Origin of the sequence: Sphingomonas sp. Leaf37, from assembly GCF_920939475.1 — a bacterium.
Classification (GTDB): domain Bacteria; phylum Pseudomonadota; class Alphaproteobacteria; order Sphingomonadales; family Sphingomonadaceae; genus Sphingomonas.
This window is the reverse complement of the sequence record NZ_CAKLAX010000001.1, coordinates 1,017,262-1,073,195: the sequence shown is the minus strand read 5'-3', so window position 1 is coordinate 1,073,195 and position 55,934 is coordinate 1,017,262. Positions and strand designations below refer to the sequence as shown.

Below are 55,934 nucleotides of genomic sequence, written 5' to 3'. Positions count from 1 at the left end.
GTGCGTGGTCGTTCCATTCGTGAACGATGACGAAGTCGGCCCCGTCGACCATCTCGGCGACATCGGGGCGCTCGGGATAGCTGACCGAGCCGAGTTCGGGATAGGCCTCGCGATAGGCGTCGAGTCCCTCGGGGCCATGATCGGCGACGAGGTTCGTCAGGCTCCAGGCGTTTTCGGGCGCATAAACGCGGACGTCGTGGTCGCGTGCGATCAGTTCGCTCAGCACGCCGCGCAGGAAGTGGGCGTTGCCGTGATTCCAGCATGAGGCGAGGCTGTGGGTGAAGTAGACTATTTTCATGCGGCGGCTTTCCGGGCGGGCGGATGCGAGGCGATTACGTCGCGATAGAGCGCGAGCATGCGAGCGGCGGTCGCATCGGGAGTGTAGCGGGCTGCACGGCTGCGGGCGGCCTCGCCCAGTGCGGCGCGGCGCGGCGTGTCGTGGACCAGCGCCTCGATCGCCTCGCACCATCCGCCATCGAGGGGGACGAAGCTGGCCGCGCCGTCCCACAATTCGCGAAACGTCGGGATATCGGCGAGGACGAGCGCGCAACCGGCCTGCGCGGCTTCGAGGACGGCGAGGCCGAAGGGTTCGAAGCTGGCGGCGGAGACGAAGATCGGCCGCTTGGCGAGATGTGCGGCGATCTGCTCGCCCGACAGATGGCCGAGTTCGCGCAGGTGATCGAGGCGGATCGTCTCGCCGTGCGGCCCCTTAGACGCGCCGGCGGCGAGGAACGGGATCGGCAGGCGCGCGGCGGCCTTGTCGAGCAACGCGGCGTTCTTGACGCCATCCCATAGGCGACCGACGGTCAGCGCCACGTCGGCCATCGGCGCGGCGGGATCGTAGGCGCCGGTGAGCGTCCGGCCATTGTGGATCGCCAGCACCGGCGTTTCGAGGCGGTAGTGACGCTCGACGATCGCAGCATAGGCGGCGCTGGGCGCGACGACGCGATCGACCGCGCGCAGGCCATCGGCGGTGAGTGCGCGGTGCCAGCGATAATCCTGACCGAGCGGCGTGCCCTTGGCGGCTTCCCACCAGGTCGAGACGCAGCCGTGGGCAACCGCGATCGACGGCACCGGCGGCGTACCCACGGCTGCGAGCGTCGGCATGTTATAATGGATGAGATCCACCGCATGGTCCTTGGCCAGCGCGGCGATCGCCTTCCCCGCCGCGAGTACCGGCGCGGCGTCGGCGCAGGTCCAGTCGAGCGGGAGGCCGGTTTCGATGAGGGTGATGGGAGCTGCGGATAGGGCTGCCCCACCTCCCCCGTCACCCCGGAAGTGTTCCGGGGTCCGCTCCGAGGCGAGACGAACAGCTTGAGGCGAAAGGCCTTCCGATGTGGATGAGTGGACCCCGGAACGAGTCCGGGGTGACAGAGTGCTTTTGGCCGGCGTTGGCGCCATCGCCCCACGCTGATCCTCGTCAGGCGCCGGCCCGAGCACCGCCACCACGCATTCCACCCCGCGCGTGCTCAGCGCCTGCGCGAGTTCGGTGGTATATTGCCAGACGCCGCCGACCGCGTCGGTGGTGAGCAAAATCCTCATTCGGCGGGGACCGTCAGCCACTCGCCGATCGGATGATTGAGCCCGCGCTCCGTCGCCAGCCACCGCGCGAGATGGGCGACACCGTCTCGCCAAGCCACCTTCGGCGACAGGCCGAGCGCCGCTTCCGCCGCACGCGTGTCTGCGACGAAATAACGCTGATCGCCGGCGCGCCAGTCGGAGAAGGACACGTCGACCTCCCGGCCGATCAGGTCGCCGATGTGGGCGAGCAACACCCGCAACGACACCGCGTTGGCGGGACCGCCGCCGAGGTTGAACGCCCTGCCCTTCACCTGATCGATGCGCTGCCACGCGTGCAGATACGCCTCGACCGCATTCGACACGTCGAGGATGTCGCGGACCTGATAGCCGTCGCCGTAGAGCGTGATCGGCTTGCCTTCGAGCGCGCGGATCAGGAAGTGCGCGACCCAACCCTGATCCTCGGTCCCCATCTGGCGCTGACCGTAGATGCACGACATGCGCAGCACCGCGGTGGGGACGCCATAGCTGCGCGCGTAATCGAGGACATATTGGTCGGCCGCCCCCTTCGAAACGCCATAAGGCGTGTGGAAGTCGAGCGGCCGATCCTCTCCTATGCCATGGGCGCGGACAGTGTCGTCGACGGGGACGTAGGTGTCGCCATCGCGCGCGAAATCGAGGTCGGCGAGGTCGCCGTAGACCTTGTTGGTGGAGGCGAAGACGACCGGCGTGCCGGGTTTCTGCCGAAGCGCCTCGAGCAGGTTGAAGGTGCCGAGGATATTGATCTCGAGGTCGTCGCGGGGGTCTTCCATGCTGGTAGTGACGGCGACCTGCGCCGCCATGTGGAACACCGCCTGCGCCTCGTTCACCGCGCGGGTCAGGTCCGCGGCGTTGCGGACGTCGGCCTGGATGGGGGTGATCTTCGTGGCGTGGCGTTGTTGCAGCCACGACAGGTTGCGCTCGACGCCGGGGCGGGTGAGCGCATCGTAGATCAGGACGTGATGGCCTTCGCTTGCGAGGCGGTCGGCGATGTTCGAGCCGATGAAGCCCGCGCCGCCGGTAACGAGGATGGGGGCGTCAGTGGGCATGGGCCGCCTCGTTGATCTCGCGCGCAATACCCCACAGCCATTCGTCATCCCCGCGCAGGCGGGGATCCATAGGCGCAGGCTTTCGATGGGATCGCGAGGTCAGCCGATATGGATCCCCGCCTGCGCGGGGATGACGGCGTTGCGTTGAGGGGGCACCCTCCCCCCGGCCGTCATCCCGGCGAACGCCGGGACCCATGGACCCGATCGGCCTGCGATGGTGGCACTCAGCAGTGGCACCCCCTCCATGGGTCCCGGCGTTCGCCGGGATGACGAAGGGGGTGTGGGTGGACGGGTGCGGCGTCACGCGACCAGCCCCCGCTTCTCCAGCTCTGCTCTCGCCTGCCCGACATTGTCCTCGGCGGTCTGTTCGCCGACCCATTCGGCCAGTTCCGCCAGCCCTTCGATGAAGTCCTGCGTCGCCCGGAACCCGATCCGCTCCTCGGCGAGGCTGGTGTCGCAGAAGCAATGGCGGATATCGCCGATGCGCGCCTTGCCGACGATCTCGGGGCGGATGTCGTTCTTGCCCATCGCCTTGGCCAGCGCCTCGGCGACCTCGGTCACCGAGCGGTCGTGGCCCGAACCGATGTTGAACGTCTGGTCGACCGCCTCCGGCAACACCAGCGCATCGGCAAAGGCGCGCGCTACGTCGGACACATGGACGAAGTCGCGGCGTTGCTCACCATCCTCGAAGATCATCGGTTGCTGCCCGTTGAGCAACCGCGACGCGAAGATCGCCAGCACGCCGGTATAGGGGTTGGAGAGCGCCTGCCCCGGTCCGTAGACGTTGAACAGGCGCAGGCAGACGCCCTCGATCCCGTACGGCTTCGCCATGATGTGCGTCGTGCGCTCCTGCACGTATTTGTTGAGCGCGTAGATCGAGGCGAGGCTGGGTCGCTTCCATTCCGGCGTCGCCACCGGGGTCAGCGTGCGACCCTGCGCATCGACCGGGTCCCAGTTCGCCATGCCGTCGCGCACCGCGCCACGCTCCGCATTCTCGACCAGCGCACCGTCGGCGTCGCGGTACAGCCCCTCGCCGTAGATCGACATCGACGAGGCGGTGACGACGCGGCGCACCGGGTTGTCGATCAGCCGTTCGAACAGCACCGCGGTGCCGACGTCGTTGGTCGAGGTGTAGCGCTCGACCTCGTACATCGACTGGCCCACGCCGACCTCCGCGGCGAGGTGGATGACGCTGTCGATGCCCTGCAAGGCACGCGCGACCGCGTCGCCGTCGCGAACGTCCGCCTTGATCAGCTCGACCTCGCCGTTGAGCAGCGGCGGCCGGTCGACATGGCCGTGAACCTGCGGGATCAGGCTGTCGAGTACGCGGACCCGGTTGCCGCGGCGGAGCAGTTCGTCGCCGACGAAGCGACCGATGAAACCGGCGCCGCCGGTGATCAGGACCGTCTCGCTCATGCCGACTGACCCATGTTGATGATCGAGGTCAAGGACAGGTTGCGGCTGTTGGTGTCTGTTCGAAGCATCCGGTGCCCAGCCCTCTCGTATGGACAATCGCTACGAGGGTGGAACGAAGGTTCTTCTTCTTTGTTCCTAGGAGCTTGAGGTACAAACCTCTTAACCGATGTTAAGCTGGCAAGTTGGTGTTTCGCCATCGACTCGCCGGCGTTTCTGGACAAGGGCGCAGAGTTGACGGCGACGTTCCTCCTCATCCGGCATGCCGCGCATGTGCACCTCGATCGCCGTCTGTCCGGGCGGATGCACGGTGTGGCGCTGAGCGGCGAAGGCCATGCGCAGGCCGCTGCTCTCGGACGGGGCCTGCGCGGCGAACGGATCGACCGGATCGCCTGTTCACCGCTGGAGCGCACCCGCGACACTGCGGCGGCGATCGCGGAGGCCTGCGGGCTGGCGGCTCCGATCCCGGTCGAGGCGCTGATCGAGATAGACATGGGCGACTGGACCGGTGCCGCCTTCGGCACGCTGGCAGGGCCGGCATGGGACGACTGGAACGGATCGCGTGGCACCGCGCGGATTCCCGATGGGGAAACAATGGCCGAGGCTCAGGCGCGGATCGTCGGCTATATGCACGCGGTCGCCGCGGCTGAGGATGGCGCGGTGATTGCGCTGGTGACACATTCCGACATGATCCGCGCTGCGGTCGCCGACGCGATCGGATTGCCATTGGATAATCTGCTGCGCTTCGATGTCGCGCCGGCCTCGGTCAGCCGCGTGGTGTTGGGCGATTGGGGCGCGCGGCTGTTGAGCTTGAACGAAAGGGTGGCTGCATGACGCCGGATGTCTTGCGTGCCGAGGTGGAGCGCCTCGGCCCGTGGTTTCACAACATCGATCTGGGGCACGGCATCGAGACCGCGCCGGAGCATTTTCTGGGCGATTATCCGCGATTCAAGTTCGCGCGCTTCGCCGACGCGCTGCCCGCCGATCTGACCGGCAAATCGGTGCTCGATATCGGCTGCAACGCCGGCTTCTATTCGGTCGAGATGAAGCGGCGCGGGGCGGATCGCGTGCTCGGCATCGACAGCGACGACCGCTATCTGGCGCAGGCGCGGCTGGCGAGCGCTGCGCTGGGCTTCGACGGCGTCGAGTTCCGCAACCTGTCGGTCTACGATGTGGGTGCGCTGGGCGAGCGGTTCGACCTCGTGATCTTCATGGGCGTGCTCTATCACCTGCGCCATCCGTTGCTGGCGCTCGACTTGATCCGCGAGCACGTCGCGGGCGACCTGATGCTGTTCCAGACGATGCAACAGGGATCGCGCGAGGTGTATCCGGTGCCGGCTGACCACCCGTTCCACATGCCGGGGACACATGAACCGCCGCCGTATTTCGACGAGCCGGGCTATCCCAGAATGCACTTCATCGAGCGCGAGTTCGCGCACGACTGGACCAACTGGTGGGCACCCAATGCAGCGTGCAGCGCGGCGATGCTGCGCGCATCGGGCTTCACCATCGAGGCGCAGCCGGAGAGCGAGGTCTATCTCTGCCGGGTCGCGCCGGTGCCTTACGCAGAATTCGGACCCGCAGCGGTCTACCCCAGCACGGGGCCAAACAGGGGGAGCGACGCATGATCGAAGCGGCGATGATCTGGAACGAGCCGAACAACAAATCGCATTGGGACCCGGAGGTCGATCCCGACTGGTCGCTGTTCGCCGACACGGTGATCCGCGCTGGCAACGCGATCCGGGCGATCAACCCGGCGGTGACGCGGGTCCTCGGGGGAATGAGCCCGATCGATCCCGAATGGGTCAACCGGATGCGCGGCCATGGCGCGCTCGATGCGGTCGACGTCGTCGCGGTGCACGGCTTCCCGCTCGACTGGAACCTGTGGCCGATCCATGCCTGGCCCGACAAGATCGCCGAGATCGAGGCGGTGTGTCCTGACAAGCCTATCTGGGCCACTGAAGTGGGCGTCGGCAGCTTCGGGGCGGAGGAGGTGCAGGAATTCGGGGTCCGCCGTACCGCCGAACTGCTGCTCGACCGCGTCGACCGCGTGTTCTGGTATTCGCTGTTCGACCTGCCGCACGCATGGGGCGCGACCACCCGTCATCGCGAGGCGGAGGGGTCGAGCTATTACCGCCATTTCTACATGGGCCTGATCCGCGAGGACGGCACGCCCAAGGCGTCGCTGGACGTCTATGCCGAGGTCGCGGATCGCATGGGGCTGATGCAATGGTTCCACTATCAGGACCCGCGGCTGGATGGGGCGGTGGCGTGGATGAAGCGGCTCGGCACGAAGCGGCTGCGCACCGGGCTGAGCTGGGCGGACAGCTTCCGCCCCGATGCGATCGACTGGTTCGACCGGCAGATGGAGGCGTTGCAGGACTTCGACGTCACCGTCACCTTCTGCTTCACGCCCGAACATCTCGGCATCCAGCCGCACCATACCAGCGCGGCGAAGGACCCGCAGCAATTCGCCGATTTTTGCGCGTGGATGATCGATCGCTATGCACCTGCGGGCGTCTCATCCGTGCCGCAGATCGCGGCGGCGTGACGTCAGGCTTTTTGAGCTTCGAGCGCGTCGAGCACGCGTTCGGGCTCCACGTCGGTCTCGATCTCGCGGTCCTCGACCGGCACGTCGAGCCGTTGGGCAATTCGGCCGACCAGCGCGGCGAGGCGGGTCAGTTCGTGTTCGGCGAGCAGGTTGATGTGCAGGTCGAGATCGGCGCGGCGATCGGCTTGTTCGGCCATGCGGTTCTGGCTGATGAGGACGAAGGTGGAGAGGAAGATCGCTTCCACCGACGCTTCGGACGCCAGAATGACGAACGTCGGATCGAAACGGGGAATGCCCGGTATCCAGCCGAGGTTGGCGACGATCCACAGGCCGTAAATGGTCAGATGGATCGCGACGAAGGTCATCGATCCGGTGAAGCGCGTGATCCGATCGGCGATACGCGCCGGCAGCGGTGCGGCACGGCGTTCGGCACGTGCGCGATCCGCGAGCGCGGCGATATTATCGCGCAAGGTCGTCTGCATCCCGGGATCGCTCATGGAATCAATAAGACATGGAAGATCAGATGGTTGCAGGAATGATGCGCGCTGCGGTGCTGGATGCGCCGGGCGCGATGCGGGTGGACGGGGTCGCAGTGCCTGAGCCGGGCGCGGGCGAGATACGGTTGAGGCTGGAGGGTTGCGGCGTGTGCGCGTCGAACCTCGAGCCATGGGCCGGGCTGCCCTGGGTTACCTACCCCGGCGAGGCCGGCGGACTGGGACATGAAGGCTGGGGGCGGATCGATGCGCTGGGCGCCGGGGTCGAGGGGCTGAGCGTCGGCGATCGCGTCGCCGCCCTCTCCTACCGTTCGTTCGCGGAATACGATCTGGCGAAGGCGGACATGGTCGCCAGACTACCCGCCGCACTCGATGGCCAGCCGTTTCCGGGGGAGCCGCTGGGCTGCGCCTTCAACATCTTTCGACGCAGCGACATTCGTGCCGGCCAGACGGTGGCGATCGTCGGTATCGGATTTTTGGGCGCGGTGCTGACCCGGCTCGCCAGCGATGCCGGCGCACGGGTGATCGCGATCTCGCGCCGGCAGGAAAGCCTCGACCTCGCGACGCATTACGGCGCGGCCGAGACGATCCCGGTGCACGATCACTGGCAGATCATCGAACAGGTGAAGGCGCTGACCGGCGCAGCGATGTGCGAGCGGGTGATCGAGGCTGTCGGCAAGCAATGGCCACTGGACCTCGCCACCGCGCTGATCGGATTCGGGGGCAAGCTGGTGATCGCGGGCTATCATCAGGACGGCCCGCGCCAGGTCAACATGCAGGACTGGAACTGGAAGGGCATCGACGTCGTCAACGCGCACGAACGCGATCCGGCGGTGCAGATGCGCGGGCTGCACGAGGCGATCGATGCGGTCGCGAGCGGGCGGTTCGATCCGGCACCGTTGTACACGCACCATTATCCGCTGGAACGGCTGGGCGACGCGCTGGACGCGACACGGGACAAGCCCGGCGGGTTCGTGAAGGCGCTGGTGGACATGACATCCTCCCCGGCGGGCACGGCATCGTAAAAGGAACATCCGCTTGAACATCCCACGCTTGGGCTTTCTCGGCACCGGCTGGATCGGCCGTCACCGGATGGAGGCGATGGTCGCCACCGGTGCGATCCGGGTCGGCGCGATCTGCGACCCGTCCCCGGACTGCATCGCGGATGCGGTCGCGCTGGCCCCGGATGCACGAATCGTTTCGTCGCTGGACGACATGCTCGCGCTCGGCCTCGACGGCGTAGTCATCGCGACGCCGTCCGCACTGCACGCCGAACAGTCGATCGCCGCGTTGCAAGCCGGCGCCGCCGTATTCTGCCAGAAACCACTCGGTCGCTCGGCAGCCGAGGCGCAGGCTGTGATCGACGCCGCACGCACCGCCGATCGCCTGTTGGGCGTCGACCTGTCCTATCGCCACACGGCTGCGATGACGGCGATAGCGGATCGCGTCCGTAGCGGAGCGCTGGGCGATATCTTCGCGATCGACCTCACCTTCCACAACGCATACGGACCGGGCAAGCCGTGGTTCTTCGACCCCGCGCAATCGGGCGGCGGTTGCATCATCGATCTCGGCGTCCATCTGGTCGATCTGGCACTCTGGACGCTGGACTTCCCGACCGTCGGGAACGTCGAGGCGACGCTGCTCGCGCAAGGCAGGCCATTGCAGTCCGGATCGGTCGAGGATTACGCCACCGCACAGTTCAGGGCCGGCGACACGGCGGTCCGCCTCGCCTGCTCGTGGAATCTGCACGCCGGCCGCGATGCGGTGATCGAGGCGGCCTTCTACGGCACCCGCGGTGGTGCGGCATTACGCAACGTTTCCGGTTCCTTCTATGACTTCACGGCGCAGCATTTCACCGGTACGCAGGCGATCACGCTGGCCGAGCCTCCCGATCCATGGGGCGCCCGGTCCGCTGCCATATGGGCGGAACAGCTTGCTGCTTCCTCCCGTTTCGACCCCGCCGCGGAGCAGTTCGCGCGCAGTGCCGAGGTGCTCGACCGCATCTATGGCCGACAGGAAGGACTGAACGCCCAAGATGCTCGACCCCGGCCGTAACGTCTGGCGTATCGAACGTGCCGATCGCCTGTCGGTGATCGTCGATGCGGACCGCTATTTCGGAGTCGCGCGCGAGGCGTTCCTGCAGGCGAAGAAGCGGATCATGCTGGTCGGCTGGGATTTCGACGCGCGCATCCGGCTGGTCGGCAGCACCGGCACGACCGAGGGGCCCGAAACGGTCGGCGACTTCCTGTACTGGCTGATCGAACGCAATCCGGAGCTGGAGCTGTACCTGCTGCGCTGGGACGTCGGCGCGATGAAGGCGGCGTTCCGTGGCAGCACGGTGTTCACGGTGCTGAAGTGGATGCGGCACCCGCGCATCCACGTGAAGCTGGACGGGCATCACCCGACCGCATCGTCGCACCATCAGAAGATCGTCTCGATCGACGATTGCCTCGCCTTTTGCGGCGGCATCGACATGACCGCGGAGCGATGGGACACACGGGCGCATCGCGACGACGACCCCGGCCGCAAGCTACCCGGCGGCAAGCCGTACAAGCCCTGGCACGATGCGACGACCGCGATTACCGGCCCGGCCGCCGCGGCGCTGGGCGAACTCTGCCGTGATCGCTGGCATCTGGCCGCGGGTCATACGTTGCACCCGGTCGAGGGCGGCGGCACCTGCTGGCCGGCGTCGCTGGAGACGACGTTCGAGGACGTCGAGCTGGGGATCGCGCGCAGCCAGCCCGAAATGCCGGGCGAAGCGGCGGTCACCGAGGTCGAGGCGCTGTTCATCGACCAGATCAGGGCAGCCGAGCGCCACATCTATTGCGAGAGCCAGTATTTCGCATCGCGCCGGATCGCCGAGGCGATCGCTGCACGACTGGACGAGCCTGACGGGCCGGAAATCGTCATCGTCAATCCGCTGACCGCGCAGGGCTGGCTGGAGCCGCTGGCGATGGACACCGCCCGCGCGCGTCTGGTCGAGACGCTGCACCGGCGCGACAAGCATGACCGGTTCCGGCTGTACCATCCGTTCACTCGCGGCGGCACCGCGATCTATTGCCATGCCAAGATCACCATCATCGACGATACGCAGCTGCGCATCGGATCGGCCAATATCAACAACCGCTCGCTGCGGCTCGACACCGAATGCGACGTCGTGCTGGATACCGAACGCCACCCCGGCGCCGGGCTGGAAGCGAAGATCGCGGCGACCCGCCACGACCTGATGGCCGAACACCTCGACGTTGCGCCGGAGCGCGTCGCGCAGTTGATGGAGCAGACGGGATCGCTGATCGAGACGATCGAGCGGCTGCGTGGACCCGGCCGATCGCTGCGGCCATACGAGGTCCCGGATTTGGACGGCATCGAGAAATGGCTGGCGGACAACGAGGTACTGGACCCCGAAGGTCCGGGCGAGATGTTCGAGGCGACGACCCACCGCGGCCTGTTCCGGGGGCGGCTGCGCAAGCGCCGCTGATCGGTACGGCAAGTTTGGGTCAGGCCGCCGCCGTCGTGGAGCGGTGGCATCGCCATCGCCGGCCCGATCGCTCCGGGTCGGCGGTGCCGGCCCACGATATCGTTCATCGATGATGGAATGGTGCCCCTGGCCGGACTTGAACCAGCATGCCTTACGGCGTTCGATTTTGAGTCGAATGCGTCTACCAATTTCGCCACAGGGGCAGCGAAGGCTTGCCGGGTAGCCGTTCGCCGACGGCATCGCAAGCATGCAAAGCCGCAAAATATACGAAACGGTCCGGCTTGATCCATGTCGTTGCGCCGATGAGCCGGTCCGTGTTTAGCGTGGAAAGCTCGATACGGGTTTCCGGAACAATGACGGCAGATAAGATGGGCGAACGTGAATCACTGCAGGAGCAGTTGGTGCGTGCGCTGGAACATGCCGATGCGAGCGGCGATTTTCTGATCGCAGCCTTGCTGAGCCAGTGCCTGGCGCTGATCAAGGAGCGAGAGGCCGCCACGCACTAGGCGCCCCGCCTCAGTTCGTCGGGCTTTTGCGACGATAGCTGAGTGCCTCCGCGATATGAATGCGGCCGATGGTCCCGGCCCCGCCCAGATCGGCGATGGTGCGCGCGACCCGCAGCACCCGGGTATATCCCCTTGCCGACATCCGCATCGCCTCTGCCGCCTGCGCCAGCAGTCGGCGGCCCGGCTCGTCCGGCGTCGCGACCCGGTCGAGCAGCGCACCGTCCGCGTCCGCATTGGTCCGCGCCGTTTCTCCGGCATAGCGGATCGTCTGGATCGCGCGCGCGGCGGCGACACGGGCCGATACCTCGGCCGAACCCTCGGCGGGCGGCGGCAGGACGAGGTCGGCGGCGCTGACGGCGCCGACCTCGACATGCAGATCGATGCGGTCGAGCAAGGGGCCGGATACTTTCGCCTGATAGTCCGCCGCGCAGCGTGGCGCGCGGGCACAGGCAAGGCTGGCGTCGCCCAGATGGCCGCAACGACATGGATTCATGGCGGCGATCAACTGCACGCGCGCGGGAAAGGTGACGTGCGCATTGGCCCGCGCGACACTGATCACGCCGGCTTCCAGCGGCTGACGCAACGAGTCGAGGACGCCGCGCTGGAATTCGGGCAGCTCGTCGAGGAACAGCACGCCGAGGTGCGCGAGGCTGACTTCGCCCGGCTTCACCTTCAACCCGCCACCCGTCAGCGCCGCCATCGACGCGCTGTGATGCGGGCTGCGGAATGGACGGCTGCGTGTCATGCGGCCGTTCGCCAGCGTGCCTGCGACCGACTGGACCATCGAGACCTCCAGCGCCTCGGCCGGATCGAGCGGCGGCAGGATGCCCGGCAGGCACGACGCCATCAGCGATTTACCCGCGCCGGGCGGGCCGATCATCAGCAGGTTGTGACCGCCCGCCGCCGCAATCTCGAGGGCACGCTTGGCGACCTCCTGTCCTTTCACCTGACGCAGGTCCGGGCCCTGCACGACATTCTCGACCTTGCCCGCGATCGGCGCGGAGAGCAGGCCATGCCCCTTGAAATGGTTGATGAGCGCGAGGAGGTCCGGCGCGGCAAGCACTTCTACCGACCCCGCCCAGGCCGCTTCCGACCCTTGCGCCGCAGGACAGATCAACCCCCTGCCCCCCGCGCCTGCGTGCAAGGCGGCAAGCAACACGCCGGGTGACGATGCGATCCGGCCATCGAGCCCCAGTTCACCGACAACGACATAGTCCGCCAGCGCCTCGACATCGATCACGCCCATCGCGCCCAGCAAGGCCAGCGCGATCGGCAGGTCGAAATGCGATCCCTCCTTGGGCAGGTCGGCGGGCGACAGATTGACGACGATTCGCTTGGGTGGCAGCGCCAGTCCCATCGCGGACACGGCGCTGCGAACGCGTTCGCGACTTTCCGCAACCGCCTTGTCGCCGAGGCCGACGACGTGAAACGCCGGCAGACCGGGGATGAGCTGCACCTGCACCTCGACACCCCGCGCCTCCAGTCCCAGATACGCCACCGTCTGGACGATCGCCGCCATGTCTTTCCTCCGCTGGCACGACCCATAGCGGCTTTACGTAGGTCTGGAATGGACCAAAACATCTTTCTGCGACCGCCTTGCAGAGGTAATACACCCGTCCCACTTTCACGGGATGATGCAAGCAGCCATCATGATGGACAGCACGTCGGGACATGGCCGATCTGGTCCCCCTGCAGAACGGATCGGCTCGCGTTGACTTGCGTGCCGCCTCCCGGTATGCGCGCCCCATCAAGGCCGTCCTGCGTGGCGGCCATTTGCTATTTCGACGATCAGGGAATGAATCATGAAGCGGACCTTTCAGCCGAGCAACCTGGTGCGTGCACGTCGCCACGGCTTCCGCTCGCGGATGGCGACGGTCGGCGGCCGTGCGGTGATCCGCGCTCGTCGCGCCCGCGGCCGCAAGAAGCTGTCGGCGTAACCGTCTCGACGCTCTCGCTTCGTCGCGATTTCCTCGCGGCGAATGCGGGCAAGCGGGCGCCGATGCCGGGATTCGTCCTGCTGGTGCGCGACCGCGACGATGGTGACCCCGCGATGCGCGTCGGTTTCACCGTCACCAAGAAAGTGGGCAACGCCGTCGTCCGGAACCGCATGAAACGGCGGTTGCGGGCGTTGGCGCGTGAGCTGTTGCCGGTCGGCGGCATTCGCGGTGCGGATCACGTGCTGATCGGCCGCGACGGTGGCATCGAGCGCGATCATGCGGCGCTGAAGGCCGAACTCGGCAAGGCCTTGGCCAAGATCACCCGCGGCGAAAGCGCTCCCGCCCGTCCGCGTCCACCGCGAAAGCCGAAACGGTGATCGCGAAGCTGCTGATCCTGATCGCGCGCGGCTGGCAATTGGGGCCATCGGCGGTGATGCCGCCCACCTGCCGCTATCAGCCATCCTGTTCCGCCTATGCAATCACCGCCCTTCGCCGCTATGGCGCGGCAAAGGGCGGATGGTTGGCGGCGAAGCGGATTGCGCGCTGTCATCCCTGGGGCGGGTACGGACCCGATCCCGTCCCTTGAGCTACGACGGGGCAAGACCTTGAACAAAGAACGCCAGAATTTCGTCCTGTTCGCGGTCATCGCCGCGCTGATCCTGTTCGCGTGGCCGCTGATCCAGGGCAAGTTCTTCCCCGTCGCGAACCCGCCGGTGACGAAGATCGTCAACGGCAAGTCGCAGCCGATTCCGGCGCGGACCTCTGCCGATCCGACTGCCGACGCGCCGGGTGCGGTGCGCAACCGTCAGGTCGTGCTCGGTGAATCGCCACGTGTCCGCATCAGCACGCCGACGCTGCAAGGCTCGATCAACCTCAAGGGCGCGCGCATCGACGACCTCGTGCTGGTCAAGTACAAGGAAACGATCGCCAAGGATTCGCCGCCGATACGCCTGCTGTCGCCGGCCGGCGCGCCCGAGGCGTATTTCGCGGGCTTCGGCTGGCGCGACGATGGCCTGAAGCCGCCTGCCGCCGATGCCGTATGGACGGCTTCGGCGCAGCTGCTCGCGCCCGGTCGCCCGGTGACGCTGACCGCCGCCAACGCGACCGGCCAGCGCTTCGCGATCGAACTCACCGTCGACGACCAGTATATGTTTACCGTCAAGCAGACGGTGCAGAACGCCGGCGCCGCGCCGGTGCCGGTCGCGCCTTATGGCTACGTCAACCGCGTCGGCGTGTCGAAGGACCCCGGCACGTGGCAAATCCACACCGGCCCGATGTCGGTCCATGGCGGCGGTGCCGATTACGGCGTCAAGTTCGACGAGCTGGACGAGGCGCCCGTCAAGTTCACGACGACGGCGGGCTGGCTCGGCTTCACCGACAAATACTGGCTGACCGCACTCGTCCCCGACCAGTCGGCGCAGTTCGACGGCCAGTTCCGCAGCGGCGCCAACAAGGCGTATCAGGCCGATTATGCCTTCGCTCCAAAGCTGCTGCCGGCCGGTCGGGCATTGACCCAGACCAGTCGCTTCTTCGCGGGCGCGAAGGAAGTGAAGGCGCTTCAGCATTATGAGAACGACGCCGCCGTCGCCAAGCTCGACAAGGCGATCGACTGGGGCTGGTTCGAAATCGTCGAAAAGCCGATCTTCACCTATCTCGACTGGCTGTTCCGCATGGTCGGCAACTTCGGCGTCGCGATCATCCTGCTGACGGTGACGATCCGCGGCCTGATGTTCCCGATCGCACAGCGCCAGTTCGCCAGCATGGCCAAGATGCGGGCGATCCAGCCGAAGATGAAGGCGATCCAGGAGCGCTTCAAGGACGACAAGCCGCGCATGCAGCAGGAGGTGATGGGCCTCTACAAGACCGAAAAGGTCAATCCCGTCGCCGGCTGTCTGCCCACCCTGCTTCAGATCCCGATCTTCTATGCGCTGTACAAGGTGCTGATGCTGACGATCGAAATGCGGCACCAGCCGTTCGTCGCGTGGATCAAGGATCTGTCCGCGCCCGATCCGCTGACGCCGCTCAACCTGTTCGGCTATCTGCACTTCACCCCGCCGCACATGATCGCGATCGGCGTCGTGCCGATCATCCTCGGCATCTCGATGTACTTCCAGTTCAAGATGAACCCGGCGCCGATGGACGACACCCAGAAGCAGGTGTTCGCGATCATCCCGTGGGTGCTGATGTTCGTCATGGCGAGCTACCCGGTCGGCCTGCAGGTCTACTGGATCGCGTCGAACTTCCTCGCGATCCTGCAACAGCGGGTGCTGTACGCCCGCCACCCCGACCTCAAGACGGCGCCCGCGAAGTGAGCGAGGACATCGTCACCCCGGATGACGAAGGCTTCACGCCGGAGTTGATCGAACACGCGCGCAAGACGTTCGCCGGGCCGATCAGCTTCCTGAAGTCGGCACCGGCGCTGGAGCATCTGCCCGCGCCGATCGTGCCGGAGGTTGCGTTCGCCGGGCGTTCCAACGTCGGCAAATCGTCGCTGCTCAACGCGCTGACCGGGCGCAACGGGCTGGCGCGCACGTCGAACACGCCAGGCCGGACGCAGGAGCTGAACTTCTTCGACGTCGGCCTGCCGCTGTCGTTCCGGCTGGTCGACATGCCCGGCTACGGCTTCGCCAAGGCCCCCAAGGACGTCGTCAAGAAGTGGCGCTTTCTGGTCAACGACTTCCTGCGCGGCCGCGACACGCTGAAGCGCGCGTTGGTGCTGATCGATTCGCGGCACGGCATCAAGGAGGTCGATTGCGACATCCTCGAAATGCTCGACAAGGCGGCGGTCAGCTATCGCCTCGTCCTGACCAAGGCGGACAAGGTGAAGGCGACCGAACTCGCCGACGTCATGGAAAGCGTCGCTGCCGAGGCGCGCAAGCGCCCCGCCGCCCACCCCGACATCCTCGCGACGTCGAGCGAAGGCGGCATGGGCATTCCGGAACTCCGCGCAGCGGTGCTCGAAGCGATCGGCTAACCCGCGCAACCTTCCGGTTCAGTCATCGTACATCCGCTGCGTGGATGATCATCTCGCCGCGTACGGGCGGCGGATACCGGGAGAACGTCGATGAATACGGCATTGCTCTGTCTCGCCTCTGTCGCGGCATTGGCCGCCGGCATACCTGTAGCCCTTGCGCAGACGGCACCGACCGCGCCGCCATCCGCCGTTCCTGCGACCCCGAACATCTTCCCCGGCACGGTACCGATGCGTTCGCCGATCGTGCCGCGCACGTTCCTGCCGCTGAACGGTTTTCCCGGCTCGGGTACGTTCGCGCAAAGCAAATATTACCAGCAGACCTACGAACTCGCGCAGCAATATGGCCGATGCGCGACGAACGTCAGTCCGACGCGGGTCCGTTCGCTGTTGCAGACTTCGCCCAACACCCGAACCGAGCTGACCGAATTGCGCCAGCTCGTCGGTGTTTCGAAGGGATGCCTGCCCTACGCCTATCGTCCGCCGGTCGTGTTCCTGCGGGGTAGCCTGGCGGAGGCGATGTACAAGCGACAGCCGGTCGGCCGGGCGTTGCACAGCGCCGGCACCACCCAGTCGGACCTGGACGCGTTTCAGGCATCGGAATGGGCGCGAAGCAAGGCACGCCTGCCCGACGACCGTGCCTATACCGCGATCGCGAACTGCCTCGTCGTACGGGCCCCCGGCGCCGCCCGCTCGGTCCTGCTCAGCGATCACGGATCGACGGCCGAGCGGCAGGCGGTGAAGACGCTTGTCGCCTCCGCACCCGGCTGTTCGACATCCGGAGCGTTTCCGCCGACCGCAGGCACCAGCTTCGTACGGGCCTACCTCGCGGAATCGGCGCTGCGCTGGGCGGAATTCGGGCAGCGGCAAGGCTGATCGTTACGAAGATGACTTACGTGCCGCGGGACGATCCACTAGACCCGCGGCATGAAGCTGATCATCGGTAACAAGGCCTATTCCTCCTGGTCGCTGCGTGGCTGGCTGGCCTGCAAGCAATCCGGCCTGCCGTTCGACGAGGTCGTCGTTCCGCTCTACGATGCCGAATGGGATCGCCGCCGCGAGGGCGCGGAATTCGCACCCTCGTCGGGCAAGGTGCCGATCCTCTGGGACGGCGAGGCAGTGGTGTGGGACAGTCTCGCGATCGTGGACTACCTTGCCGACAAGGTCGGGCGCGACCGCTTCTGGCCGAAAGACGAACCCGCACGTGCGATGGCGCGATCGATGGCAGCGGAAATGCACTCCAGCTTCACGGCGCTCCGTCGAAAGCACGCCATGAACATCCGGCAGGTGTTTCCGGCCAGCCGCCCCGACGACGATGTGCTCGCCGACCTCGGCCGGATCATGGAGCTCTGGGCACAGGCGCGCGCGCGCTGGGGTGGAGACGGAGCATTCCTGTTCGGCCAGTTCGGCGCAGCGGACATCATGTTCGCGCCGGTGTGCACCCGCATCATCTCCTATCAATTGCCGATCGCCCGCTTCGCTGCGGCCTATATCGACGCCGTCATCCAGCACCCGTGGATGCAGGACTGGGTCGCCGGCGCGCAGGAGGAGGATTGGGTGATCCAGCAATACGAGCCGCCGTCGGCATGAGGTCGCCCCGTTGATCGACGTTCTCGCGCTGACGCAGGCCCTGCTACGGGCGGACAGTGTGACGCCGGCCCGCGGGCGCGTATTCGACGTGCTCGAATCCGCACTGGTGCCGATCGGCTTTACGGTGGATCGCTTCGTCGTCGGCGAACCGCCCGATGGCCCTGTCGAGAACATGATCGCGCTGCGCCCGGGCGGGGACCGGCATCTGGCGTTTGCCGGTCATGTCGACGTCGTGCCCCCCGGCGATGGCTGGACCGGTTCGCCCTGGTCCGGCGACGTGCACGGCGGCCTGCTACACGGGCGCGGCGCGGTGGATATGAAAGGCGCCGTCGCCGCTTTTGCCGCAGCCGCCTCGCGTGCGACGGGCCCGACGCTCAGTATGCTCATCACCGGCGACGAAGAGGGTCCGGCGACCTATGGCACGCCGGTATTGATCGAACGGATGGCGGCGCGCGGCATCGCGCCCGACCTGTGCCTCGTCGGCGAACCCACGTCGGTGGCACGTCTCGGCGACATGGCGAAGATCGGCCGGCGCGGATCGGTGAACATCTGGATCGACGTACCCGGCCGGCAAGGTCATGTCGCCTACCCGCACCTCGCCGACAATCCGGCAGGCAAGCTGGCGCAGGCGCTGGCGGCATTGCAGGCTATGGGTCTCGATCACGGCAATGCGTGGTTCCAGCCTTCGAACCTGGAGATTACCGACATCACCGTCGGCAATCCCGCGCACAACGTTATTCCGGCACGTGCCAGCGCCCGCCTCAACATCCGCTTCAACGACGAACAGCGCGGCGCGGACCTGATCGACCGGGTCCGTGCGATCGTCCACGAACACGCCCCCGGCGCAGTCGTCGAGGGTAAGGTTTCGGGTGAGGCGTTCCTGACCGAACCCGGCGCATTCACCGCGCTGATGAGCGCAGCGATCGAGGTGCAGACCGGGCTGGTGCCCGAACTGTCCACCTCGGGCGGCACCTCCGATGCGCGGTTCCTGTCGAAGCTCTGCCCAACGGTGGAATTCGGCCTGATCAACGCGACGATGCATCAGGTGGACGAGGCGGTCGCCGTCGCCGATCTGGAAACGCTGACGGCGATCTACGCCGATGTCATCGTACGACTGACGACCTGAACGGTCCTCCCCCACCGGGAGGAGGAGGCACGTCGAACGCGCGACGGACGGGGAGGTTGGCTTCGAACCTCGTTATCAGGGCATTCCTCCCCTCCACCATTCGGCCGCACCGAGTGGTCTTCCTCCTCTGGCGGGGGGATCGGGGAGGGTCACCGCCCGCGCCGCAGCACGATGTACAAGGCTCCCTGCCCGCCATGCCGCGGATGCGCACCGCGCACCGCGGCGATCGCATCGGCATGCCGTGACGCTGCCAGCCAGTCGGCGATTGCAGCGCGGATCGCACCACGCGCGTGCGGCCGTTCGCTCTCCGGCCGCGGCGGCTTGCCCGTCACCAGCAGCAACACGCGATCCCCTCGCGCGATCGCCCGTGACAATCCCTCGTCCAGCAAGGCATGCGCCGATGACAGGTTATGCCCGTGCAGATCGATCGAGCTATCCGGGCTGACGATCCCGCGTGTCAGCTTCTTGTCCCAACTGCCATCGAGCGTATTCTGTCGCGCTGAGGGCACGGCCGCGACCGGCTTCGATGGGACCGGTCGCGCCGCCGCGATTGCGCGAGTAAGCGCCTTCGATGGTTTGGTCGCTTTTACCGGCACGGTCGGAGCGGCAACGGGCTTGGGCCGCACGACCGGCACCGGTCGCAACGGCTTCACCGTCGCCATCACCCGCGCCCACAGGTCGGCCTCGTCAGCGTTGAGCTGGCGCACCGGCCCCCGCTCCATATTGCCCCGCGCCATATTGAACGCCCTGCGTGCGGGCGAGCGTTCCCGTCGGCAGCAGCAGGAATGCCGTGCCCCGCGCCGCCATGCCGCCTGCCGTGGCCTCCGCGGTGGCGCCGGCGCCCCAGAAGGTATCGAACCGGTTGCTGCCCTTGATCGCACCGCCGGTATCCTGCGCCACCCACAATCCGCTGGCGTCCTGCCGGTCCATCGACAGGAACACCGGCGCACCGAGCGGCACGTATTTCACGTCCGCGGCCGCGCTCACCCCGCCGTTGACGACATAGCCCATCGCACCCACCGGGGGCGTGTTCAGCTCGCGGAAGAACACGAAGCTCTTGTTCTCCTGCATGATCGCCCGCCCCTCGGCCGGATGCGCATGCAGCCAGGCGACGATCCCCTGCATCGACGTCTGGCCGGGCTGCAACAGTCCGCGCGCCTTCATCAGCGCACCGATCCCGGTATAATCGCGGCCGTTCTGCGTGTCGTAACCGACGCGCATGATCTCGCCGTTCGGCAGCCGCAGGCGCCCCGATCCCTGGATCTGGAGGAAGAACACCGCCGCCTCGTCCGCGCCCCAGGCAAGCACAGGTGCCTTGCCATCCAGCACACCGGTGTCGATCGCCGCGCGATCGTAATAAGGGACGAGGTTGGTGCCCGATACGCGTCCGCGGATCTTCTTGCCTTTCAGCGCGTCGCTGAACTGGCCGAGATCGACGTCGACCAGATCGTTGGGTCGTGCGTAGATCGGCACCTCGTATCCTGCACGACGCTCCCGCGAGGCGGCGATTTCGGGTTCGTAATAGCCGGTGGCGAAGGCCTTGCCATCGCCGACCTGCACCGCCTCGAAATAGCGGATGAAGAAGTCGCGCGCACTGCCGCGCGGCACGCTCGCCGCCGCGGCGCAGGCTTGCTGCCAGTCGGCACCGCGCGTCAGGCCGGAGGCATCGGTGCGTCGCATCAGGCCGGGGCAGCTCGACAGGAACGCCAGTCGTGCCGATTCCGCCTGCGCATCGGTGATCGGCAGCGCATCGACCGACGGGCCGGGAACGATGCCGGCACTCGCTGCGGTGGTCGCACCTGCATGTGCGATCACGGGCGCCGCCAGCATCGGCACCGCAGCTTGGATCCGCCCATCGAACCCGCGCCCGCTGGCAATCTGCTGACCGGGGGCGCTGGGGCGAGGGGCCGGACGGCCCGGCGGAGTGGCAGCATCGCGAGACGGCTGCCCGATGGATGCGTTGCCAGTGGCGAGTGGCACGACGCGCCCGCCGCAAGCGCTGAGGACAAGGGCCAGCGCGATGCTGGCGAATATGCGATTACCGGTCATCGAAGTCCCCGTGTGTCCACCGAACGGCGGATGGCCTCGTACAAGGCTCTGCCCAAGCATGCCCGTGGGGACAAGGACTTGTTTGCCACTCGTCTCCCCTCGCGGGCAGAGCGGCACCGCAATGCGGCAACCGGGAAAAGGTAAGCTTTAAAATTGGTCGCCTGGGAAGACGCCGTCTGAACCGCCCCTTCGGCAAGGTGCCCCTCCTGCGCTAACGCGAAGGAGGAACGACCTCAGCCTACTCCTCGTCGGTGTCTGCCAGCTTCCAGTTCGGATCGCGACTCTTCAGCGTCCGGGCGAACGTCCATACGTCGTGCGTCTCGACCGCATCGGTCAGCGACCCGGCGATCACGTTCCCCTCGGCGTCCCGCGTCACCGCAGCGATGTCGGCGTCGAACCGCATCGTGATCCGGGCCTCGCGTCCGTCGAGCGAAGCATCCGATATCACCGCGCGCTCGATCGACACCAGCCGGTTCTCGAGCGTCTCGCCCGCCTCGCGGCGCGCCGCGATGGCTTCGCCGAACGCCTGCACGACATCCGGTTCGGCAAGATCGGCCAGCGCCGCCTCGTCGCCTGCCCAGAAGGCCTCGAGAGTCATGCGATATGCAGCCTGTGCGCCGCCGATGAACTGGCTGACGTCGAAGCCCTGCTCGCCCGCGATGATCGCGCGCAGGCCGGCTTCGGCGCGCGGTTCGATGTTGCGGCTGACCGGATCGCGTGCCTCGGGCGCCGCATCGATCGGACGCGGGGCGACCGGAACGGCCGAGGGGCGATCCTCCGCCGCGCGCGGCAACGGCTGTTGTTCGTGGCCGGTACGCTTGCCGAGCACGCTGTAAAGACGCAGCGCCAGAAAGGCCGCCACCATCGCAAGAAGAACTACGTAGAACACCGTGCCTCCGATCCTGACCGATACATAGGCCGAATGCCCCTTTTATTCAAACCACACCTGTTTCACCCGCCGTTGAAACTCCGGGCAGGCGCTGCTAGGCGCGGGCGCCATCGGCATCGAACGCCCGACGGGCTGCTTCGGTCCCCATCTTTCCGTTTCATTCCCCCACCTTTCCGCTTCATCTCAAGGATCATACCATGGCCGACCAGGACAACGGCACCACGATCGACACGCAGCCGATGACCAACGGCGAAGACACCGCGCCGGCGGCCGGCCTGATCTCCCAATACGTCAAGGACCTGTCATTCGAGAACCCGAACGCACCGGCGATCTTCCAGAACCCGAACCCGCCCGCGATCGACGTGCAGTTCAACATCGGCACTGCGCAGGTCGGCGAGGAGGTGCACGAGGTCCTGCTGAAGATCGATGTCAAGGCAGAGGCCGATGGCCAGACCGCCTTCATCGTTGACCTGACCTATGCGGGTCTGTTCGGCCTGCGCAACGTGCCCGCCGACGCGATCCAGCCGTTCCTGCTCGGCGAAGCGCCGCGCCTGCTGTTCCCCTTCGCACGCCGTGTCCTCGCCGATTGCGTTCGCGACGGCGGCTTCCCGCCGCTGCTGCTCGAGCCGATCGACTTCGCGCAGCTCTACCTGCAGCAGGCCGACCAGAACGGCGGCGGTGGCGCGTTTCAGGTCGGCGACATCGGTCACGCCTGATCCATAAGGCGGGGGGCGAACACGCGTGAACCTGACGAAGGCGCTCGGCTCGGTCGGCGGGCTGACGCTCGCCAGCCGGATACTGGGCTTATTGCGCGATTCGCTGTTCTTCCGCTTCGTCGGGGCAGGCTTCGCCTCGGACGCATTCATGATCGCGTTCCGCCTGCCCAACCTGTTCCGCGCCCTGTTCGCGGAGGGCGCCTTCTCCGCCGCCTTTATCCCGATGTTCAACCGCAAGGTGGCGGAGGGTGACAAGGCGGCGGAAGGCACCGGCATCGCGAACGGCATCGCCTTTGCCGAAGACGCGCTGTCGATCCTGCTGCCGATCCTGATCGTGATGATCGCGGTGATGGAGGTCGCCGCGTGGCCCGTCACTTACGCGCTGTCGGGCGGGTTCAACGGCGTCGATCCGAAGCAGTTCGACTTCGCGGTCCAGCTTGCGCGGCTGACCTTTCCCTATCTGCTGTTCATCAGCCTCGTGTCGCTGCTCGGCGGCATCCTCAATTCGCTGCACAAATTCTGGGTCAACGCCGCTGCGCCGATCCTGCTGAACGCGACGCTGATTGCGGCTTTGCTGTTCTTCCACGACGACGTGCCGCTGCTCACCGCGCGCAACCAGGCGATCGCCGTCACCGTCTCGGGCGCGCTCCAGTTGCTGTGGCTCTGGTACGCCTGCCGCCGCGCCGGGGTAACGCTGCGGCTCAAGCTGCCGCGGCTCGGTCCCGACGTGAAGCGGCTGATGGCGCTGATCGGTCCTGCGGCGGCAGGCGCGGGTGCCGTGCAGATCAACCTCGTCGTATCGACCGCGCTGGCCGCGAGCCTGCTGCCGTCGGGTTCGGTGTCGTACATCTATGCCGCCGACCGGCTCAACCAGCTGCCGCTCGGGCTGATCGGCATCGGCCTCGGCACCGTCCTGCTGCCGACCATCTCGCGCCTGCTCGGCCGCGGCGAAGAAGCCGCCGCGATGGCGACGCAGAACCGTGGCATGGAGCTGGCACTGCTGCTCACCCTGCCCGCCACGGTCGCGCTGGTGATCTGCGGCACCCCGATCGCCGCGGCGCTCTTCCAGCACGGCAAGTTCGACGCCACCGACACGGCGTTCACCGCCCAAGCGCTCGCCGCCTTCTCGATCGGCCTGCCGTCCTACATCCTCGTAAAGGTGCTGACGCCGGGCTATTATGCCCGCTCGGACACGAAGACGCCGGTCCGCTACGCCACCATATCGATGGGCGTGAACCTCGCCCTGAACCTCGCGCTGATCGTGCCGCTGAAGCACATGGGCCCTCCACTCGCCACCGCGATTGCCAGCACGGTCAACGTCGCCTTGCTCTACCGCACGTTGGCGAAGCGCGGCCAGTTCGTCCCCGACGCCCAACTGAAGCGCCGCGCGCCGCGCCTGTTGGTCGCCGCACTGCTGATGGGCGGCGTCATGTTCTTCCTCAACGACCTGTTCCAGCCCTACACCACCGGCGCGAACCTCGCCCGCTGGGGCGCGATGGTCGTGCTGGTCGGCACCGGCATGCTCGTCTATGCCGCTGCGGTGTTCGTGACCGGGGCATTACGCCCGGCGGACATCCGCCAGCTTCTCCGTTCCAAGTCCTGAAGGCCCGTCCATGCCCGCTAAACGCGTCGTCTCCGGTATCAAGCCGACCGGTAACCTCCACCTCGGCAATTATCTCGGCGCGGTGAAGCAATGGGTCGCGATGCAGGACGCGATCCAGGCGGAAGGCGGCGAGACGCTGTACTTCATTGCCGACCTCCACGGCCTGACCGAATTCATCCCCCCCGCCGACCTGCGCAGCCAGACGATCGAAATGACCGCGACGCTGGTCGCGGCCGGCATCGACCCCGATCGCTCGATCCTGTTCAACCAGGCGCGCGTGCCGGCGCACAGCGAGCTATCATGGCTGCTCAACAACGTCGCCCGCGTCGGCTGGCTCAACCGCATGACGCAGTTCAAGGACAAGGCAGGCAAGAACCGCGAAGGCGCCAGCGTCGGCCTGTACGACTACCCCGTCCTGATGGCGGCCGACGTCCTGCTCTACAACGCCACGCACGTGCCGGTCGGTGACGATCAGAAGCAGCATCTGGAGCTGGCGCGCGACATCGCGACCAAGTTTAACGGCGATTACGCGACAGAACTGTTCACCCTGCCCGAACCGCTGGTCAGCGCCGCCGCCCCGCGGATCATGAGCCTGCGGGATGCCTCGGCCAAGATGTCCAAGTCGAACCCGTCGGAGCAATCCGTCGTCAAGCTGATCGATTCGGACGAGACGATTGCGGAGAAGTTCAAGAAGGCGAAGACCGATCCCGGCATGCTGCCCGACTCGATCGACGAGCTGGCCGACCGCCCCGAAGCGAAGAACCTGCTGACGATCTTCGCCGCACTGGCGGATCGCACGCCGACGGACGTGCTGGCGGACTATGCCGGCAAGGGCTTCGGCGCGTTCAAACCCGATCTCGCCGACCTCGCCGTGACGAAGCTCGGCCCGATCCGCAACGAAATGACTCGCCTGCTCGACGATCGCGCCGCGATCGACGCCATCCTGAACAAGGGCGCGGAAAAGGCCCGCGACTTGGCGGCTCCGGTCTTGCGTCAGGCACAGCAAGCGATGGGCTTGGTTCTCTAACTGCTCCCCTCCCTGAAAGGGAGGGGCCGGGGGTGGGTAGCCCCACGGGAAACCGCCGCGTAGCGTGACGCGATGCAACGCACGCCCCCGGAACTGACGTCAGCGGCAAGACGCCTCCGCAATGAAGCAACCCCAGCCGAACGCCGCCTGTGGAGCGTCCTCCGCGACCACAGGCCCCGCTTCACGAGGCAACTGGTCGTCAGCCATTACATTCTGGATATCGCCTGCCGCTCGCTCAATATCGGCATAGAACTCGACGGCGGCCATCACGGCGACATGATGGAAAAGGATGCCGACCGCACCGCATATCTAGCAGGGCAAGGCTGGACGATCCTGCGCTTCTGGAACAGCGACGTGATGGCGAATCTCGATGGCGTCTATCGGGAGATCATTGACGCCGTCTCGCATGCGGCGACCCACCCCCAACCCCTCCCTTTCAGGGAGGGGAGCTAGAAGGTCAGGCCTCCAGCTCCCGCATCAACGTCCGCACCGCTGCGTCGATATCGCGATCCTGATCGCGCAATTCCTCGATCTTGCGCACCGCGTGAATTACGGTCGAATGATCCCGCCCGCCGAACTTGCGCCCGATCTCGGGCAGCGACCGCGTCGTCAGGCGCTTGGCCAGATACATCGCGATCTGGCGCGGCCGTGCCACCGCACGGCTCCGTCGCGCAGACACCAGATCGAGCGGCTTCAGCTCGAAGTGCTGGCTGACCAGCTTCTGGATCTCGTCGATCGTCACCCGCCGCTGAGCGCCGCGCAGGACGTCGCCCAGTGTCGCCACCGCGAAATCCATATCGATGCTGTCCCCGGTCAACTGCGCATAGGCGACCACCCGGTTCAGCGCGCCTTCCAGTTCGCGGATGTTGGCGTGGATACGCGCCGCCAGCAGGTCCAGCACCTCCACCGGGACCTTCGCCTCCGGCAGGTCTGCGAGCTTCCTGTCCAGTATCGTGCGCCGCAACGTGAGGTCGGGCGCCTTGATGTCCGCCACCAGCCCTACCGACATGCGGCTGACGATCCGTGCCTCGACACCGTCCAGCGCCTGCGGGCAGCGATCGGCGGAGATCACCAGCCGCTTGCCCGCGCTCATGATCTCGTTGACGGTGTGGAAGAACTCTTCCTGCGTCGCGTCCTTGCCGGCGATGAATTGCAGGTCATCGATCAGCAACAGGTCGGCACCCCGCAGCCGCTGCTTGAAGCTGTGCGTGTCGCGTGCCCGCATCGCCGCGACGAAATCGAACATGAAGCGCTCCGCCGACATGCAGATGACGGTGGCGTCGGGGTGCTGCGCCAGAAAGGCATGGCCGATCGCGTGCATCAGATGCGTCTTGCCCTGCCCCGTTCCCGAATGGAGAAACAGCGGGCTGAACCGCGGCACACCGGGTTCGGCGAGCGCCCGGGCGGCATTGAACGCAACGCGGTTGGCGGCATCGACGACGAACCGGTCGAAGATGAAGCGCGCATCGAGGGTGGGCCGTTCGGCGGCGGGCTTGGCGGCAACGCTGACGGAGAGCGGCAGTGCCGCCTGGAACGATGGCGGCGGCGCAGGCGCCACGGGAGCAGACGTCTCAGCCACCAGCTTGACCGCGACCGGTGCCGCGACCCGCGTCTCGATCGACACGCCGCGCACGTTCGGCAGCAGCGCCCGGAATTCCAGCATCAGCCGGTCGGCGTAGTGATTGCGGACCCAGTTGGTCATGAACGCGGACGGCAGGCCGAGGCGGATCGTGTCGGCATCGCCGTCCTCGATCAGTTCCATCGGCTTCAGCCATTGCTCGAACAGTCGCGCGCCGGCCGATTCACGCAGGTTGCTGCGGACGCGGGCCCAGGCGCGCTGCGCCTCGCTCTCCGTCACCGCCATGGCCTGCTGATGGTTCAACGCACACGTCTCCGATGTCGGAACGACGGAATGTCGAACCGACCTGCATTCTCAAGACAGACAAGTCCCCCTTCGGCCAAAGGCCGTTCGGCATCCCCACGCTGTTCAGGTCCCCGGCAGCGTTGAAAGCCGCTGCGGTGAGGGCGAGTTATGAAGCGTTGCCCGAGTCGATCAAGCCCCCGCCCGGTCACATTCTTGAAATAAACGGGATTGACAGCCCACGGCCCGCGGAAATGCGTTCAACAAAGTGACAAGTTGTTGAAAACACTCGGTTTTACCGCGCTTCGACCAGAAAGACCTGCCCCGAATCGTGGTGACTCCTGCCTTTCCCTTTTCGTTCTTTTTGCACCCGAAACGGACATCAAAAAACCCGCCGGGACGGGTCCCGGCGGGCTGAACGTTTTCGACGCGTGACGCGTGTCAGGCGAGCGAGGTCACGGCCTTGGTCAGGCGTGCGAACTTGCGGCTCGCGGTGTTCTTGTGCAGCACGCCCTTCGACACACCACGCGCCAGCTCCGGCTGCGCAGCGGCGAGAGCGGTCGTCGCCGCAGCCTTGTCACCCGACGCCAGCGCCGATTCGACCTTCTTGATGAAGGTGCGGATACGGCCGACGCGGTTACCGTTGATCTCAGCGCGGCGCTCGTTACGACGGATGCGCTTCTTGGCTTGCGGCGTATTCGCCATTCGGGACGTCCTTGCGAGTGATGTTGTCGATGGGAAAGCAGCGCCGGGATCACCCTACGCCCTCTCGAAGCCAGCGCCCTTAGCGATTGCAGGCGAAGGGGTCAACCGGGAAGACCCTCGGCAGGTCCTTCCTGCGAGGGGAAGGAATGCCGGCTGGATCAGTTTCGCTGGCATGTCGCGCAATAGAAGGTCGATCGTCCGCTATCGACCCGCCGCTGGACGATGCCGCCGCAATGGCACGGCTCACCCTCGCGGCCGTACACCAGGAACTGCTTCGAGAAATATCCCAATTCCCCGTCGGGACGCGCATAGTCTCGAAGCGTCGAACCGCCCGCCTCGATCGCCGCGAGCAGCACCTCGCGCACGGCGACCGCCAGCCGCTCGAGTCGCGGCAGGCCGATCTGCCCCGCCGCCCGCGTCGGCGCGATCCGCGCCACGTGCAGCGCCTCGCACACATAGATGTTGCCCAGCCCCGCGACGATCCGCTGGTCCAGCAGCATCGCCTTGATCGGCGACACCCGGCCCTTCAGCACCCGATGCATATATTTACCGGTGAAGTCGGCCCCCAGCGGCTCCGGCCCCATCGCCATGAACGGCGGGTAGGCATCGATCGCGGCGGTCTCGACCAGATCCAGGAAGCCGAATCGCCGCGGATCGTTGAGCGCAAGACTGCGCCCCTCCCCGGTCTCGATCAGCAGATGGTCGTGCGTCAGCCGCTCGGCGGGATCGACCCGCCACCGCCCCGACATACCGAGGTGGAAGATCATCGTGTCACCGCGATCGGTGTCGATCATGCCGTATTTCGCACGGCGGCGGAGCGCGGTGACGGTCGAGCCGGTCAGCCGCTGGCGCAGATCGACGGGAATCGCCTTGCGCAGGTCGGCACGGCGCGGCTCGACATTGGTCAGGCGCTGGCCGGCAAGGACCGGGGTCAGGCCGCGGACGGTGGTTTCGACTTCGGGGAGTTCTGGCACACCGATCAGCTAGGTTGCGTTTGCCCCGGCCACAAGCCACGGCTAGGGCAGGCGCATGACCGATACCGCCAACCCCGGAACCGTCTCGTTCGGCTACGAAGACGTCGCGCCAGAGGAAAAGACCGCCCGCGTCGGCGGCGTCTTCTCCAGCGTCGCCAAGAACTACGACCTGATGAACGATGCCATGTCGGGCGGCATGCACCGGCTGTGGAAGGACCGTTTCGTCCGCCGCGTCCAGCCGCAGGAGGGGCAGCAGATCCTCGACATGGCGGGCGGCACCGGCGACATCGCCTTCCGCCTCGCCGCCGCCGGCGCGTCGGTGACCGTGGCGGACATCAACCCGCAGATGCTCGAAGTCGGCATGGAACGCGCCGCCAAGCGCGGTATCGACGGTCTGGTCTGGACCGAGGCCAATGCCGAGACGCTGACCTTCCCCGATCGCTTCTTCGACGCCTATACGATCGCCTTCGGTATCCGGAACGTGACCGACATCCCCAAGGCCCTGCGCGAAGCGCACCGCGTGCTGCGTCGCGGCGGGCGCTTCTACTGCCTCGAATTCTCGACCACGACATGGCCGGGGTTCAAGGAAGTCTACGACAGCTATTCGCACAAGCTCGTGCCCAAGCTCGGCCAGATGCTCGCGCAGGACGCCGACAGCTACCGCTACCTGATCGAATCGATCCGCCGCTTCCCCGACATGCCGACGTTCAAGGGCATGATCGCCGACGCCGGCTTCGTCCGTACCAAGGCCGAACCGATCCTCGGCGGCCTCGTCGCGATCCACTCGGGGTGGAAGATCTGATGCACGCATCTCGAATAGCCCCTCCCCTTCAGGGGAAGGGTTGGGGTGGGGAGCGTCTCACCGAGACCAGCGCCGATGAGTCCTCCACCCCAACCCCTCCTCTGAAGAGGAGGGACTAGACGCGTGACCGCCTCCGTCGTCCACGTCTGGCGCCTGCTGAAATGGGGTCGCATCCTCGCCCGCCACGGTGCGCTGCGCGGGATCGAGCGCGATCCCAATACGCCTGCCCCCGTCCGACGGCTGGCGAGGATCGCCCGCTTCGGCGCACGCGTGCCCAAGGTGCCGCGCTACGCCGATGCGTTCCAGGCGATCGGCCCCGCCGCGATCAAGCTCGGCCAGACGCTCGCCACCCGTCCCGATCTCGTCGGCGAGGTGGCGACGCAGGACCTGCTGCGTCTGCAGGACCAGCTGCCCCCCGTCCCCTACGCGACGATCGCCGCCGCGATGGAGGGCAGCTTTGGCCGCCCGCCGTCGGACCTGTTCGCCTCAATCGAGGAAACGCCGGTCGGTGCCGCCTCGATCGCGCAGGTGCATCGCGCGGTCACGACCGATGGCCGTACCGTTGCCGTGAAGGTGCTGCGCCCCGGTGTCGAGGCCGACTTCACCCGTGCCATAGCGACCTACGAATGGGCGGCCGCCCAGCTCGAAGGCATGAGCGTCGAGGCCCGCCGCCTCCGCCCGCGCCTGACGGTCGAGAACTTCAAGCGCTGGACGACCCGCGAACTCAATTTCCGGCGCGAGGCGGCCTCGGCGTCCGAACTCGCCGAATCGATGACGGCCGAGCCGGACTTCATGGTCCCTGCGATCGATTGGCAACGCTCGACGGCACGCGTGCTGACGGTGGAATGGGTCGACGGGATCAAGCTGTCGGATCGCACCCGATTGATCGCGCAGGGCTACGATTTGCCCAAGCTCGCCAACACGCTGATCCAGGCATTCCTGCGCCAGGCGATCGCCGAGGGCTTCTTCCACGCCGACATGCATCAGGGCAACCTGTTCGCTTTACCCGGCAACAAGATCGCCGCGATCGACTTCGGTATCATGGGCCGGATCGACCGGCGGGCGCGGGTCTGGCTCGCGGAGATCCTCTACGGCCTGATCACCGGTAACTACAAACGCGTCGCGGAAATCCATTTCGAGGCGGGCTACGTCCCCGCGCATCACAACGTCGCTGAATTTGCCACCGCCCTGCGCGCGGTCGGCGAACCGATGCGCGGCCTGCCGGTCAAGGACATGTCGATCGGCATGATGCTCGACGGCCTGTTCTCGATCACGCGCGATTTCGACATGGTGACGCAGCCGCACCTGCTGCTGCTCCAGAAGACGATGGTGATGGTCGAGGGCGTCGCGACCGGCCTCGACCCCGACATCAATCTGTGGGAATCCGCCGCGCCGTTCGTACGCGAATGGATCCGTACCGAACTCGGCCCCGAAGCCGCCATCGCCGATCGCCTGATCCGCGATGTGCGTACCATCGCAGCGCTGCCGGACCTCATCCGCCGGATCGAGGCGCGCTATCCCGCCCCCGGCGGCGAGCCTCCTGCCCCCCCGCTGCGCGAGATAGAGGTCGTGCGGATCGGCGGCGGCTGGCGGTACGCCGCAGTCGCGCTGGTCACCGCCGCCGCCAGCGTCGCGGCGACCTGGCTGATCGTCCACTGACCCGATGATGCGCCGTACGCTTGCCCCGGTGTGGCTGACGCAGCCCTCGCGCTTCGCCGGGACGACGCCGCGCAATGCCTGGGCGGGCCTCGCGGCGCTCGCAGTGCTGCTGCTGGCGACGCTGCTCGTTTTCGCGACACCGAGCCCACCGGCAGCGACGCGAACGCCCGCCGATCGTGCCGACGATCAGGCCGACGTGGTCCTCTACGAGACCATCATCGAGAACGTGCGCCACGGCGGCCATTATTACGCCGTCGCAGCCGATGCGATGCGCGCCGGCAACTACCCGCTTAAACCGTTCGTCACGTTTCGCCTGCCGACGCTCGCGATGGTGCAGGCGTCGGTGCCCCACGGTGTCGTCGTCGTCCTGCTCTACCTGCTCGCAGCGGCGGTCGCCCTCGCCTGGTATGCGCGGCTCGCCCCCGCCTTCGCCCGACCGCCGCCGCGTATCGTCGCGATGGCCCTGCTCGCCGGCGGACTGATGGCCTTCGTACAGCGGGACCTGATCGCCTTTCATGAAATCTGGGCGGGCCTGTTCATCGCCCTGTCGCTGGCGGTCTACCGACCCGAGGGATGGCTGCCATCGGTGGCGTTCGGGCTCGCCGCGACGCTGATCCGCGAGACGGCCGGGCTCTATCTGGCATTGATGGCGATCCTCGCGCTCTTCGGCGGCCAGCGTCGCGAGGCGACCGGCTGGATGATCGCCGGTGCGATCCTCGCCATCGCGCTTGCCGCTCATGCGCACGCCGTCGCGGACGTGGTCCGCCCGCTGGATCCCGAATCGCCCGGCTGGTCGGGGCGACTCGGCTTCGGCTTCTTCATCCGCACCATGACCGTGTCGACCGCGCTGATCCTGGCACCGCTGTGGGTCGCCGCGCCACTCGTCGGGCTGGCATTGTTCGGCTGGGCGGCATGGCGCGATCCCCTCGGCCTTCGGGTGCTGGTATTGCTCGCCGCCTATGCCGCGGTGCTGAGCGTCTTCGGCCGGCTCGACACCTTCTACTGGGGCCTGCTCGTGGCGCCACCGCTGCTCGTCGGCCTCGCATTCGTCCCCGACGGCGTGCGCGATCTGGTCGCCGGTGCACGCGACACACGGCGGATCACGGTGAAAAGGATCATCCGGTGAAACGAATCCTCCTGATCGTCGGCGGCGGGATCGCCGCCTACAAGGCCGCCGAACTGATCCGCCTGCTCAGGAAACGCGGCCACGCCGTCCGCTGCGTACTGACCGACGGCGCCGCGCATTTCGTCACGCCGATGACACTCGCGGCCCTGTCGGAGGACAAGGTCTACACCACCCTGTGGGATCTGAAGGACGAAGCGGAAATGGGCCATATCCAGCTCAGCCGCCAGGCCGACCTGATCGTCATCGCTCCCGCCACCGCCGACCTGATGGCGCGCATGGCGGCGGGCATCGCCGACGATCTTGCCACCACGCTGCTGCTCGCCACCGACACCCCCGTCCTCGCGGCACCGGCGATGAACGTGCGGATGTGGACGCACGCCGCGACACGGCGCAACGTCGCGCAACTGCGTGCCGACGGCATCACCGTGCTCGACCCCGACGACGGCGCGATGGCCTGCGGCGAATATGGCCCCGGCCGCCTGCCCGAACCCGTCGCCATCGCCGCCGCGATCGACGCGGCGCTGGCACCCCCGGCAGGATCGCTCGCCGACCGCCATGTCCTCGTCACCGCCGGCCCCACCCATGAGCCGATCGACCCGGTCCGCTATATCGCCAACCGCTCCTCGGGGCGGCAGGGCTTCGCCATCGCCGAGGCGCTCGCCGCTCTCGGTGCCCGGGTCACGCTCGTCGCCGGCCCGGTCGCCCTCGCCACCCCGCCAGGCGTGGACCGCTTCGACGTGGTCACCGCGCAGGACATGGCGGACGCGGCGACGCGCGCCCTGCCCGCCGATGCGGCGGTGATGGTCGCCGCGGTTGCGGACTGGCGCGTCGACGTCGCGCCGCACAAGGTCAAGAAGGGCGGTGCCACACCGACGCTGACACTGACCGAGAACGTCGATATCCTCGCCACTCTCGCCCACGGCCCGCAACGCCCCCGCCTCGTCGTCGGCTTCGCAGCCGAAACCGAGCGCGTGGTCGAACACGCGACGGCCAAGCGCCTCCGCAAGGGCGCCGACTGGATCGTCGCCAACGACGTGTCGGGCGACGTCTTCGGCGGCGACGCCAACACCGTCCACCTCGCCACCGCCGTCGGCGTCGAACATTGGGAACGCCTGCCCAAGGCGGAGGTGGCCCGCCGTCTCGCCTCTCGCATCGCGGATGCGCTCGCAGGTTCTTGATCCGTTCGCATAAGGCCGCTAGCCGTCCGGGATGACCGACCCGATCGCTATCCGCCTCTGCCGCCTGCCGCACGGGCGCGACCTGCCCGTACCGGCCTATGCGACGGCGGGCGCGGCGGGCATGGATGTCGTGTCGGCCGAAGCGATCACCCTCGCCCCCGGCACCCGCGCCGCGGTGGCGACCGGCTTCTCGATCGCGATACCGGACGGATATGAGGTACAGGTTCGCCCGCGATCCGGCCTCGCGCTCAGGCACGGCGTCACCTGCCTCAACACGCCCGGCACGATCGATTCGGACTATCGTGGCGAGGTGAAGGTGATCCTCATCAACCTGGGTGAAGAGCCGTTCGTCGTCGCGCGTGGTGAGCGGATCGCTCAACTCGTTCCGGCCCCGGTTCAGCGCGCCACGCTGGAACTCGTCGATATCCTCGACGATACGGAGCGTGGTAGCGGAGGGTTCGGATCGACCGGCCGATGATCGTAGCATGGATATGGGCGGCACAGTTGGCCGCCACGGCGCCTGCGCCGATGCCGCCGCAGGACTGGAGCAGCTTGCGGGCGCTTCCTCTTGCGCGCGATGTGGAAGACGATTCCTCCCTGTCCGGCTTCGTGCGTGCAGAGGTGAAGGCCGGCCGCTGCGCCGCCGCCGCGCCCTCGCAGGCCGGCTGGGTGCTGAAGGTCGACGTCGCCGTGCTGCTTGGCTCCGCAGGCCAGCCACGCCGGGTCGTGCCACGCGCGATCGCCTGCCCCTCCGTCGAACAATATGCGGCCGGTCTGGTATCGAGCATGGCGCGCGGCAACGTCGCGCCCGACGCGGCGCGCGCCGACGCCTGGTATCGCACCAGCCTGACCTTCTCCTGGCCGGCGTGACCCTCTCCGACGAGGCGCTCACTCGCTATGCCCGCCACATCGTCCTGAAAGAGGTCGGCGGTGACGGCCAGCAGCGGTTCGCCCGCGCGCATGTGATCGTGATCGGCGCGGGCGGCATCGGATCGCCTGCGATCCAGTATCTCGCCGGCGCCGGGATAGGCCGGCTCACGATCGTCGACGACGATGCTGTCGACCTGTCCAATCTGCAACGGCAGACCATCTACGCCACGGCCGATATCGGTCACGGCAAGGCTGAGGTCGCCGCCGCCGCCGCGCACCGGATCAATCCGCTGGTCGATGCCCGCGCCCGCACGCTTCGCGTCGATGCATCCAGTGTCGCCAGCCTCCTCGCCGACGCCGACGTGGTGCTGGACGGCTGCGACAATTTCGCGACCCGCCTGCTCGTTGCCGATGCGGCTTATGCCGCGCGAATACCGCTCGTCTCCGCTGCGATCGGCCAATTCGATGGCCAGCTTGCCGTGTTTCGCGGCTGGGAGCCGGCAAAACCCTGTTATCGCTGTTTCGTGGGTGACGATCCCGAACGTCCGGGGGCGACCTGTTCCGAGGATGGCGTGCTCGGCCCGATGGCGGGCGTGGTCGGCAGCCTCGCCGCGCTGGAGGTCTTGCGCGCGATCCACCCCTTCGGCGAGGACAGCGCCGGCAAACTCCTGCTCGCCGACACGCTGGCGCTACGCTTCAGGACGCTGACCTTGCCCAGCGACCCCGGCTGCCGCACCTGCGGCAGCTGACGCCCGAGACCGCCGTCCGGACGGTCTATCCCAACAGCGCCTGTGCAAACGCCCGCACCGATGGCCCGATGTCTTCGCGTGCCAGCGCCAGCGCCAGATTGGCCTGAATGTACCCCGCCTTGTCGCCGCAGTCGAAACGCTGGCCATCGAAGGTGAAGCCGTGGAACGGCTGCTGCCCGATCAGTTGCGCCATCGCATCCGTGAGCTGGATCTCACCGCCGGCTCCCTTCTCCTGACTCTCCAACACCCGCATCACCTCCGGCTGCAGGATGTAACGGCCAGGGATCATCAGGTTGGACGGCGCGCTGCCGGGTTCCGGTTTTTCGACCAGCGCCTTCACTTCGATCAATCGGCCGTCGACGGCGCCCGGAGAGATGATGCCGTACTTGTCGGTTTCGCTGTTCTCCACTTCCAGCGCGCCGATGACGTTGCCACCCACCTTGTCATAGGCCTCGACCATTTGCGCAAGGAATCCAGGCTGCCCGACCATCAGCTCGTCCGGCAGCAGCACCGCAAACGGTTCGTCGCCGACGATCTCGCGCGCGCACCACACCGCATGGCCGAGGCCGAGCGGCTCCTGCTGGCGAACATAGACCGGGCTACCCGGCTTCTGACGGATACCTTCGATCACGGCGAGCGACTTGCCCCGCGCGTGCATGGTGTCTTCGAGCTCGTACGAAATGTCGAAATGGTCTTCCAGCGCGCCCTTGCCGCGGCCGGTGACGAAGATGATCTGCTCGATTCCCGCTTCGAGCGCCTCTTCGACGGCATATTGGATCAGCGGCTTGTCGACCACGGTCAGCATTTCCTTGGGTATCGACTTGGTCGCCGGCAGGAATCGCGTGCCCAGACCCGCCACTGGAAACACCGCCTTGCGTACGCGCTTGATCGTCATCGTCATCCTTCGTCTTGCGGCGTGATATACCAGCGGCCGCGTCTCGCCGGTTGGGGGATGTGCTTGCTTAGCCTCATATTAAGCCTGCGCCACTAACTTCGCGCGATGACCGCTCAACGTCGCCGCAAAGTCCTGATCGTCTTTGGCACCCGTCCCGAGGCTATCAAGCTGTTCCCGGTCATTCGCGCGCTGGAGGCGACGGATGGCATTGATGTGGTCAGTTGCGTCACCGCGCAACATCGCGGCTTGCTCGATCAGGTGCTCGATATCGCCGGGCTGAAACCCGACATCGACCTCGATCTGATGGAATCCGGTCAGTCGCTCGACCGGCTCACCGCGCGGCTGCTGACGGGCCTTGGCGAGGTCATGGATCGCGTCGCGCCCGACCGCGTCATCGTACAGGGGGATACCGCCACCGCCATGGTCGGGGCGCTGGCCGCTTATTATCGCAAGATTCCGGTCGGCCACGTCGAAGCCGGTCTGCGCTCCGGTAACATCTACCATCCCTGGCCGGAGGAGGTGAACCGCCGCATCGTCGCGCCGATCGCCGACCTTCATTTCGCCCCTACCGACACGGCCGCCGCGGCCCTCGCCCGCGAGAATGTGACGACGGGCGTTCACGTCACCGGCAATACCGTCATCGACGCCCTGCATTGGACCCGCGATCGGATCGCCGCCACGCTTGACCTGTCGTCCGGCCTCGACGAACTCGCCGCGCGGTTCGCGGGCAAACGCATCATCCTCGTCACCACGCACCGGCGCGAGAATTTCGGCGGCGGCATGGCCGCAATCGCACGCGCCATCGCCCGGATCGCCCGGCGGGACGACATCGCGATCCTCTTTCCGATGCATCCCAATCCCAATGTCGGGGCAGTGATGGACGATCTGCTCGGCACGCCCGACAACGTCGCGCGGATCGCGCCTCTCGACTATCCACACTTCATCCGGGCACTTGAGATGTGCGATCTCGCCCTCACCGATTCGGGCGGGGTGCAGGAGGAAGCGCCCGCGCTCGGCAAGCCGGTGCTCGTGATGCGCGACACCACCGAGCGCCCCGAAGGCATCGCCGCCGGCACCGCCAGACTGATCGGCACCGATGAAGATCGCATCGTTTCCGAAGTCTTCACGCTTCTCGACGACAAGGCTGCCTATTCCGCTATGGCGCGCGCGCACAACCCGTTCGGCGACGGCCAGGCTAGCAATCGGATCGCAAGGATCGTCGCCGATGATTTCGGACTCTGAACTGAACGTCGTCGTACTCGGGCTCGGCTACATCGGCCTTCCGACCGCAGCCGTGATCGCCCGCACCGGAGCGAAGGTGCTGGGTGTCGACGTCACGGAATCGGTCGTCGCGACCGTGAATTCGGGCAAGGTCCATATCGAGGAGGTCGACCTCGACGGCCTCGTCTCCGGCGTCGTCGCCCGCGGATCGTTGCGCGCTTCGACCAGGATCGAGCCCGCGGACGTGTTCGTTATCGCGGTGCCGACGCCGTTCGACGACGATCACGCACCCAATATCGGTTATGTCCTTCAGGCCGCGACCACGATCGCCGCGGTGCTGAAGGCCGGCGACACAATCATCCTCGAATCGACCTCGCCGGTCGGCACGACCGAACAGGTCCGCGATCTTCTCGCGCAATTGCGTCCCGACCTCCGTGTCCCCGGCAGAACCGGAGAAGCGGCGGACATCGCCATCGCCTATTGCCCGGAACGCGTGCTGCCCGGCCGTATTCTGGTCGAACTGATCGACAACGACCGTGTCATCGGCGGCATTACGCCGCGCTGTGCCCGCAAGGCATTGAGCTTCTACCGCCGGTTCGTCCGTGGCGCCTGCGTCACGACGACGGCGCGGGCGGCGGAGATGACCAAGCTGACCGAAAACGCCTTCCGCGACGTCAACATCGCGTTCGCCAACGAATTGAGCCTGATCGCGGATACGATGGGCGTCGACGTGTGGGAGGTGATCCGTCTCGCCAACCGGCATCCGCGCGTCAACATCCTTCAGCCCGGCCCTGGTGTCGGCGGGCATTGTATTGCCGTCGACCCGTGGTTCCTGGTCCACGCCGATCCCGACAATACGCCGCTGATCCGTACCGCCCGCCTCGTCAATGACGGCAAGACCGACCATGTCGTGGCACAGGCCGCCGCGCTGATCGAGGCGCGTCCCGGAGCGCCGGTCGCCTGCCTGGGCCTCGCATTCAAGGCTAACATCGACGATTTCCGCGAAAGCCCCGCGCTTCGCGTAGCGGCGGCGCTGGCCGAGCGCTTCGGCGACCGCGTCCGGATCGTCGAGCCCTATGCCAGCGCGTTGCCCGCCGCGCTGCACGGCACGGGAGCGACGTTGATCGATGTCGATATGGCGATCGAAACCTGCCCGATCATGATCGTCCTGGTGGATCATGACGTGTTTCGCTCGGTTCCGCTGGAGGAACGCCGCGACAAGGCCGTACTCGATACGCGCGGGATCTGGCCCGACCAGCCCCCGACGACGTCGACACCCGCCGCACTGCGACTCGCCAGCTAGGGCTTTCATTCGGGGTTCAGACAGTTGCGGGCACGGATCGACGCGCGTATCTCCGCGGTCCCGCCACATCATAGGTTTTCATGCTCAAGAAGCTGCTCAAGGCGCGTCGTGCGTCGGCTACGCCGCCCGCCGCGATTCCGGCGGGCGAACGGGTCTACGCCATCGGCGACATCCACGGCTGTGCCGAACTGCTCGATCAACTGCTCGTAAAAATAGATCAAGACGACGCCGCACGCCCCCCCGCCCTGACGACGCTGGTGTTCCTTGGCGATCTCGTCGATCGCGGGTCTGCATCCGCGGCGGTGATCGAGCGTCTGCGCGGATTGCCCGCCCACCGTGCGGACACGCGGGTTTTGTTGGGGAATCATGAAGAGGTATTTTTAGAGGCCCTTCGTGGGGAGCCGAAGGCGTTGCGGATGTTTTGCCGAATCGGCGGGCGCGAGACGATCGAGAGCTATGGGGTCGCTGCCGCCGATTACGACCGGATGGACTATGAGGAACTGCATGAGGCCATGCGCAGGCACGTTCCGGCCGAACATATCGCGTTCATGGAATCGTTCGAGGACATGATCGTCATCGGCGATTACGTCTTCGTCCATGCCGGCATCCGCCCGGGCGAGGATCTGTCGGCCCAGCGCAGTTCGGACCTGCGGTGGATCAGGAACCCCTTCCTCAATCACGACCGGCCGCTCGCCAAGATGGTGGTGCACGGTCACACGATCAGCGAGGAACTCGACGTCCAGATCCATCGGATCGGTGTCGATACGGGCGCCTACCAGACCGGTCGATTGACCGCGCTGGGCCTGGAAGGTCAGGATCGATGGACGTTGCAGACCATCCCCGACGGTCCGCCCCGCTGATCCGACCAACAGGACAAATGGCGCTTCACAGCGACGTCAGGCATGCTATGGCGATGAAGCGATTTATGTTGCACCGCCGCAACAGTGGCGAATGGAATATGGATCGCTCCTGTTATGCGGTTGTCCTGCGGACCTAATTCTGCAATGACAATCGGTGACGAGCACAAGAGGGAATTATATATGCGTCTTGGGAAGTATCTCATGGCCGCTGCGGCCGCCACGATGGCAGTTGCTCCGGCTGTTGCAGCTCCGGCAAATCCGGCTGCAAGCCTGTCGGTGTCGAAGTCGGTTCGCGCCGGCTCGGCTTCGTCGAAGAAGTCCGAGCTCGCCGGTGGCGGCATCATCATCGCCCTGATCGCGGCTGCTGCCGTTGTCGCGGGTATCGTTGTCGTTGCCGACAGCGATGACGACGCGGACAGCAACTAAGCTGACCAATAGCTTCGGCTAGGAAATAGCGGCCTTCGGGCCGCTATTTTTTTGTCTTGCGCAGTTGATAGCGCACGGGATTCGCAAACGGCAGAGAACCGCCAGACGCCTGTGCTGCGGTGATCCGCCGGCACCCGCCCAGCTTGCCGGGTCGGCCTGCATGTCAGCGGTGACATAAGCTCATTCGCGCCGGATGGTCGACGGGACGCGAATCGCCGTCGTGGTTCGAAGCGAACGGCTTGCAACCACGCCATGCCGTAAGATGCCATCCGGCGTGCCCATGGCGATAGCCTGACGACATCTCACCGCGATCACCGACAGCGCGCCGATCATGCCACGCGATCCTGGCCATCTGCTCCGGACATCAAAAAGCCGGCGCTGGATCGACCGGCGCCGGCTCATCGATCGTTGGTGGTATCAGCGGCCGGTCGGTGGTGCGCCCGGCATGCCGCCGGGGAGACCGCCCTGCTGTTGCTGCGCCTGAGCCTGCATCTGGCGGACGATCGCCTCGGGCAGGAAATCGACCAGTTCGATATCGAACACCAACGTCGAGTTACCCGGGATCGGCCCCTTGGTTTCGGCACCATAGCCGAGTTCGGGCTTGATCCAGACGCGATACTTCGCGCCCTTCTGCATCAGTTTCAGCGCTTCGGAAAATCCGGGAACGACGCCCGCCACCGGCATCGGCGTCGGCTGCTGCGACTTGTCGAACGTGGTGCCGTTCAACAGCTTGCCTTCGTAGTTGATCAGCGCGACATCGGTATCGGTCGGCTTGGCCGCACCCGGCGCACCGGGCTGGATCACCTTGTACTGGAGACCGGAGGCGGTCGTCACCACGCCGCGCGCGCGCGTGTTGCGGGTGAGGAAATCGTCGCTCTGACGCGCCAGCGCAAAGGCGGCGATGCAAGCCAGCACGATGCCGACCCAGAGATAGACGAGATAGCTGCGCTTCGTTGGCTGCAGCGGAACGGCGGTGACGGTCGACATCTTGGCACCTGGAGCTGTGGTGCCGGGCCGGCCGTCACCGGTTACTTTCTTGATGGATGCACCGGACCCCGGAAGGCCCGCGCGCAACGATCAGATCGACTTAACGTGCACCATCACGCTCGGCGCGCTTGCGCTCGAGCTTGCGGGCACGACGAACCGCAGCGGCACGCTCACGAGCGCGCTTTTCCGACGGCTTCTCGTAGTGACGGCGCAGCTTCATCTCGCGATACACACCCTCACGCTGCAGCTTCTTCTTGAGCGCGCGAAGAGCCTGGTCGACATTGTTGTCGCGGACGACGATCTGCATAAAACCCAATCACTCCGGTCAATAGCTAATGCGGCCGCAGACAAGGGGTCCGCGCCGTGTGAACGGTGCCCCTAGCAGTGGTGCCAGCCCTTGGCAACCCACGCGGTCCCCCGATGGACGATATCGGCGACCCGCATAATGCCGACCCATGCGCCCCTCGTTGACACATCCCGGCCCCTCGGCGATGGTATCGCTAACAAGATGATGTCGGGAGGATGGAAGGGCATGTCGGCCAGCCGGCGGAGTATGGCGATCCATGCGGGGATCGCCGTAGCCGCGATCCTTGGCGTGACGGCATGTGCCGGCCCGCGGGCAGTCGCGACCGGCAACGTCGCTACGGGAAAACCGGTCATAGCCTTTACGTTCGACGATATACCCGTACACGGCCCCCTTCCCCCGGGCATGTCGCGCGTGAACGTCATGCAGAGCATCACCGACACGCTTGCTGCGGCACGCGTTCCGGCATCCGGATTTTTCAACGGTGGCGTCGGCGCCGACGATCCCGGTTCGCCCCGTACGACGATGGTCTGGACGCGTGCCGGCCTGCCGTTGGGCAATCACGGCTTCAGGCACCTCGGCCTGCAGGAGGCCGGCGCCACCGCCTTCGCGGCGGACGTGATCCGTAACGAGACGTCGCTCATCGCCGCCCGTCCCAAAGGCGACTATCACTGGTTTCGTTACCCGTTCCTGGCGGAAGGCGGCGACCCCGCGTCGCGCGATACGATCCGCGGGATGCTGCACGCTCGCGGTTACAGGATCGCAGCGGTGACGATGGCTTTCGGCGACTATCTGTGGAACCCGGTCTATGCAGCGTGCGCCGGCAAAGGCGATGCCGCCGCGATCGCGCGTCTGGAGGACAGTTTCCTTGCCGACGCGCGCCGCGCGGCGATCGCGTCGCGGGCCGGAGCCATGGCGCAGGCGGGGCGCGACATACCCTATGTGCTGCTGATGCACGCCGGTGCATTCGATGCGCGCATGCTGCCGAGACTGATCGCATTGTACCGATCGATGGGATTCGGCTTCGTCACACTGGCGCAGGCGCAGTCCGATCCCTTCTATGCCGCGGCTATGGACCTGACGAAACCCGGCCCGACACCGACGCTAGCCACGCCGGCCCTTGCCGGCCCCGATCCCAAAGCCTGTTCATAAAGCGGAGACCCTATTCATGCCGATGATATTCGACCCGGCAGACGCCCTTGGCCCCGACTGGCAGACGGGCCGCTGGCTCGGCCGTATCGATCGCGGCGACGGCCCCTGCCCCGTCCTGGTGGTGGACGGCATCGCCCATGACATGGCGCGCGTCGCGCCGACGGTAGCGGAGCTGGTGACGCTCGGCACGTTCGATCCGGCGAATGGCGAAGCGATCGGGCCGCTCGACGCGATCGGGCTCGGTGTCGATGGCCACCCCCGCCTGCTCAGCCCGATCGACCTGCAATGCGTCAAGGCGGCGGGCGTGACCTTTGCCGTATCGGCGATGGAGCGCGTAATCGAAGAACGTGCACGCGGCGATGCCGGTGCCGCGGCCGCGGTTCGCGAGCGGCTGGAAGGGCGGATCGGCGGCAGTATGCGCGCCGTCGTGCCGGGATCGCCCGAAGCGGCGGCGCTGAAGCAGGCGCTGATCGACGAAGGCCTGTGGTCGCAATATCTCGAAGTGGCGATCGGCCCGGATGCCGAAATCTTCACCAAGGCGCCGGTGCTGGCGACGGTGGGCTGGGGTGCCGATGTCGGCATCCGGTCCGATTCGACCTGGAACAACCCCGAACCCGAAGTCGTGCTGCTGGTGGGGCCTGACGGTCGTGCAGTCGGCGCGACGTTGGGCAACGACGTCAATCTACGCGATTTCGAGGGACGCTCGGCGTTGCTGCTCGGCAAGGCCAAGGACAATAATGCGTCCTGTTCGCTCGGCGCGTTCGTCCGGCTGTTCGACGATCGGTTCACGATGGACGATGTCCGGCGGGCGGAGATCACGCTGCGGATCGAGGGGACGGACGGCTATACGCTCGACGGCGCGAGCGCGATGGACCAGATCAGCCGCGATCCCGAGGAACTGGTTCGTCAGGCGATGAGCGAACATCAATATCCGGACGGGTTCGTGCTGTTCCTCGGTACGCTGTTCGCGCCGACGCAGGACCGCGACGTGCCGGACCAGGGCTTTACGCACAAGGTCGGCGATACGGTTGCGATCGCCACGCCGATGCTGGGGCGACTGATCAATACGGTGGTGACGTCGCACGCGGCGCCGGCATGGGAATTCGGCCTCACCGCACTGAGCCGCAATCTCGCCGGGCGTGGGCTGCTGTCGGCATGATGATCCAGAGGGAGACTGACGTGAACGATACGACCGCCGACTGGCGTGCGGTATTTCCATCGTTGCGCGACAAGCGTGTGATCGTGACCGGCGGTGGCTCCGGCATCGGCGCCGGGCTGGTCGAGGCTTTCGCGCGGCAGGGTGCCAGGGTCGCCTTCGTCGATGTGGCCGAGGCGGACAGCCGTGCGCTGGTCGAGCGGCTGGCCGATGCCGATCATGTGCCGGTGTTCCGGCGGCTGGACCTGACCGACATCGATGCGCTGCGAACCGCGTTCGCCGAGTTGCAGGCGACGCTCGGCGGGATCGACGTGCTGGTCAACAACGCCGCCAACGACGACCGTCATACCATCGCCGACGTAACGCCGGCCTATTGGGACGAGCGGATGAACGTCAACCTGCGCCATCAGTTCTTCGCGGCGCAGGCAGTGATCCCGGCCATGAAGGCGGCAGGCGGCGGATCGATCGTCAATTTCGGGTCGATCAGCTGGCATCTGGGGCTGGAGGATCTGATCCTCTACCAGACCGCAAAGGCGGCGATCGAGGGTATGACGCGCAGTCTGGCGCGCGATCTGGGGCGCGATAACATCCGCGTCAACGCCGTCGTGCCCGGCAACGTCAAGACGCCGCGGCAGGAGAAATGGTACACGCCGGAGGGCGAGGCGGAGATCGTCGCGGCGCAATGCCTCGACGGGCGCATCATGCCCGCCGATGTCGCGGCGCTGGTACTGTTCCTTGCGGCAGACGATGCGCGGATGTGCACCGGCCACAATTACTGGATGGACGCGGGCTGGCGCTGATCCACGATCGCGACGAGGCACCGGCTGCGCTGCCGGTGCCTCGTCCGTATCAGCCCGCCATGTCTTCCAGTTCGCGGCCCCGCGTTTCGTTGACCATCGCCTTCACGAAGAAGAACGAGACGGCGGCGAAGAAGGCATAGCCGAAATAGGTGACCGCGAGGCCCGGCGACACGGCCAGTGCCGGGAAGCTGACCGAGATCGCGGCATTGGCGATCCACTGCGCGAACCCCGATACCGCCAACCCCGATCCGCGGATCTGGTTCGGGAACATTTCGCCCAGCATGACCCACATCACCGGTCCCCAGCTGAGATTGAAGAAGATGACGTACAGGTTTGCCGCGACCAGCGCGATGATGCCGTTGTTGCCGGGCAGCGATACCGCACCCGCGGCATCGGTGACCGCGGTGGAAAAGGCGTAAGCGACCACCGCCAGCGTCACCGCCATGCCGGCGGAACCGACCAGCAACAGCGGTTTGCGCCCGATCCGGTCGACCGTGCCGATCGTGAACAGGCACGCCGCGATCGACAGCACGCCGGAAAGGATGTTGATCTGCAGCGCGTTGTCTTCGGTGAAGCCCACCGCCTCCCACAGCACCGCGCCGTAATAGAAGACGACGTTGATGCCGACGAATTGCTGGAAGACCGCCAGCCCGATGCCGGCCCACAGGATCGGCCGGATCCGGCCGGTGGTCTTGTCGACCAGATCGGATAGTTTCGGCTTGTGATGGTCCGCGGCGAGCGAGTTGCGGATCTCGACGACCTTGCGATCCGCCTCGACACTGCCGAACAAGCGGGTGAGGACGGCATGCGCCTCGGCCTCGCGCCCCTTCGCCATCAGATACCGCGGGCTTTCCGGAATGACGAGCAGGGCGACGAGATAGATCGCGGCCGGGATCGCCTGCAGCCAGAACATCCAGCGCCACGCCGGGAAGCCGAGCCAGAACGCCGCCGTCGAGCCGCCTGCGTACCGGGCGAGCGCGAAATTGGCGACGAATGCGCCCGTCAGGCCGGTGATGATCATCACCTGCTGCACGCTGGACAGGCGGCCGCGGATCGAGGCGGGAGTGACTTCGGAAATGTAGACGGGCGAGATGACGCTTGCCGCGCCGACGCCGAAGCCGCCGATGATGCGCGCGACGATGAAGAGCCCGGAGCCGTTGGCGGCGCCCGCGAGGATGGCGCTGACCAGGAACAGCAGGGCGGCCAGCATCATCACGTTGCGCCGTCCGATCGCATCGGCGAGCCGGCCCGCGCCGAACGCGCCGATCGCGGAGCCGACGAGGATCGCGCCGACGTTGACGCCGATGCCGAGACGACCGAGGTCGAACGCCGCCTCCAGCCCCTTTTGCGTGCCGTTGATGACGCCCGAATCATAGCCGAACATGAAGCCGCCGATCGTCGCCACCGCGACGATCGCGGCGATGAAGCCGTGGTTCGTGGCGCTGTCCGGTCCGATCGGTCTTGCCGTGCGCATGCTGTCGGTCATCGTCTCTCCTCAACCGGTCTGCGCCGGAATGGTAACGCTACCGGCTGGGGGCGCGGCGTCAAGTTCCGCGTGGACGATGCCGTGGTGCCGCGTCGGACTGACGGCGGATCAGGGTGAAGTCGAGCACCGGCTGCGGTTCGATCCCCTCGCCTCCCTTATGGCGGCGGATGGTGCCGACGAGCAACTCCACCGCGGCCCGCGCCATGTCGGCGATCGGCTGGTGGATCGTGGTCAGCTCGGGCCAGATCGCGGTCGACAGGGTGGTGTCGTCGAAGCCGCAGACGGTCAGGTCGCCGGGCACGTCCAGCCCGCGGCGATGGGCCACCGCGACCGCCGCCGCCGCCATGTCGTCGTTCGAGGCGAAGATCGCGGTCGGGGGGATCGGCAGGTCGAGCAATTGCTCGGCGGCATCGAGACCCGATCGGTAGGTGAACAGCCCTTCGGCGATCAGCGCGGGATCGGGTTCGATGCCGGCGGAGGTCAGGGCGTCGCGATACCCCTCTAGGCGCTGGCCGCTGGCGGACAGATTGGGGTTGCCGGTGATGAAGCCGATGCGGCGATGTCCCAGATCCATGATGTGGCGGGTCATCGTCGTCGCCGCCTGTGCATCGTCGATCCGGATCGCGAGCATGCCTTCGCGCGGCAGGCTGGTCGCGACCGACACGGTGGGAATGCCCGCGTCGGCCAGCAGCGCGAGCACGGCGGGCGCCTCGCACAGCGGCGGGGGCAGGATGATGCCGTCAATGCCGCCATCGATCAGATGCCGGGCGACCTCGACCTCATGTTCGCCCAGTTCGCATTTCTCGACGACGATCTGCACGTCGCTGCGACTCGCCTGATCGAGGCTGCCGACGAGGAACTCGCTGAGATACCCTGCGCTGGGGTTGCTGTAGAGCAGGCCGATACGCGCCGGGCCGGCACCGGCGAGACTGCGCGCCGCGGGATTGGGCGCGTAGTGCAGCGCCGATATGGCGGCGTTGACCGCCGCGCGCGTCGCGGGACGGACATTGGTTTCGCCGTTGATGACGCGCGACACGGTCATCGGCGACACGCCCGCCGCCCGTGCCACGTCGCTGATCGTCGGTGCCGATCCCGATCGACGGGACGGACGGCGTGCGGCGGCGGGTGAGTCCATAAGCGGTGCGACATATCCGGAAGGAAGACGCCGCAGGCATGGACGCAAGCGACACGGCGGGCAAGACCGTGCCGCCCTTGGCTAGGCGGTTCGTGGCAACAGGCCCAGCCAACGGCTCGCCCCCGGCAAGCGGCGCAGGACGGTCGACTCGACGATCAGCACGACGAGCAGGCTGGCCCCGAACAACGGCAGCGACACCGCCATGACGATCACGATCGGCATGAATCCGAACGCCAGTGCGCGCCCCCGCACCGGGCCGGGCGCGCCCAGTTCGCCGCCGGGCTTGCGCCGCCACCACAGCACCACGCTGCTGATGCAGAGCAGCATCAATCCCGATGCCGTGACGAGGTTGAGCAGCTGGTTGGCCCAGCCGAACGCCTGCCCCTCGTGAATCGCCACCCCCCAGCCGACCAGACGATCGATCAGGCGACGCTGGGCGAAGTCCTTGCGCGACAGGATGCGGCCCGATCCTGCGTCGAGCGTCAGGTCGGTCCGGCGCGGACGATCGGCCGCATCCGATTTCGCCGTCCACGGCGCCCCCATCCCGGCAGGCGGGGCGATCAACACGGGCGCCGCCAGCGACAGCGGCCGGATCGTCGCCGCGATCCGGTCGATCGGCTCGTACGACGTTGCCGGATGCCGCATCGTCATGCCGCCGTGTTCGGCATGATCCCCCATCATCGCGCGCGTCCCCGCATCGCGACCGGCGCGGGCGCGCAGTTCGCCGGAATGCCCGGTCGACCAATCCTGCTTCACCGGCACACCTTCGACGGCGGTGCGGATCGTCTTCAGATATCCGCCCCAGCTCTTCGCCCACGGCAGGCCGGACACGAGCAGGAACAGCGCCATGGCCGATACCCAGAACCCGGTGACGCCGTGCAGGTCGCGCCAGAACCGACGACCGCCCGCCCGGAGGCGGGGATAGACGACGCCGGCGAGCCCGGATGCGCGCGGCCACCACAGGAACAGTCCGGTGAGCAGCATCACGATCGTCCAGGATGCGGCGAGTTCGACGAGGTACGATCCCGCATCACCGGCGAGCAACTCGCCGTGCAGGCGGAAGACGACGCGCATCAGGCGACTGTCCTCGTCGACCGTCTTCAGCACCGCCAGCGTCTGCGGGTGGACGTAGACGCGGGTTTCGGTCCTGTCCCGGCCGACGATCACCTGCACCGCCTGATCCTGCGTGACCGGCACTTGATAGCGGTGCAGCACCGACCCCGGCACGGCGCGGACGGCAGCGGCCACCTGTGCCGCCGCGCTGGTACGCGGACCAGCGACGGCGACATGCGCGTAAGGCCGATCGATCAGCGCCTCCACCTGCGGCCGGAACAGATAGATCGAGCCGGTCAGCGCGAGCCACAGGACGAACGGGATGCAGAACAGACCCGCATAGAAATGCCACCGCCAGACGGTGCCATAGCCGGGCCAGCGGCGGGAGATCGTCGCCATCGGTCAGAACCTCGTCTTGATGCCGGCATAGACCGTCCGCGGCTGCCCCGCGTAGATCGTGCCGGTCGTGTTGCGCAGCACCGCCGCACCATTCTGGATCCCGGTCGCGGCGACGAAGCTGTTCGCGACGATCGATGCGGAGCCGACATACGTCCTGTCGAACAGGTTCTGGACGGAGGCGAACAGGCTGATCCGCGACCAGGGACCATCGCCGTCCCGGGGCGGATCGTAATGCAGGTTCAGGTTCGCCAGCGTATAGGCAGGCACCGACAGCAGGTTGGCATTGTCCAGCGCATAGCCGTCACGATACGTCACCTCGACGAAGCCGCCGAGGCCGCGCAGCAGGCCGTCCGGCTGATCATAGGCGACGCGAGCGTTGACGAAGGTCGGGATGACGCCGGGGATGGCGTTGCCGTCGCGATCGAACAGGCGCGACACGCTGCCGGCGGTCAGCCGCTCCTGAAAATCGGTGTAGTGATGGTCGTTGTAGCTGTAGCTCGCCTGTAGCTTCGCACCCGGCAACCAGCGCCGCAGCGGTCGCCAGTCCAGCCCCACCTCCACCCCGCGATGCACGGACCGTGGCACGTTCGACGTATAGGCCAGCAGGTTGACCCCGCCCGACTGGCTGACCAGTTCGTTGCGGAACCATTCGTGATAGCCCGTGACCTCCACCGTCAGATCGTCGCCCAGCGTCAGGGTGGCACCGATGTCGATGCCGGTATTGCGCTGCGCCTTCAGCGCGACGTTGTTGCCAATCGTGCCATCGGGGGTGACGAACAACTGTCCCGCCTGCGGGATGCCATAGCCGGTGCCGACGCGTGCGTGCAGCCGGACCTGCGGCAGGGCCTGCCAGAACAGCGCAGCCTCCGGCGCGACGTTCCAGAAGCGGCGCTCCGCGGGGATGACGGTCAGCGTCGGGGTCAGGCCGATCGGATATGCGTACCCCGTCTGTCGTACGTCGATGATCGATCGTTCCGCGCCGATCCCCGCGACGAAGCGGACATCGCGCGTCAGTTGCAGCTCCTCGCGTGCACGGACGCCCATATTGCGGATGTCGCCGAACACCGTCTGCGTCGGCGCACCGAAGCCGTTGCGACCGGCCGGCGTCTTGTTGAAGCTGAACGACTGGTTGTCGAGATAGTTGTAGAAGAGCTGGACGAAGCCGGTCGCGTCCATGCCCAGCAGCGGTCCGCGATGCGTCAGGTCCGACGTCATGTTGTAGCTGTCGAGCGTCCCCTTGAACGGCGTCGCGCTGGTCGGCTGGTTGACGACGCGGCTGTCGAAGGTCGCCTGCGTGCGCCACGTCGTCGCAGCACCGAAATCGTGTTCGTAGCGGGTGCCGACGATCGTCCTGCGGTCGTTGCGCGCGAGCCCGCCCTCTGCCGCGGTCTGTGCGACGCGCGCACCGTTGACGCCGTTTACGAGGACCGAGATCGTGCCGCAGCCCGGCGCCGCGGCCGCGGCGCGATCGCATCCCTGCTGGTACGGATTGGCGAAATACTGTGCGTAGGACAGGCGTGTCGCCAGCCGGAATTCGCCTTCGTTGTAGATCACCTTCACCGCGACGCGATCGTCGTCGTCGAGCGAAAAGGTGCCGAAGGCGTTGATCGTCCCGGTCTGGTAGCCGGTGTGCCCGGTCGCCCCGTCCGCGCCGGCGAGACTGGCGAACAGGCTGTATTCGTAACGCGGCCCGGCGTCGCCAAGCGTCGCATAGACATTCGCATAGCCGTCGCCGCCGAAGTCGCTGCCGACCTCCAGCCCATCGATGTCGCGGCCGCGGCGGGTGCGGAAGTTGATCGCACCACCCAGCGCGTAATTGCCGTAACGCGCCGAGGAGGGTCCGCGGACGACGTCGACGGCGCCGTACGCATGCGGATCGGTCAGATCAAAGCGGGCAAGGCCATCGGGCTGGGTAACGGGAAAATCGTCCTCGAACACCTGGATGTTGCGCGCGCCGAAGCTGTTGCGCGCGTTCGAGCCGCGGATCGAGACGCCGACGTCGCGCGGACCGTTGCCCTGGATGACGGCGACGCCGGGTGACAGCTTGACGATATCGGCGATCGTTGTCGCGGGGGTGTTGCGGAACGCCGCATCGTCGATCGTCGTCACGGTCTGTCCGGCGACTTCGGTGGTCAGCGACAATGCCCGTGCGGTGACGACGATGTCGCCGCCGCCCGCGACGGGCGCGGGCTTCGCCGCCTGTCCTTCGGATGACGATGGTGGCGGGCCATCGAGCGCCTGGAGTTGCGCGTCGATCGCCGCGCGCTGGCGCAGCAGTTCGGCGCGGCGGGCGTCGGTGTCCACACGCTGCGGTGGAACGGCAGCGGAGGAGAGCGCCACCGCGGATGCGGTGACGAGAAGCGATGTGAGCATGGATGGTCCCTGTCTCGCCCGTGGATAGGGGCGCGCCGCGCATCATCGATACGCGGTCGATCATGCCGGACGTTGCCGGCGCGGTGTCGAGATCAGGTCAGGATCGGCGGCGCGCGTAACGGCGGGCGCAGGCGCGAACGACTGTCCCGCGCCGGTATCGCCGGTGTGCGGATCGCCCGGAGGAAGACGAACGCGATCGCCGCCACCAGCAGCCCGATGTCGATCGGTGCGAGCGTCGCGGCATTCAGGCCGGCGAAGGCGCACGGCATCTCCGGCTTGCCCTGACCCTGTTCGTCGGGACGATCGTGATGCATGCCGGGCATCGCCATGTCATGCGCGGGCACCGCCGCCGCGACGGGTGCGACGCCCGGGCAGACGACGATCGCGATCCGCCCGTCGACCATCGCCGGCATATAGCCGAACGGCACCACCATCTTGAGCAGCAGCGTGCATGCCAACAGGCCGATCAGCAGGCCGGCGTGGCGCACGATGAGGGTACGGGCGAACTGCACGCCGCGTCCTAACCCCCTCCCGGTGCGCTGTCACCGCTCTGGATCAAGTCGCACCGCCATAAGTCGATGGGGCCCCACCGTGGCATGATCGATATTCAAATATCGGGACGATTATTCGGTATGCGGGATTATTCTTGCCAGACCGCAACGTTGATGTAGAAGCGGCGGCACAGGGGATCTGACGAAATATCGTTCGCGCTCATGCAGATGCGTGCGTTCTATGGAGAGGAAGATCATGACGACGACCAACGGCGCCCGCATGATGGCGCGAACGACCGCATCCGCTCTGGCGCTCGCGATGGCGATCAACGCCACGCCGGCGATGGCGCAGAGCACGCCCAATACGCAGACCGAACCGGCCCCCGGGCAGTTGCCCGCCGCGCCGTCGCCGGTGCTGCCGCCGGCCGCCGCGCCGGTCACCAATCCCAGCCCCGCCGAGGCGCCGCGCGCCGATCAGAGCGCCGTCGCACCTGCCGATCCGCAGGAGGGCGGCGACATCGTCGTCACCGGCATCCGCAACTCGCTGCAAGGTGCGCTGAGCGCCAAGCGCGACGCCGCGCAGGTGCTCGACGCGATCTCGGCAGAGGATATCGGCCAGTTCCCGGACAAGAACATCGGCGAGGCATTGCAGCGCGTCACCGGCGTCCAGCTGACGCGCACCAACGGCGAAGGTTCGGGAGTCACCATTCGCGGCGCCGATCCGAACCTGAACCGCGTCGAGGTGAACGGCATCACGCAGCTGTCGACCACTGCGGGCCAGCGCGACGTCGACTTCCGCGACCTGCCGGTCGAATTCGTCAACCGGCTGGAGGTCGTCAAGTCCGTCACGCCGGACATGACCGAGGGCGGCCTGGGCGGCACCGTGCGCATCATCACCCGCCGACCATTCGACAGTAAGGAGAACAGCTTCCTCGCCGGATCGGTGCAGGGCATCTATACCGAGCTGACCGGCAAGGTAGATCCCAAGCTGGCGCTGATCGGCAGCAAGAAGTTCGCCGACGACACGTTCGGCATCCTGCTGTCCGGCACCTACGAACGCCGCCGCGTCGAAAGCCACGAGGCGCGCACCACCGGCTGGCGGCAGATCGACGGCAATGCCGCGCTGGCGGGGCTCCAGCCGCTCGATCTGGATGGCAACGGTAACGGCGATTTCTTCCCGGACATCCCGCGCTACGTCATCAACCGGCTCGATACCAAGCGCTTCGCCCTCAACGGCGTCGCCGAATGGCGGCCCGAGGACGGCATCCGCGCGTACGTCCAGGGCAATTTCGCCCGCGGCAAGCAGGACGTGAACTCGCAATATCTGCAGGTCACGACCAGCGGATCGATCCTGGATCGCGCCAACACGACGATCGGCGAGGACGATACCGTCAGCCACGTCGAATTCGTCGACAATCCGGCAGCGGCGCGCGCCAACCGGTTGCAGGTGGCGTATCGCAACATCCTGGGCGATATCACCCGAACGACGTGGAACGGTGCGATCGGCGGCGATTACGACCGCGACGGCTGGAAGATCAATTCGCTGCTGTCGTACACCCGCGCGAAGATCGACAACAACTACATCAACGCGACCGCCGACGCGATCGGGCTGTCGCGGGTCGTCGTCGACTATGCGAACGACCAGAACGCGCCGCGGATCACGCTGCCGATCGACGTCACGACCACGGCGGGGATCAACAGCGTCACGGCGCAATATCGTCCGGTCATCAACGTGCAGGACGAATGGTCGAGCAAGGTCGACGTGGAATATACCCGCGCCGCACCGTGGCTGTCGTCGCTGAAGGCCGGCATGCAGGTTCGCAAGCTGACCGCCGACAGCGCGGAATACAATGCGACGACGACGATCGACGCCTTCACCAACCCGGCCTTGCTGGGGCAGGTGCAGTCGGTGGCGTCGCAGATGACGATCGGCAGCACGCCGTTCTTCGACACCGGCGACCTCGGCTATAGCGGCGGCATCAGCGGCTGGCGCCAGCCCAATTATGCCTTCGTCGATACGATCGGCCTGCCCGATCCGTTCGGTACGCCGACGCTGCTCAACACCTGGCAGGTCGCCGAGCGCAATATGGCGGGCTATGTGCAGGGATCGTTCGAGTTCGATCCGGGCGTGCCGATCCGCGGGACGGTGGGTGCCCGCGTGGTCAACACGCGGACCGTGTCCAACGGCTTCCGGACCCAGACGGGTGCGACCCTGCCGGTGCAGTTCGAGAGCGACCAGACCGAGTTCCTGCCCTCGCTCAACATCCGCGCCGACATCGTGCCCAACAAGCTGCTGTTCCGCGGCTCCGCCACCGAGGTGATCGCGCGTCCCACGCCGCAGCAGCTGGCGCCGCGCTTCTCGATCGACGTGGTCGGGCTGACGGGGTCGCGCGGCAATCCGGATCTGCAACCGTTCCGGGCGCGGCAATACGATGCGGGGTTCGAATATTACATCAACCGCACCAGCTATCTGTCGGCGACCTATTTCCGCAAGGAGATCGGATCGTTCATCGAGAACCGGACGCAGTCCGAGGTCGTCGATGGCGTCACCTATGCCATCACCCTGCCCGTCAACGGCACGCAAAAGGTGACGATCAACGGAGCGGAGGTAGGCGCGCAGGTGGCGTTCGACTTCCTGTCGACGCCGGTGCTGCGCAACATGGGCGTGATCGCCAACTACACCTATTCGAAGGACAGCGGCTACGAAGGGCGGGACTTCTTCACCGGCGGTTCGCTGCCCTTCCCCGGCCTGTCGCGGCACAGCTACAACGTGTCTCTGTATCACGAGAACAAGCTGTTCAGCGTGCGTGGATCGTACAATTGGCGATCGGACTATCTGATCACCGCGATCGGCCGCGGCAACAATCCGGAATTCGGCGAGGCGTTCGGCCAGTTCGATGCCTCGGCGAGCATCAACCTGACCGAGAAGGTGTCGATGTTCCTCGAGGGGGTCAATCTGACCGACGCGACCCGCAAGGAGAATGCGAACAGCGTCTATCGCCGGACTTTGCTCGAAACCTACGGCCGCCGCGTCTACGGAGGCGTCCGCTTCCGCTTCTGATCACCGCTGAGGGATCGTCGAAGGGCCGTTCTTTCCAGACAGGAAAGGGCGGCCTTTTCGCGTGGCGGGTTTCAACCGGGCTGGCCCCGGACGGTTCAGATCAGACGATGGGGATAATGGCGGAGAGGGAGGGATTCGAACCCTCGGTGCCCGCAAAGGCACGCCGCATTTCGAGTGCGGTACAATCGACCACTCTGCCACCTCTCCGCAGAAGACGTTTCGGGGCCTGGTAAAGGCCCGATCGGTCGGTCGAGGGCGCGCCTCTAACGGGTTCGTTTTCGGGTGGCAAGCACCGTTGCGCTTGTGCGGCGCAGAAAGTGGCTTAAATTGAGGTCATGCCCCGTCACGACCCTATCGATATGCATGCCATCGCCGGCTCCTCCGCGATCGTCGAGATCGATGCGCCCGCCATCGCCCATGCACGCTTCTCGATCGGCGATGTCGTGCGCCACCGCCTGTTCGATTTCCGCGGCGTGATCTTCGACGTCGATCCCGTCTTCGCCAACACCGACGAATGGTATGAGGCGATTCCGGAGGCGGTACGACCGAAGAAGGACCAGCCGTTCTATCACCTGCTCGCCGAGAATATGGAATCGAGCTACGTCGCCTACGTCAGCCAGCAAAATCTGGTGGTCGACGACAGCGACGAGCCGATCGACCATCCGGCGATCGCCGGCCTGTTCACCGATTTCGTCGATGGCAGGTATGCGTTGCGTCGCGAACACCGCCACTGATCGCGTAACCATCGCGATGCCCCGACACGAAAAGGGCCGATACGAAAAGGGGGCGTTGCGGCAGACACCGCAACGCCCCCTTTTTCATGCGCCGATCAGAAGTTGATCGCGGCGCGGGCGTAGAGGAAGCGACCGTTGAAGCCGAACGGCGAGAAGCCGCTGTACGGCAGGAACTGGTAGGTCGCCGGATAGCTGCCGCCGACGCTCGTCGGGCGCAGGCCAAACGGCCGGCGATCGGGATAGACGTCGAAGGCATTGTCGACGCCCAGTGTCAGCTGCACGCCCTGCAGTTCGTAGCTGAGCGAGAAGTCGGTAATCCACTTCGGGCGCAGCACCTGATCGTCGGGTCCAAGTGCGGTCAGGCTGGCGGCGTTCGCACCCAGCGGCGCGGTCGTTTCCGGCGAGATCACCGAGCCGTAGCGGGTCGTGCGCGCCGACAGGCCGACACCGGCGATCTTGGTATCGGTCGCCAGCACCACCTTCGTCCGCGGCTGGCCGCGTTCGAAGCGAATGCCCTCGACCCGGCCGAACAGGACGAGGCTGGGAATCTGCGCCAGCGAGCCGAGGTTGTTCAGCCGTTCGTCGATTTTGTTCTGCGTGTAGTTATAGGCCGCGGAGAAATTCCATGCGCCGAGGCCGCCGAGGTCGGCACGATAGGTCGCCACGGCGTCGACGCCCTGCGTGGTGGTGTCGAGGCCGTTGATGAAGAAGCGCGCCGCACCGACGTTGCTGAAGCCGTTGCCGGCGAGCACAGCCTGCACCGCGGTGTTCTGGGCCGCCGTGCCGACGCCGGCCGCACCGAGGTTCTCGGACAGCACGATGCGATCCTTGATCTTGATGCGGAAGTAATCGACCGTGACGTTGAATCCGCGGAACGGGTTGAGCGTCACGCCACCCGACAGGTTGAACGACTTTTCGGGATCGAGCGGCTGCGATCCGAGCGCGCGGGCGACCGGGCTGCTGACCGGCACCGTCGAGACGTCGACCGGCACCCCTGCGAGGAAGTTGGTCGAGGTGGTGGTGAAGAACTGCTGGTGCAGCGACGGCGCCCGGAAGCCGTTCGACACCGAGCCGCGGATCGCGAACCCCTCGACGAACTCGTAACGGAGGGCGAGCTTGCCGTTCACCGTGTCGCCGAAATCGCTGTAATGTTCGTAGCGGCCGGCGGCGGTGGCGGTCAGGCCGGTAAACAGATCGGCGTCGAATTCCACGTAACCC

General features: G+C 66.6%; 56 protein-coding genes, 2 tRNA genes and 1 pseudogene (2 of these 59 only partly in view). 35 read left to right on the top strand and 24 right to left on the bottom strand.

From position 1 onward, the window contains the following. The 4 genes from LRA87_RS05110 to LRA87_RS05095 all read right to left on the bottom strand — a co-directional run. A protein-coding gene (locus LRA87_RS05110) for a CgeB family protein (protein WP_230629691.1) crosses the window boundary here: on the bottom strand, positions 1–298 show its 5' end (the start). It extends 824 nt beyond the left edge of the window; 298 of the gene's 1,122 nt are visible here — the first part of the coding sequence; its start codon is at positions 296–298; the stop codon falls past the left edge of the window. Beyond that, complete coding sequence (locus LRA87_RS05105) at positions 295–1,542, bottom strand: glycosyltransferase family 4 protein (RefSeq protein ID WP_230629689.1); 1,248 nt, start codon at positions 1,540–1,542, stop codon at positions 295–297. Before LRA87_RS05105 ends, LRA87_RS05110 begins: the two co-directional genes overlap by 4 nt. Continuing rightward, positions 1,539–2,606: an SDR family NAD(P)-dependent oxidoreductase gene (locus LRA87_RS05100; RefSeq protein ID WP_230629687.1), complete on the bottom strand. Its 1,068-nt coding sequence runs from the start codon at positions 2,604–2,606 to the stop codon at positions 1,539–1,541. Before LRA87_RS05100 ends, LRA87_RS05105 begins: the two co-directional genes overlap by 4 nt. Positions 2,607–2,906: 300 nt before the next feature. After that, complete coding sequence (locus LRA87_RS05095) at positions 2,907–4,022, bottom strand: NAD-dependent epimerase/dehydratase family protein (RefSeq protein ID WP_230629685.1); 1,116 nt, start codon at positions 4,020–4,022, stop codon at positions 2,907–2,909. 231 nt (positions 4,023–4,253) lie between these two features. Here LRA87_RS05095 and LRA87_RS05090 point away from each other — a divergent pair, with 231 nt between their 5' ends. The 3 genes from LRA87_RS05090 to LRA87_RS05080 are packed head-to-tail and all read left to right on the top strand — an operon-like array spanning position 4,254 to position 6,570. Further along, positions 4,254–4,853, top strand: coding sequence for a histidine phosphatase family protein (locus LRA87_RS05090; RefSeq protein ID WP_230629683.1), 600 nt, complete (start codon positions 4,254–4,256; stop codon positions 4,851–4,853). Continuing rightward, positions 4,850–5,647, top strand: a complete 798-nt coding sequence (locus tag LRA87_RS05085) for a TIGR04290 family methyltransferase (protein WP_230629681.1) — start codon at positions 4,850–4,852, stop codon at positions 5,645–5,647. The genes LRA87_RS05090 and LRA87_RS05085 overlap by 4 nt, the downstream gene beginning before the upstream one ends. Further along, positions 5,644–6,570 carry a glycosyl hydrolase gene (locus tag LRA87_RS05080; protein ID WP_230629679.1) on the top strand — a complete coding sequence of 309 codons (927 nt, stop codon included), beginning with the start codon at positions 5,644–5,646 and terminating at the stop codon, positions 6,568–6,570. Before LRA87_RS05085 ends, LRA87_RS05080 begins: the two co-directional genes overlap by 4 nt. A 2-nt stretch (positions 6,571–6,572) precedes the next feature. On the opposite strand, the gene LRA87_RS05075 is transcribed toward LRA87_RS05080, so the two are convergent. Then, complete coding sequence (locus LRA87_RS05075) at positions 6,573–7,067, bottom strand: DUF1003 domain-containing protein (protein WP_230629677.1); 495 nt, start codon at positions 7,065–7,067, stop codon at positions 6,573–6,575. Positions 7,068–7,081: 14 nt separating this feature from the next. Here LRA87_RS05075 and LRA87_RS05070 point away from each other — a divergent pair, with 14 nt between their 5' ends. From LRA87_RS05070 to LRA87_RS05060, 3 genes are read left to right on the top strand one after another with little or no spacing between them, the layout of a single operon-like run. After that, positions 7,082–8,089, top strand: a complete 1,008-nt coding sequence (locus tag LRA87_RS05070; RefSeq protein WP_230629675.1) for an MDR/zinc-dependent alcohol dehydrogenase-like family protein — start codon at positions 7,082–7,084, stop codon at positions 8,087–8,089. Positions 8,090–8,102: 13 nt separating this feature from the next. Then, positions 8,103–9,119 carry a Gfo/Idh/MocA family protein gene (locus tag LRA87_RS05065; protein WP_230629673.1) on the top strand — a complete coding sequence of 339 codons (1,017 nt, stop codon included), beginning with the start codon at positions 8,103–8,105 and terminating at the stop codon, positions 9,117–9,119. Further along, a complete protein-coding gene (locus LRA87_RS05060; protein WP_230629672.1) occupies positions 9,100–10,542 on the top strand; it encodes a phospholipase D-like domain-containing protein in 1,443 nt (480 codons plus the stop codon). Before LRA87_RS05065 ends, LRA87_RS05060 begins: the two co-directional genes overlap by 20 nt. Positions 10,543–10,660: 118 nt before the next feature. Here the strand turns inward: LRA87_RS05060 and LRA87_RS05055 are convergent. Continuing rightward, positions 10,661–10,745, bottom strand: a tRNA-Leu gene (locus LRA87_RS05055). Between the two features lie 78 nt (positions 10,746–10,823). On the opposite strand from LRA87_RS05055, the gene LRA87_RS05050 reads away from it, so the two are divergent. Next, on the top strand, positions 10,824–11,048 hold the full coding sequence (locus LRA87_RS05050) for a hypothetical protein (RefSeq protein WP_230629671.1): 225 nt from the start codon (positions 10,824–10,826) through the stop codon (positions 11,046–11,048). A gap of 10 nt (positions 11,049–11,058) precedes the next feature. Here LRA87_RS05050 and LRA87_RS05045 read toward each other — a convergent pair whose 3' ends face one another. Next, complete coding sequence (locus tag LRA87_RS05045) at positions 11,059–12,567, bottom strand: YifB family Mg chelatase-like AAA ATPase (protein ID WP_230629669.1); 1,509 nt, start codon at positions 12,565–12,567, stop codon at positions 11,059–11,061. A gap of 283 nt (positions 12,568–12,850) precedes the next feature. Between LRA87_RS05045 and rpmH the strand changes: the two genes are divergently transcribed. The 8 genes and pseudogenes from rpmH (at position 12,851) to dapE (ending at position 18,672) form a co-directional block, all read left to right on the top strand. Continuing rightward, positions 12,851–12,985, top strand: coding sequence for a 50S ribosomal protein L34 (gene rpmH, locus LRA87_RS05040; RefSeq protein ID WP_017978410.1), 135 nt, complete (start codon positions 12,851–12,853; stop codon positions 12,983–12,985). A 23-nt stretch (positions 12,986–13,008) separates the two neighbouring features. Then, positions 13,009–13,362: pseudogene (rnpA, locus tag LRA87_RS05035) on the top strand (ribonuclease P protein component); the annotation flags it as partial. After that, complete coding sequence (gene yidD, locus LRA87_RS05030) at positions 13,359–13,571, top strand: membrane protein insertion efficiency factor YidD (RefSeq protein WP_230629666.1); 213 nt, start codon at positions 13,359–13,361, stop codon at positions 13,569–13,571. The pseudogene rnpA and the gene yidD, both read left to right, overlap by 4 nt. Before the next feature lie 19 nt (positions 13,572–13,590). Further along, a complete protein-coding gene (gene yidC / locus LRA87_RS05025) occupies positions 13,591–15,297 on the top strand; it encodes a membrane protein insertase YidC (RefSeq protein ID WP_230629665.1) in 1,707 nt (568 codons plus the stop codon). Further along, the gene (yihA, locus tag LRA87_RS05020) at positions 15,294–15,959 is read left to right on the top strand and encodes a ribosome biogenesis GTP-binding protein YihA/YsxC (protein ID WP_230629663.1); all 666 of its coding nucleotides are present in this window, start codon (positions 15,294–15,296) and stop codon (positions 15,957–15,959) included. Before yidC ends, yihA begins: the two co-directional genes overlap by 4 nt. Positions 15,960–16,049: 90 nt before the next feature. Continuing rightward, on the top strand, positions 16,050–16,832 hold the full coding sequence (locus LRA87_RS05015) for a hypothetical protein (RefSeq protein ID WP_230629662.1): 783 nt from the start codon (positions 16,050–16,052) through the stop codon (positions 16,830–16,832). A gap of 51 nt (positions 16,833–16,883) precedes the next feature. After that, complete coding sequence (locus LRA87_RS05010) at positions 16,884–17,546, top strand: glutathione S-transferase family protein (RefSeq protein ID WP_230629659.1); 663 nt, start codon at positions 16,884–16,886, stop codon at positions 17,544–17,546. Between the two features lie 10 nt (positions 17,547–17,556). Beyond that, on the top strand, positions 17,557–18,672 hold the full coding sequence (gene dapE, locus LRA87_RS05005; RefSeq protein ID WP_230629657.1) for a succinyl-diaminopimelate desuccinylase: 1,116 nt from the start codon (positions 17,557–17,559) through the stop codon (positions 18,670–18,672). Between the two features lie 149 nt (positions 18,673–18,821). On the opposite strand, the gene LRA87_RS05000 is transcribed toward dapE, so the two are convergent. The 3 genes from LRA87_RS05000 to LRA87_RS04990 form a co-directional block, all read right to left on the bottom strand. Beyond that, positions 18,822–19,409 (bottom strand): Smr/MutS family protein, encoded by a 588-nt coding sequence (locus LRA87_RS05000; RefSeq protein WP_443024829.1) that lies wholly within the window; start codon positions 19,407–19,409, stop codon positions 18,822–18,824. Then, positions 19,360–20,721, bottom strand: a complete 1,362-nt coding sequence (mltA, locus tag LRA87_RS04995; RefSeq protein WP_230629655.1) for a murein transglycosylase A — start codon at positions 20,719–20,721, stop codon at positions 19,360–19,362. Before mltA ends, LRA87_RS05000 begins: the two co-directional genes overlap by 50 nt. Before the next feature lie 238 nt (positions 20,722–20,959). After that, positions 20,960–21,610 (bottom strand): Tim44/TimA family putative adaptor protein, encoded by a 651-nt coding sequence (locus LRA87_RS04990; protein ID WP_230629653.1) that lies wholly within the window; start codon positions 21,608–21,610, stop codon positions 20,960–20,962. A 197-nt stretch (positions 21,611–21,807) separates the two neighbouring features. On the opposite strand from LRA87_RS04990, the gene secB reads away from it, so the two are divergent. The 4 genes from secB (at position 21,808) to LRA87_RS04970 (ending at position 25,409) form a co-directional block, all read left to right on the top strand. Further along, positions 21,808–22,326, top strand: a complete 519-nt coding sequence (gene secB / locus LRA87_RS04985; RefSeq protein WP_230629652.1) for a protein-export chaperone SecB — start codon at positions 21,808–21,810, stop codon at positions 22,324–22,326. 25 nt (positions 22,327–22,351) lie between these two features. Beyond that, a complete protein-coding gene (gene murJ, locus LRA87_RS04980) occupies positions 22,352–23,929 on the top strand; it encodes a murein biosynthesis integral membrane protein MurJ (protein WP_230629650.1) in 1,578 nt (525 codons plus the stop codon). 10 nt (positions 23,930–23,939) lie between these two features. After that, positions 23,940–24,956 (top strand): tryptophan--tRNA ligase, encoded by a 1,017-nt coding sequence (gene trpS, locus LRA87_RS04975; protein ID WP_230629648.1) that lies wholly within the window; start codon positions 23,940–23,942, stop codon positions 24,954–24,956. 72 nt (positions 24,957–25,028) lie between these two features. Beyond that, the gene (locus LRA87_RS04970; RefSeq protein WP_230629645.1) at positions 25,029–25,409 is read left to right on the top strand and encodes an endonuclease domain-containing protein; all 381 of its coding nucleotides are present in this window, start codon (positions 25,029–25,031) and stop codon (positions 25,407–25,409) included. 4 nt (positions 25,410–25,413) lie between these two features. Here the strand turns inward: LRA87_RS04970 and dnaA are convergent, their stop codons facing one another. The 3 genes from dnaA to mutM all read right to left on the bottom strand — a co-directional run bounded on the left by dnaA (position 25,414) and on the right by mutM (position 28,496). Next, positions 25,414–26,820 carry a chromosomal replication initiator protein DnaA gene (gene dnaA, locus LRA87_RS04965; protein WP_230629643.1) on the bottom strand — a complete coding sequence of 469 codons (1,407 nt, stop codon included), beginning with the start codon at positions 26,818–26,820 and terminating at the stop codon, positions 25,414–25,416. A 438-nt stretch (positions 26,821–27,258) separates the two neighbouring features. Beyond that, on the bottom strand, positions 27,259–27,522 hold the full coding sequence (rpsT, locus tag LRA87_RS04960; RefSeq protein ID WP_230629641.1) for a 30S ribosomal protein S20: 264 nt from the start codon (positions 27,520–27,522) through the stop codon (positions 27,259–27,261). Between the two features lie 158 nt (positions 27,523–27,680). Beyond that, a complete protein-coding gene (mutM, locus tag LRA87_RS04955) occupies positions 27,681–28,496 on the bottom strand; it encodes a bifunctional DNA-formamidopyrimidine glycosylase/DNA-(apurinic or apyrimidinic site) lyase (protein WP_230629640.1) in 816 nt (271 codons plus the stop codon). Between the two features lie 55 nt (positions 28,497–28,551). Between mutM and LRA87_RS04950 the strand changes: the two genes are divergently transcribed. The 7 genes from LRA87_RS04950 (at position 28,552) to LRA87_RS04920 (ending at position 34,880) form a co-directional block, all read left to right on the top strand. Next, positions 28,552–29,298 carry a class I SAM-dependent methyltransferase gene (locus LRA87_RS04950; protein ID WP_230629638.1) on the top strand — a complete coding sequence of 249 codons (747 nt, stop codon included), beginning with the start codon at positions 28,552–28,554 and terminating at the stop codon, positions 29,296–29,298. 123 nt (positions 29,299–29,421) lie between these two features. After that, complete coding sequence (gene ubiB, locus LRA87_RS04945; protein ID WP_230629636.1) at positions 29,422–30,957, top strand: 2-polyprenylphenol 6-hydroxylase; 1,536 nt, start codon at positions 29,422–29,424, stop codon at positions 30,955–30,957. A 4-nt stretch (positions 30,958–30,961) separates the two neighbouring features. After that, on the top strand, positions 30,962–32,083 hold the full coding sequence (locus LRA87_RS04940; protein WP_230629634.1) for a hypothetical protein: 1,122 nt from the start codon (positions 30,962–30,964) through the stop codon (positions 32,081–32,083). Beyond that, the gene (gene coaBC / locus LRA87_RS04935) at positions 32,080–33,261 is read left to right on the top strand and encodes a bifunctional phosphopantothenoylcysteine decarboxylase/phosphopantothenate--cysteine ligase CoaBC (RefSeq protein ID WP_230629632.1); all 1,182 of its coding nucleotides are present in this window, start codon (positions 32,080–32,082) and stop codon (positions 33,259–33,261) included. The genes LRA87_RS04940 and coaBC overlap by 4 nt, the downstream gene beginning before the upstream one ends. A gap of 31 nt (positions 33,262–33,292) precedes the next feature. Further along, the gene (gene dut / locus LRA87_RS04930) at positions 33,293–33,739 is read left to right on the top strand and encodes a dUTP diphosphatase (RefSeq protein WP_230629630.1); all 447 of its coding nucleotides are present in this window, start codon (positions 33,293–33,295) and stop codon (positions 33,737–33,739) included. Beyond that, positions 33,736–34,131, top strand: coding sequence for a hypothetical protein (locus LRA87_RS04925; protein WP_230629629.1), 396 nt, complete (start codon positions 33,736–33,738; stop codon positions 34,129–34,131). Before dut ends, LRA87_RS04925 begins: the two co-directional genes overlap by 4 nt. Further along, entirely contained in the window at positions 34,128–34,880 is a 753-nt protein-coding gene (locus LRA87_RS04920) for a HesA/MoeB/ThiF family protein (protein WP_230629628.1), read from the top strand. Before LRA87_RS04925 ends, LRA87_RS04920 begins: the two co-directional genes overlap by 4 nt. Positions 34,881–34,905: 25 nt before the next feature. Here the strand turns inward: LRA87_RS04920 and galU are convergent, their stop codons facing one another. Then, positions 34,906–35,775 (bottom strand): UTP--glucose-1-phosphate uridylyltransferase GalU, encoded by an 870-nt coding sequence (gene galU / locus LRA87_RS04915; protein WP_230629627.1) that lies wholly within the window; start codon positions 35,773–35,775, stop codon positions 34,906–34,908. Positions 35,776–35,880: 105 nt separating this feature from the next. Between galU and wecB the strand changes: the two genes are divergently transcribed. From wecB to LRA87_RS04895, 4 genes are all read left to right on the top strand, one after another. Then, the gene (wecB, locus tag LRA87_RS04910; protein ID WP_230629626.1) at positions 35,881–37,017 is read left to right on the top strand and encodes a non-hydrolyzing UDP-N-acetylglucosamine 2-epimerase; all 1,137 of its coding nucleotides are present in this window, start codon (positions 35,881–35,883) and stop codon (positions 37,015–37,017) included. Further along, on the top strand, positions 37,001–38,299 hold the full coding sequence (wecC, locus tag LRA87_RS04905) for a UDP-N-acetyl-D-mannosamine dehydrogenase (RefSeq protein ID WP_230629625.1): 1,299 nt from the start codon (positions 37,001–37,003) through the stop codon (positions 38,297–38,299). The genes wecB and wecC overlap by 17 nt, the downstream gene beginning before the upstream one ends. Positions 38,300–38,379: 80 nt before the next feature. Then, on the top strand, positions 38,380–39,159 hold the full coding sequence (locus LRA87_RS04900) for a metallophosphoesterase family protein (RefSeq protein ID WP_230629624.1): 780 nt from the start codon (positions 38,380–38,382) through the stop codon (positions 39,157–39,159). Between the two features lie 201 nt (positions 39,160–39,360). Further along, positions 39,361–39,585: a hypothetical protein gene (locus tag LRA87_RS04895; RefSeq protein ID WP_230629623.1), complete on the top strand. Its 225-nt coding sequence runs from the start codon at positions 39,361–39,363 to the stop codon at positions 39,583–39,585. Positions 39,586–39,765: 180 nt separating this feature from the next. On the opposite strand, the gene LRA87_RS04890 is transcribed toward LRA87_RS04895, so the two are convergent. The 3 genes from LRA87_RS04890 to rpsU all read right to left on the bottom strand — a co-directional run bounded on the left by LRA87_RS04890 (position 39,766) and on the right by rpsU (position 40,879). Beyond that, complete coding sequence (locus LRA87_RS04890; RefSeq protein ID WP_230629622.1) at positions 39,766–39,918, bottom strand: hypothetical protein; 153 nt, start codon at positions 39,916–39,918, stop codon at positions 39,766–39,768. A gap of 84 nt (positions 39,919–40,002) precedes the next feature. After that, entirely contained in the window at positions 40,003–40,572 is a 570-nt protein-coding gene (locus tag LRA87_RS04885; protein ID WP_230629621.1) for an FKBP-type peptidyl-prolyl cis-trans isomerase, read from the bottom strand. 100 nt (positions 40,573–40,672) lie between these two features. Next, complete coding sequence (rpsU, locus tag LRA87_RS04880) at positions 40,673–40,879, bottom strand: 30S ribosomal protein S21 (RefSeq protein ID WP_017978269.1); 207 nt, start codon at positions 40,877–40,879, stop codon at positions 40,673–40,675. 225 nt (positions 40,880–41,104) lie between these two features. On the opposite strand from rpsU, the gene LRA87_RS04875 reads away from it, so the two are divergent. The 3 genes from LRA87_RS04875 to LRA87_RS04865 are packed head-to-tail and all read left to right on the top strand — an operon-like array spanning position 41,105 to position 43,984. Continuing rightward, a complete protein-coding gene (locus LRA87_RS04875; protein WP_230629620.1) occupies positions 41,105–42,028 on the top strand; it encodes a polysaccharide deacetylase family protein in 924 nt (307 codons plus the stop codon). A 16-nt stretch (positions 42,029–42,044) separates the two neighbouring features. Continuing rightward, positions 42,045–43,187, top strand: coding sequence for a fumarylacetoacetate hydrolase family protein (locus LRA87_RS04870; protein ID WP_230629619.1), 1,143 nt, complete (start codon positions 42,045–42,047; stop codon positions 43,185–43,187). Positions 43,188–43,207: 20 nt separating this feature from the next. Further along, positions 43,208–43,984 carry an SDR family NAD(P)-dependent oxidoreductase gene (locus LRA87_RS04865; protein WP_443024828.1) on the top strand — a complete coding sequence of 259 codons (777 nt, stop codon included), beginning with the start codon at positions 43,208–43,210 and terminating at the stop codon, positions 43,982–43,984. A 49-nt stretch (positions 43,985–44,033) separates the two neighbouring features. On the opposite strand, the gene LRA87_RS04860 is transcribed toward LRA87_RS04865, so the two are convergent. The 5 genes from LRA87_RS04860 to LRA87_RS04840 form a co-directional block, all read right to left on the bottom strand. Beyond that, positions 44,034–45,470, bottom strand: a complete 1,437-nt coding sequence (locus tag LRA87_RS04860) for a sugar porter family MFS transporter (RefSeq protein WP_230629618.1) — start codon at positions 45,468–45,470, stop codon at positions 44,034–44,036. 58 nt (positions 45,471–45,528) lie between these two features. Continuing rightward, positions 45,529–46,605, bottom strand: coding sequence for a LacI family DNA-binding transcriptional regulator (locus tag LRA87_RS04855; protein WP_230629617.1), 1,077 nt, complete (start codon positions 46,603–46,605; stop codon positions 45,529–45,531). Between the two features lie 81 nt (positions 46,606–46,686). Then, entirely contained in the window at positions 46,687–48,057 is a 1,371-nt protein-coding gene (locus LRA87_RS04850) for a PepSY-associated TM helix domain-containing protein (RefSeq protein WP_230629616.1), read from the bottom strand. Between the two features lie 3 nt (positions 48,058–48,060). Then, positions 48,061–50,430 (bottom strand): TonB-dependent receptor family protein, encoded by a 2,370-nt coding sequence (locus tag LRA87_RS04845; protein WP_230629615.1) that lies wholly within the window; start codon positions 50,428–50,430, stop codon positions 48,061–48,063. Positions 50,431–50,522: 92 nt separating this feature from the next. Then, positions 50,523–50,942, bottom strand: coding sequence for a hypothetical protein (locus tag LRA87_RS04840; protein ID WP_230629614.1), 420 nt, complete (start codon positions 50,940–50,942; stop codon positions 50,523–50,525). Between the two features lie 235 nt (positions 50,943–51,177). Here LRA87_RS04840 and LRA87_RS04835 point away from each other — a divergent pair, with 235 nt between their 5' ends. Beyond that, positions 51,178–53,982, top strand: coding sequence for a TonB-dependent receptor (locus tag LRA87_RS04835; RefSeq protein WP_230629613.1), 2,805 nt, complete (start codon positions 51,178–51,180; stop codon positions 53,980–53,982). A gap of 117 nt (positions 53,983–54,099) precedes the next feature. Here the strand turns inward: LRA87_RS04835 and LRA87_RS04830 are convergent. Continuing rightward, positions 54,100–54,189 (bottom strand) — tRNA-Ser (locus tag LRA87_RS04830). Between the two features lie 152 nt (positions 54,190–54,341). On the opposite strand from LRA87_RS04830, the gene hspQ reads away from it, so the two are divergent. Then, entirely contained in the window at positions 54,342–54,716 is a 375-nt protein-coding gene (gene hspQ, locus LRA87_RS04825; protein WP_230629612.1) for a heat shock protein HspQ, read from the top strand. Between the two features lie 95 nt (positions 54,717–54,811). Here hspQ and LRA87_RS04820 read toward each other — a convergent pair whose 3' ends face one another. Then, a protein-coding gene (locus tag LRA87_RS04820) for a TonB-dependent receptor plug domain-containing protein (protein ID WP_230629611.1) crosses the window boundary here: on the bottom strand, positions 54,812–55,934 show its end. Its footprint extends 1,670 nt past the window's final position; the window shows 1,123 of its 2,793 coding nt (coding positions 1,671–2,793); its start codon lies off the right edge, out of view; the stop codon is at positions 54,812–54,814.

What these genes read in the sequence shown, in the direction of transcription:
- LRA87_RS04855 (WP_230629617.1), bottom strand. Translation starts at nt 46,605, where the DNA reads ATGGACTCACCCGCCGCCGCACGCCGTCCGTCCCGTCGATCGGGATCG.
- rpsT (WP_230629641.1), bottom strand. Translation starts at nt 27,522, where the DNA reads ATGGCGAATACGCCGCAAGCCAAGAAGCGCATCCGTCGTAACGAGCGC.
- LRA87_RS05045 (WP_230629669.1), bottom strand. Translation starts at nt 12,567, where the DNA reads ATGGCGGCGATCGTCCAGACGGTGGCGTATCTGGGACTGGAGGCGCGG.
- wecB (WP_230629626.1), top strand. Translation starts at nt 35,881, where the DNA reads ATGACCGCTCAACGTCGCCGCAAAGTCCTGATCGTCTTTGGCACCCGT.
- LRA87_RS04890 (WP_230629622.1), bottom strand. Translation starts at nt 39,918, where the DNA reads ATGATCGGCGCGCTGTCGGTGATCGCGGTGAGATGTCGTCAGGCTATC.
- secB (WP_230629652.1), top strand. Translation starts at nt 21,808, where the DNA reads ATGGCCGACCAGGACAACGGCACCACGATCGACACGCAGCCGATGACC.
- galU (WP_230629627.1), bottom strand. Translation starts at nt 35,775, where the DNA reads ATGACGATCAAGCGCGTACGCAAGGCGGTGTTTCCAGTGGCGGGTCTG.
- LRA87_RS05075 (WP_230629677.1), bottom strand. Translation starts at nt 7,067, where the DNA reads ATGAGCGATCCCGGGATGCAGACGACCTTGCGCGATAATATCGCCGCG.
- LRA87_RS05000 (WP_443024829.1), bottom strand. Translation starts at nt 19,409, where the DNA reads ATGGCGCGGGGCAATATGGAGCGGGGGCCGGTGCGCCAGCTCAACGCT.
- LRA87_RS05015 (WP_230629662.1), top strand. Translation starts at nt 16,050, where the DNA reads ATGAATACGGCATTGCTCTGTCTCGCCTCTGTCGCGGCATTGGCCGCC.
- LRA87_RS05070 (WP_230629675.1), top strand. Translation starts at nt 7,082, where the DNA reads ATGGAAGATCAGATGGTTGCAGGAATGATGCGCGCTGCGGTGCTGGAT.
- hspQ (WP_230629612.1), top strand. Translation starts at nt 54,342, where the DNA reads ATGCATGCCATCGCCGGCTCCTCCGCGATCGTCGAGATCGATGCGCCC.
- LRA87_RS04885 (WP_230629621.1), bottom strand. Translation starts at nt 40,572, where the DNA reads ATGTCGACCGTCACCGCCGTTCCGCTGCAGCCAACGAAGCGCAGCTAT.
- LRA87_RS04950 (WP_230629638.1), top strand. Translation starts at nt 28,552, where the DNA reads ATGACCGATACCGCCAACCCCGGAACCGTCTCGTTCGGCTACGAAGAC.
- LRA87_RS05085 (WP_230629681.1), top strand. Translation starts at nt 4,850, where the DNA reads ATGACGCCGGATGTCTTGCGTGCCGAGGTGGAGCGCCTCGGCCCGTGG.
- LRA87_RS04900 (WP_230629624.1), top strand. Translation starts at nt 38,380, where the DNA reads ATGCTCAAGAAGCTGCTCAAGGCGCGTCGTGCGTCGGCTACGCCGCCC.
- LRA87_RS05060 (WP_230629672.1), top strand. Translation starts at nt 9,100, where the DNA reads ATGCTCGACCCCGGCCGTAACGTCTGGCGTATCGAACGTGCCGATCGC.
- LRA87_RS04895 (WP_230629623.1), top strand. Translation starts at nt 39,361, where the DNA reads ATGGCCGCTGCGGCCGCCACGATGGCAGTTGCTCCGGCTGTTGCAGCT.
- trpS (WP_230629648.1), top strand. Translation starts at nt 23,940, where the DNA reads ATGCCCGCTAAACGCGTCGTCTCCGGTATCAAGCCGACCGGTAACCTC.
- rpsU (WP_017978269.1), bottom strand. Translation starts at nt 40,879, where the DNA reads ATGCAGATCGTCGTCCGCGACAACAATGTCGACCAGGCTCTTCGCGCG.
- LRA87_RS05100 (WP_230629687.1), bottom strand. Translation starts at nt 2,606, where the DNA reads ATGCCCACTGACGCCCCCATCCTCGTTACCGGCGGCGCGGGCTTCATC.
- wecC (WP_230629625.1), top strand. Translation starts at nt 37,001, where the DNA reads ATGATTTCGGACTCTGAACTGAACGTCGTCGTACTCGGGCTCGGCTAC.
- LRA87_RS04940 (WP_230629634.1), top strand. Translation starts at nt 30,962, where the DNA reads ATGATGCGCCGTACGCTTGCCCCGGTGTGGCTGACGCAGCCCTCGCGC.
- dut (WP_230629630.1), top strand. Translation starts at nt 33,293, where the DNA reads ATGACCGACCCGATCGCTATCCGCCTCTGCCGCCTGCCGCACGGGCGC.
- LRA87_RS04970 (WP_230629645.1), top strand. Translation starts at nt 25,029, where the DNA reads ATGCAACGCACGCCCCCGGAACTGACGTCAGCGGCAAGACGCCTCCGC.
- LRA87_RS04845 (WP_230629615.1), bottom strand. Translation starts at nt 50,430, where the DNA reads ATGCTCACATCGCTTCTCGTCACCGCATCCGCGGTGGCGCTCTCCTCC.
- LRA87_RS04925 (WP_230629629.1), top strand. Translation starts at nt 33,736, where the DNA reads ATGATCGTAGCATGGATATGGGCGGCACAGTTGGCCGCCACGGCGCCT.
- mltA (WP_230629655.1), bottom strand. Translation starts at nt 20,721, where the DNA reads ATGACCGGTAATCGCATATTCGCCAGCATCGCGCTGGCCCTTGTCCTC.
- dnaA (WP_230629643.1), bottom strand. Translation starts at nt 26,820, where the DNA reads ATGGCGGTGACGGAGAGCGAGGCGCAGCGCGCCTGGGCCCGCGTCCGC.
- LRA87_RS05080 (WP_230629679.1), top strand. Translation starts at nt 5,644, where the DNA reads ATGATCGAAGCGGCGATGATCTGGAACGAGCCGAACAACAAATCGCAT.
- LRA87_RS04850 (WP_230629616.1), bottom strand. Translation starts at nt 48,057, where the DNA reads ATGGCGACGATCTCCCGCCGCTGGCCCGGCTATGGCACCGTCTGGCGG.
- LRA87_RS05105 (WP_230629689.1), bottom strand. Translation starts at nt 1,542, where the DNA reads ATGAGGATTTTGCTCACCACCGACGCGGTCGGCGGCGTCTGGCAATAT.
- LRA87_RS04870 (WP_230629619.1), top strand. Translation starts at nt 42,045, where the DNA reads ATGCCGATGATATTCGACCCGGCAGACGCCCTTGGCCCCGACTGGCAG.
- LRA87_RS04835 (WP_230629613.1), top strand. Translation starts at nt 51,178, where the DNA reads ATGACGACGACCAACGGCGCCCGCATGATGGCGCGAACGACCGCATCC.
- LRA87_RS04860 (WP_230629618.1), bottom strand. Translation starts at nt 45,470, where the DNA reads ATGACCGACAGCATGCGCACGGCAAGACCGATCGGACCGGACAGCGCC.
- LRA87_RS05095 (WP_230629685.1), bottom strand. Translation starts at nt 4,022, where the DNA reads ATGAGCGAGACGGTCCTGATCACCGGCGGCGCCGGTTTCATCGGTCGC.
- LRA87_RS05010 (WP_230629659.1), top strand. Translation starts at nt 16,884, where the DNA reads ATGAAGCTGATCATCGGTAACAAGGCCTATTCCTCCTGGTCGCTGCGT.
- rpmH (WP_017978410.1), top strand. Translation starts at nt 12,851, where the DNA reads ATGAAGCGGACCTTTCAGCCGAGCAACCTGGTGCGTGCACGTCGCCAC.
- LRA87_RS04875 (WP_230629620.1), top strand. Translation starts at nt 41,105, where the DNA reads ATGTCGGCCAGCCGGCGGAGTATGGCGATCCATGCGGGGATCGCCGTA.